This is a genomic window from Caulobacter sp. ALps2 (assembly GCF_058681635.1).
In genome coordinates this window covers 1,514,062-1,568,772 of record NZ_CM178743.1, presented here as the reverse complement: position 1 = coordinate 1,568,772, position 54,711 = coordinate 1,514,062, and the positions used below count along the sequence as shown (strand labels likewise).

The window sequence follows — 54,711 nt, the reverse complement described above, 5'->3', positions numbered from 1 at the left end:
ATCTTGAAGAACACGTAGCGCGGGTTCAGCCGCATGATCGCGTCGGCCTCGGGCCCGCGATGGTCGGCCAGCCAGGCGCGGATGGCGTCGCCGGAGGTGTTGTTGTCGGGCAGCAGGCCCCGGTCGCGCATGGCCGTGGCGATGCCGACGAACGGCTTGCCATTGGCGCCGGCGAAGGCGGCGCGCACGCGGCGGCCGTCGGGCAGCACCAGAATCCCCGAGCCCTGGATCTGCAGGAAGAACAGCTCCTCGGGCCGCATCCAGGCCAGGGGCTTGTCGGTCGGGACCGCCTCGATCTCGGCGCGGTCCGGATAAGGCACGAAGGTCGGGCCTTCGACGTGGCCGGTGATCTTCTTACCGACGAACGAGGGCTCGAACGCGCCCAGGTCCAGCACCACCAGGTCGGCTGGCAGGCCGCGCACCGGCGCGGTGAACTCGGCGTTGCGCGACATCCGTGCGTCGTACCGCGGAGCGAAATAGGCGGTCAGCAGGCCTTCGTTTCCACCCCCATCTGGACCCACCGGCTCGGGTCGGAAGGTGGCCTCCAGAAACGCCCGGGCTCCGGGTTCGTCCTGGACGCTCGAGGCGCGGGCGACGCCGCAGACGCGGGCCATCGCTGGATCCTTGGAAACGCCGCAGCCGGCGCGGAAGGCGTTCAGCGCCGCCAGGTGGTCTTCCTCGTTCCATCCCGCCAGGCTGGAGAACGACATCGCCGTCGGCGGCGGGGTCGTCGCGGGCGCCGGTGGAACCGTCGTGGTCGGCGGAGGCGGCGTCGGGACCGACGCGACAGGCGGCGGCGCGCTCACGGCGCTGGCGCAAGCGCTGAGCAGCAACGCCGACAGGATCAGCGGCGCGAGGGAGGTCGAAACGCGGGTCATTACGCCTCGGCGGCGGCGACGTAGGTCAGGAGCCAGTTCGGATTGGCGCTCTTGACCTCGCGCTCGAAAGTCCAGAGCTCGGCCGTGCGGCGATCGTCGACGCCCTCGCCACGCTCGTCCTTGGTGCGGGTGCGCACCTCGGCCAGGATGCGAACGACAGCCTTGGCCAGGTCGCCGGCGACGTCGACCTTTTCCAGGTCCAGACGCGGCGGGGTCAGGAACTCGACCTTCTCGGTGCGGCCGGACGCTTCGCGCGAGGCCATGGCCTGCTCGAAATTGTCCATGACCTCGGTCGCCAGCAGAGGCTTCAGCGTCTCGCGATCGCCCTCGGCATAGGCCTTGACGATCTGCTCGTAAGCCGCGCGGGCGCCGGACAGGAACTTGGTGGGATCGAAGTCGGGCTGCTTGGCCTTCAACGTCGCCAGCCCTTCGGCGCGGTGCGCCGACTGGGCGTCCAGCACCGTGGAGGGCGCGCCGGACTGGGCCGTCACGGGCGTATTGTCCTCGGGCTGGCGGCCAGCCCGGCGCCCCAGGGTGGCGTAGAGCTGGTACAGGACGACAGCGGCGACCGCGGCGAGAAACAGGATCTGGAGCACTTCAAGGTCCGTTAACGGGCTTTTGGCCCAGCGAATGGTGTCTATATAGGCGAGACGCGCTCTCCCGTCAGGCGCCTGGCGTTGCGCCAGACGGGGCCCCATGGTAGCAGCGCGCACCTTTCTTACAGGCGTTCTAGCGCGCCGATTACGGATTTTATCCTAATGACCGACACCTCCGCCCCCAATGGCGCTCCCGAGGCGGCGACTCCGGAAGAGGCCGCTGGACAATCGGGCATCCGCATCCTGGCCCAGTTCGTTCGTGACTTCTCGTTCGAGAATCCGCTGGCCCCTGACAGCCTGCGCGCCGGCGCCGCCCAGCCCGCGATCGACATGGGTGTCGAGATGAACGCCCGCGGTCGTCCTGACGGTCTGTTCGAAGTGGACCTGAAGCTGTCGGCCCGCGCCCTGCGCGAAGAGCAAGCGGTGTTCCACGTTGAAGTCGTGTACGGCGGCCTGTTCCACATCGAGGGCGTCGCCGAAGCCGACCTCGAGCCGGTTCTGCTGATCGAGTGCCCGCGCTTCCTGTTCCCATACGCCCGTCGCCTGATCTCGGACGTCACGGCCGAAGGCGGCTTCCCGCCCTTCCTGATCGACCCGATCGACTTCGCCGGCGTCTACGCCGCGCGCAAGGCCCAGGCCGAAGGCCAGGTTGTGGGCAACGCCTAAGCTTCAAGCGTCACCGCTGAAGACAAGAAGGCCCGGTCATCGCTGACCGGGCCTTTTTCGTTACGGCTGCAGGCGATACCCGCCCATCTCGGTGATCAGGATCCGCGCCACGGCGGGATCCGGCTCGATCTTCTGGCGCAGGCGATAGACATGGGTTTCCAGCGTGTGGGTGGTGACGCCGGCGTTGTAGCCCCACACCTCGGTCAGCAGCTCCTCGCGCGACACGGGCTTGGAGCCGGCGCGGTAGAGGTACTTGAGGATGTTGGTTTCCTTTTCCGTCAGCCGCACCTTCTTCTGCTTCTCGTCGACCAGAAGCTTGGCCGACGGACGGAACTCGTACGGGCCGATGCGGAAGAGGGCGTCTTCCGAAGCCTCGTAGCTGCGTAGCTGGGCGCGGATGCGGGCCAGCAGCACGCCGAAGCGGAAGGGCTTGGTGACATAGTCGTTGGCGCCGGACTCCAGGCCCAGGATCGTGTCGCTGTCGCTGGCCGCGGCCGTCAGCATGATCACCGGGGCGGTGACCCCGTTCTTGCGCATCAGGCGGCAGGCCTCGCGGCCGTCCATGTCGGGCAGATCGACGTCCAGCAGGATCAGGTCGGGCTTGATCTCGCGCGACACCCGCACACCCTCGCCGGCGGTCGAGGCCTCGGCGACCGCGAACTCCTCGTGGAGGGCCAGTTGCTCGGCGAGAGCGCCGCGCAGGTCGTCGTCGTCGTCGATCAGCAGAAGGGTCTTGCGTTGCGCCATAAGGCGAAACATGCACCGCTGCGGCCCCTCGGGACAACCCCGAGCGGAGCTTTAAGCTTGATAGCCGAAGGTGGTAGCCGGTTTCGGCGGCTATCGAGCGCCAACAAGGAAGTCCGAGGAGTCGACCGTCGATGCTGTTTCGAGCCCATGCCGATGGCCGTTTCGAGCTGGACGGACGGATCCTACGTTGCGCGATCGGCAAGGCCGGCGTCATCGCCGGCGCCGACAAGCGCGAGGGCGACAACAAAAGCCCGCTGGGAACCTGGACGATGCGCGAAGTCTGGCACCGTCCCGACGTCTATCCCGAAGGCCCGAACACCGCCCTGCCCGTTCGCGCCACGCGGCCGGAAGACGGTTGGTGCGACGCGCCGGGCGATCCGAACTACAACCGCCCCATCACCCTGCCCTACCCGGCCAGCGCCGAGCGGATGTGGCGTGACGACGCCGTCTACGACCTGGTCGTGATCCTGGGCCACAACGATGATCCGCCCGTGCCAGGCCTGGGTTCGGCGATCTTCATGCACCTGGCGCGGGACGGTTATCCGGGCACCGAGGGCTGCGTGGCGCTGGAGCGGGCGGACCTCGAGGCGGTGCTGGCCGCCGCCAAGCCCGGCGACGCGGTCGAGATCGTCGCCTAACCGTAGGCGCGGCCGCCAAAGATAGCCGACCCCACCCGCACCGAGGTCGCGCCTTCGGCGATCGCGATCTCGAAATCGTCGCTCATGCCCATGGAGAGCTTTTCGACCCCGTTGCGCTCGGCGATGGCGCGCAAGGCCGCGAAATGCGGCGCGGGGTCCTGGTCGACGGGCGGGATGCACATCAGTCCCTCGATACCCAGGCCATAGGTCGCGCGGCAGGCGGCGATGAAGGCGTCGGCCTCGGCGGGCGCGATCCCCGCCTTCTGGTCTTCCTCGCCGATATTGACCTGGACATAGAGGCGCGGCGCCTTGCCGGCCCGCTGGATCTCCTCGGCCAGCACGCGGGCCAGCTTTTCACGGTCGAGCGTCTCGATGACGTCGAAGAAGGCCGTGGCTTCGCGGGCCTTGTTGGTCTGCAATGGGCCGATCAGGCGCAGCTCCAAACCCTCGCGGCGCTGACCCCAGCGCTCCATCGCCTCCTGGACGCGGTTCTCGCCGAACACTTTCTGTCCCGCATCCAGCACGGGCGCGATATGCTCCCAAGGCTGGGTCTTGGACACCGCCACCAGCGTCACCGAGCCGGCGGGCCGTCCGGCCCGGATCTCGGCGGCGGCGATGCGATCATGGATCGTGGCAAGAGCGTGCGACATCGGGGGGTGTGGCCTTGGACGGAAACGTGAGCGAACTGGAAGTCCTGTCTAGTGCGGCGACGGCCTTCCCGCCAAGGACCGCGCGGGGACGGACCCTGCCGGGTCTGCTGTTCTTCACCGATCCGGCGCGGGTTTCGAACCCCGAGGCCGTTGCCGAGCGCTTGCCGCCCGGGGCCGGGATCGTTTTCCGGGCCTTCGGGGCCGAGGACGCGGTCGACCAGGGCCGGCGCCTGCGAGCCATCGCCGACGCGCGGGGCCTGTTGCTGCTGGCCGGGGCCCATACCAGCCTGGCCGAGGGCATCGGGGCCGACGGCGTGCACATGCCCGAGGCCCGCGTCGCCGAGCTTCCCCGCCTGCGGGCCGAACATGCTCGTTGGCTGATCACCGTCGCGGCCCATGACGTGGTCGCCGTCCAGGCCGGGCAACGCGCCGGGGCCGACGCGCTCGTCGTCTCGCCGGTGTTCGCCAGCAACAGCCCTTCGGCGGGGGAGCCGCTGGGGATCGAGGGCTTGAAGGGTCTGGTCGCGGCGACGGCCCTGCCCGTCTACGCCCTGGGCGGGGTGCGGGCGCGTACGGTCACGCAGCTGATCGGCAGCGGAATCGTCGGGATCGCGGCGGTCGAAGCGCTCGCCGGCTAAATCAGAACTTGAAAGCGGTTTCCAGGCGGACGCGGGGCGCGGCTTCCGGCTGTTGAGCCTTGCGGGCGGCGAGAGCCGGATTGGATTCGCCCAGGCTGACCGCGCCACCGACGCGGATCGACGGGGTCACCTTGAAATACGCTCCGGCCTGGACGTCCTGCATTTCCATTTCGCGGCTGGACGGTTGGTCCAGATCCAGCTTCACGCCCCAACGCCCCTTCTTGGCGTCCCAACGCAGCGAGCGCTTGTCGTCCTGCGGATATTGGACGCCGGCGGCGGCGCTGGTGAAGTCGTTCTTGACCGAGAAATCGGGCGCGACGGCATGCGGCTTGGCCTGGGCGAACGCCGTCGCCGCCGATCCGGTGAGGATCAGCGCGGCTGCACCCGCCAAGAAGAAACGCTTCGCGACCATCGCTACTCGCCGCCTATACAGTGTCCCCACTCGTTCCATATAGGATCGAGCCCCTAAGATTTCGATTAAAGGCTTGGCTGGAACGCGGTCAACGGGAGTTTGGTCGCACTTAGGGCTGAATTGAACGATTCAATCGACTCCTGTGTCGATGAGGTCACGCGATTCCTGTTTTGAGGCGGCGTAGCCATGCTATAGACCGGCTCCCGGCCGCGGGGGCGCGCCAGGATAGCGCGAAGTCGCATCGGCGAGACATTGGAGCGAGGTACTATGGCGTTTGAGCGTGGGTCTGTGATGCGCGGCGTCGCCGCGGGCGTCCTGGCTCTGTCAATGCTGGGCATGACCGCATGCGCGAGCAACAAGCCCAAGACGTTTTCCACGCAAAGCGACGAGCCGGGCCTCAACCCGTTCAAGCGCTTCGGCGGCGGCGGCAAGGCTCCGGCCAGCGAAGCCGGGATCGGCGTCAATGGCTATCTGTGGCGCGCGAGCCTGGACACCCTGGCCTTCATGCCGCTGGCCTCGGCCGACCCGTTTGGCGGCGTGATCGTCACCGACTGGTACGTGAACCCGGAAACCCCGGCCGAGCGTTTCAAGGCCACGGTCTACATCCTGGACACCCGACTGCGCGCCGACGGCCTGAACGTCACGGTGTTCAAGCAGTCCAAGGACATAAACGGCGCCTGGGTCGACGCTCCGGTCGCCGACCAGACCGCCACCGACATCGAGAACGCGATCCTGACCCGCGCGCGTCAGCTTCGGCTTTCGAACATCAAGAACTAAGGCGCTCACGGGTCCTCTTCCGAGCGAAGGGGACCCTGACTTCCTATTTCTCTGCGCGCTCCGGCCGCGAAACCGCTTAACTTGTCGCGGACGCGCCTTCGGGGCGCGTTCCTGCATCCAAGACCCTGGTTTCCGATGGCCCGCTACAATCCCAAAGACACCGAGCCCAAGTGGCGTGAAGCCTGGGCGAAGGCCGACGTCTTCAAGACCGGCGAGATCAACGACGGCCGTCCGAAATACTACGTGCTCGAGATGTTCCCGTATCCGTCGGGCCGCATCCACATGGGCCACGTCCGCAACTACGCCATGGGCGACGTGGTGGCCCGCTACAAGCGCGCCCAGGGTTTCAACGTCCTGCACCCGATGGGCTGGGACGCCTTCGGCATGCCCGCCGAGAACGCGGCCATGGAACGCGGCGTCCACCCCAAGGGCTGGACCTACGACAACATCGCCGCCATGCGCGAGCAGCTGAAGTCGCTGGGCATCTCGGTCGACTGGTCGCGCGAGTTCGCCACCTGCGACCCGGAATATTACGGCAAGCAGCAGGCCTGGTTCCTGCGCCTGTTGAAGCGCGGCCTGGTCTATCGCAAGGAAGCCTCGGTCAACTGGGACCCGGTCGACATGACCGTCCTGGCCAACGAGCAGGTCATCGACGGCAAGGGCTGGCGCTCGGGCGCGACGGTCGAGAAGCGCAAGCTGACCCAGTGGTTCCTGCGGATTACGGACTACGCCGACGACCTGATCGAGGGCCTGAAGACCCTGGACCGCTGGCCCGACAAGGTTCGCCTGATGCAGGAGAACTGGATCGGCCGCTCCAAGGGCCTGCGCTTCAAGTTCCAGTTTGATGGCGAGGCTCCCGACGGCATGGCCGACGGGCTGGAGGTTTACACCACCCGTCCCGACACCCTGTTCGGCGCCAGCTTCGTCGGCGTCGCGCCCGAGCACCCTCTGGCCGAGCGCCTGGGCGTCGAGAACCCCGAGGTCCAACGGTTCATCGCCGACTGCCGCAAGGGCGGCACCTCGGAAGCCGAGATCGAGAGCGCCGAAAAGCTGGGTTACGACACCGGCCTGCGGGTGCGGCACCCGCTCGACCCGTCGATCACCCTGCCCGTCTGGATCGCCAACTTCATCCTGATGGACTACGGCACGGGCGCGATCTTCGCCTGCCCGGCCCACGACCAGCGCGACCTGGACTTCGCCCGCAAGTACGACCTGCCGGTTAAGCCGGTGGTGCTGCCCAATGGCGAGGACGCCGCGACCTTCCAGGTCGGTAAGGAGGCCTATGTCGGCCCCGGCAAGATCTACAATTCGGAATTCCTGGACGGTCTGGACATCGAGGCCGCCAAGGCCGAGGCCGTGGCGCGCATCGAGGCGGCCGGCCAGGGCGAAGGCGCGACCGTCTATCGCCTGCGCGACTGGGGCGTCTCGCGTCAGCGCTACTGGGGTTGTCCGATCCCGGTGATCCACTGCCAGAGCTGCGGCGTCGTGCCGGTCCCCGAGGACCAACTGCCGGTCGCCTTGCCCGAGGATGTGACCTTCGACAAGCCGGGCAACCCCCTGCTGCGTCACCCGACCTGGCGCCACACCACCTGCCCGTCGTGCGGCGGCCGCGCCGAGCGCGAGACCGACACGCTGGATACGTTCATCGATAGCAGCTGGTACTTCGCCCGCTTCACCGACACCCATGCGGCCGAGCCGGTCGGCAAGGAGGCCGCCGACTATTGGCTGGCCGTCGACCAGTATATCGGCGGCGTCGAGCACGCGATCCTGCACCTGCTGTACGCCCGCTTCATCACGAGAGCCCTGAAGGACGAGAATCTGCTGTCGGTCGAGGAGCCGTTCGCGGGTCTGTTCACCCAGGGCATGGTCACCCACGAAGCCTACAAGAACGAGGCCGGCGAATGGGTCGAGCCGTCGGATGTGGTGATCACCGCCGAGGGCAATACCCGCTTGGCCAAGCACGCCAAGACTGGGGCGCCGATCATCATCGGCGACATCGAGAAGATGTCGAAGTCCAAGAAAAACGTCGTCGCGCCCGAGGACATCTTCGAGGCCTACGGTGTCGACTCGGCGCGCTTGTTCGTGATGAGCGACAGCCCGCCCGAGCGCGACGTCCAGTGGACCAATTCCGGCGTCGAGGGCAGCTGGCGCTTCACCCACCGTCTGTGGAACGAGTTCGACGGCCAGCCGACCGGCGACTTCGCCCATGACGACAGCGACGAAGCCGCCCTGGCCCTGCGCAAGTCGGCCCACAAGCTGATCGGCTTCGTCACCGACAGCATCGAGGGCTTCCGCTTCAACAGCGGCGTGGCGCGCCTGTACGAGTTCCTGAACGCCCTGAAGGCCGCGCCGGCCGAAGGCGCGTCCAACGCCGTGCTGGCCGCGCGCGCCGAGGCCCTGAACATCCTGGCCCGCCTGGTCTCGCCCTTCACCCCGCACCTGGCCGAGGAAGCCTGGGCCCGGATCGGCGGCGAAGGCATGGTCGTGAACGCGCCCTGGCCCAAGGCCGACCCGGCCCTGGCCGCGGACGACGAGCGCGTCCTGCCGATCCAGATCAACGGCAAGCGTCGTGGCGAGATCAAGGTCAAGGCCGGCGCGGCCGAGGCCGAGGTCGAGAAAATCGCTCTGGCGGATCCCAACGTCATGGCCCACCTTGAGGGCGTCACGGTCCGCAAGGTGATCGTGGTCAAGGACCGTATCGTCAACATCGTGGCCAACTGAGACCGATGAAACGCACCCTCGCAGCTGGCGCGATCGCGCTCTCGACCCTTGCGCTCTCGGCCTGCGCCGGCTTCACGCCCCTGTATGGCCGTCCCGGCGTCGAGGGCGGGCTTTCCAGCATCGAGACGGTCGCATCGGAAGGCCGTGGCGGCTATCTGCTGCGCGAGCAGCTGGACGACGCCCTGGCCCACCGCGCCGGCGACCCGGCTGCTTACAAGCTGCTGTTTTCGGTCAACGAGCAGCGCTTCGCCCGCGGTGTCCGCCTGGACAATACGGCCAACCGCTACGAGCTGAAGATGAGCGTCACCTGGCGTCTGCTGGACGCCAGGACCAGCACGGAGGCCCATAAGGGCGTCACCGAGGTCTCGGTGACCTACGACTCGGCCGACCAGCCGTATGCCGCCATCGCGGCCCAGAACGACGGTCAGGAGCGCGCGGCCGCCGAGGTGGCGCGCAAGATCCAGCTGAACCTCGCCACCTGGCTGGCGGGCCGGAAGCCGGCTTAAAGGCATGATCCTCTCCAAGCGTCCGGACGTCGAACGCTTCCTGAGGGAGCCGACCCCGGACATCCGGGCCGTGGTGATCTACGGCAAGGATCGGGGCGTGGTGCGCGATCGCGCCAACGCCCTGGCCAAGCGCGTGGTCGAGCGCCCGGACGATCCCTTCGATACCGCCATGCTGACCGACGGCGACCTGGACGCCGATCCCGCCAAGCTAGAAGACGAGCTGTCGGCCATGTCGCTGATGGGCGGCCGGCGTCTGGTGCGCCTGCGCCTGGGCGGCGAGAAGGCCGGGCCCGACAAGCAGGCCTCCGAGGCCCTGACCCGCCATGTCGAGGGCCAACTGAACCCCGACGCCTTCTTCCTGGTCGAGGCCGGGGCGCTCGACCGCAACTCCCTGCTGCGCAAGGTCGGCGAGAAGGCCAATGGCTGCGCCGTCATCCCCTGCTACGAAGATGAGGCCGGCGACTTGGCCCGCCTCGCGCGCGACACCCTGGCCAATGACAAGGTGGGGCTGAACAGTGAGGCCCTCGACCTCTTCGTCTCGCGCCTGCCCAAGGAACGCGGCGTGGCCCGCGCCGAGATCGAACGTTTGGCCCTGTTCCTCGGTCCAGGCAGCGGGGTCACCGCCACCGCCGCCGACCTGACGGACTTTCTGGGCGTCGAGCCCGAGGCCTCGCTCAGCGACGCCGCCGCCGACGCGTTCGGGGGCCGAGCCGGTCTGGCCCAGACCGCTCTGCGCCGCGCGGCCGCCGAGGGCGAAGGCGGGCCGGCGGCCGTCCGGGCCATCAGCTACTATCTGAACCGCCTGAGGCGCGTTCTGACGCTGCACAAGAACGGCGTCGACCTGCAGGCCGCCGCGAAGGCGTCCGGTGTGTTCTGGAAACAGGAGCGCGAGTTTCTACGCCAGGCGCGCGCCTGGAACCTGGAAGCGATCCTGGAGATCCAGGGCGAGGTGCTGGCCGCCGACCGCGCCTGCAAGACCTCCGGCTCGCCCGACCAGCTGATCTCCGAACGCCTGGCGCTGATGATCGCCGGCCGGGCGCGGCGGTTGGGGCTGTAGCTTTTAAATCCGTCTCCCCGGCGAAAGCCGGGGCCCAGATGGAAGAACGCTGGGATGGGTTCTATGAGCTCCGAGTCCTTCCAATCATCTCAAACGCATTGAGATCTGGGTCCCGGCTTTCGCCGGGAAAATCGGATAGGAAAATCACCCAAAAATAGCGCCTTTGCGCGCCTGTGGACGGTTCCGAGGAAAGCCTTACGGCACAAGGGTTTGGAGTCTAATCGGACTCAAACCGCCCTCCTCTCACGAAAACGGCGCCTCCCGGAGTACGGAAAGGCGCCGCTTCGCGCGCGACAGAGGCGATTTTCGGAGGGCTTTTTCAGGCCCAGAATCCGAGCATCCACACGTATTTTGCGTGCGTCTGATCAGACCGAGGTCAAACCCCTCGGCTCAGCCGGTTGCAGAGGTCGTCCAGCTGCTCGAGCGTCGCATAGCTGATGGTCAGGGCGCCGCCCGCTCCGCGATGCTCGATCGAGACGTCCAGGCCCAGGACCGACGACAGATCGGCCTCGAGGGCCTGGGTGTCGGTGTCCTTCACGCGCGGCGGACGGCCGCCCTTGTTCTTGGACGGCGTCGCGGTCGGCGCCTTGCGGGCCAGGGCCTCGGTCTCGCGGACCGACAGGCCGCCCTCGATGATCTGCTTGGCCAGGGCGACCGGGTCGGCCGCGGCGGCGATGGCGCGGGCATGACCGGCCGACAGCTCGCCGCTGACCAGGTACGACTGCACCTCGTCGGGTAGGGCCAGCAGGCGCATCGTGTTGGCGACGTGGCTACGGCTCTTGCCGATGGTCTGGGCGATGTTCTCCTGGGTGCGCTCGAACTTCTCCATCAGCACTTTGTAGGAGAGCGCTTCTTCCAGGATGTTCAGGTCGGCGCGCTGAACATTCTCGATGATGCCGATCTCCAGCACCGCCAGGTCGTCCAGCTCACGCACCATGATCGGCACCGTGCGCAGGCCGGCGCGCTGGGCGGCGCGCCAGCGGCGTTCGCCGGCGACGATCTGGTATTCCCCGGGCGAGCCGGGCGCGGGACGCACCAGAATCGGCTGCAGGACGCCCTTCTCGCGGATCGAGTTGGACAGATCCTCCAGCTCATCCTCGCGGAAGGTGCGGCGCGGCTGGTCGGGGTTGCGCTTCAGGATCTCGATCGGCGCTTCGCGCGAGCCGGCGCCGCTGTCGCCCGGAGCCTGGGCCGGGGCGGCCTCGACCTCGCCCAGCAGCGCGGACAGACCACGACCCAGCCCACGACGCCCTTCGGAACCACCAGCCTCAGCCACCACAGACTCCATTCTTCTTCTCAAACTTCAGATCGATAATCGGAACTAGGACTAGGCGGTCAGCCCTAGGCCGCTTGGGCCTGCCGGACACGTTCGCGGCTGATCACCTCGCGGGCCAGCTTCAAGTAGGCCTGGCTACCGGCGCACTTCAGGTCATACAGCAGTACGGGCTTACCGAACGACGGCGCCTCCGAGACGCGGACATTCCGCGGGATGACCGCGTCATAGACCTTGTCGCCGAAGTGCTCGCGCACGTCCTTGGCCACCTGTTCGGACAGGCTGTTGCGGCGGTCGTACATGGTCAGCACCACGCCCTGGATCTCCAGGCGCGGGTTCAGGCTGCCCCGGACACGCTCGATGGTGCGCATCAGCTGGGTCAGACCTTCCAGGGCGAAGAACTCGCACTGCAGGGGCACGAACACCGCGTCGGCGGCGGTCATGGCGTTGACCGTCAGCACGTTCAGCGACGGCGGGCAGTCGATCAGCACATAGGTGTAGGGGCCGTTGGCGCGGATCGTCTCCAGCGCGTCGCGCAGACGGTACGACCGGCGCGCGGTCTGGCCCAGCTCGATCTCGATGCCCGACAGGTCGGCGTCGGCCGGGATGACGTCCAGGCCCGGAAGCTCACTCTTCACGGCGGCGTCGATGATCGGCGACTCGCCCATCAGCACGTCATACAGCGTCGTGCGGCGCTGAGTGCGGCCGATGCCCAGCCCCGTGGAACAGTTGCCCTGCGGGTCGGAATCGATCAGCAGCACACGCTCGCCACAGGCGGCGAGCGCCGTGCCCAGGTTGATGGCGGTCGTGGTCTTGCCCACCCCGCCCTTCTGGTTGGCGATGGCGAGGACGCGGAGAGGATTAGCGGGCACGGGAAAGCCTCTTCACTTGAACGATCCGACCCCGAGGGTCGCTTTGACTAGGTCGTAGTTCGCTGGCGAATTTCCAAGCGCTAGAAGCCTCGGAAAGCTCGGCCGCGACATCCTGCCCCTTGAGAAACAGGCCCAGCGCGCCACGGTGCAGATAGGGCTCGGCGAAGCCCAGAAGTTTGGTCATCGGCGCGCAAGCTCGCGCGGTGACGACATCGACCTTCAGCTTCAGCTCTTCGGCGCGGACATTGTGAATCTCGACCGGCAGGTCGAGATCCTTGGCGACCACCTCCAGGAAGCGGCAGCGCTTGGCCATCGACTCGACCAGATGAACCTTGGCCTCGGCCCTACCCTTCAGCAGTATGGCCAGCACGACGCCGGGCAACCCGGCGCCAGCCCCCAGGTCGGCCCAAGTCAGGGCCTCCGGCGCCATCGGCATCAGTTGCGAACTGTCCAGAGCGTGGCGGGTCCAGTAGGTGTCGATGGTCAGCGGCCCGACCAAGTTCATCACCTGGTTCCATTCCGCCAGCAGATCCTGGAAGCGCGTCAGGTCCGCCATCTGGGCGTCGGACGCGCCGGTAAGGGCTTGGTAACCAGCCGCGTCCAGCACCGGCGCTTCAGCCAAAACACTGTCAGGCTGCACGGCCGCGCCTCACGTGAGCGAGCAATGCGGTCAATGCGCCGGGGGTCACGCCCTCGATGCGGGCCGCCTGGCCCAAGGTTAGCGGCCGGACGCGCGCCAGCTTCTCGCGCACCTCGTTCGACAGGCTACCGATGTCGGCATAGTCCAGATCGCCGGGCAAACGCAGATCCTCGTCCTTGCGCAGCGACTCGGCGTCGGCGCGTTGGCGATCCAGATAGCCGGCATAGGCGGCCTCGATCTCGATCTGCTCGCGGACGTCGGTGTTCCACGTGAAAACCTCGGGCCAGAGGCGGCCCAGGTCGTCGATCGAGACATCCGGATAGGCCAGCATGGCGAACACGTCGCGGCGGACCCCGTCGCTATTGACCTTGAACCCGGCCTTCACGGCCTCGTTCGGGGTCAGGCTGACCGAGCGGGCGAAGGCGCGGGCGGCTTCGAGCCGCGCCTTCTTTTCGGCCCAGGCCGAGGCGCGGCGCTCGCCGACGACACCCAGCGCGATGCCGCGATCGGTCAGGCGTTGGTCGGCGTTGTCGGCGCGCAGGGTCAGGCGGAACTCGGCCCGACTGGTGAACATGCGATACGGCTCGGTGACGCCCCGGGTGACCAGGTCGTCGATCATCACGCCGATATAGGCCTCGTCGCGAGCGAAGACGGCGGGCTCCCCGCCCCGCGCCGCCAGGGCCGCGTTCAGGCCGGCGACCAGCCCTTGCGCCCCCGCCTCTTCATAGCCCGTGGTGCCGTTGATCTGGCCGGCCAGGTACAGCCCCGGCAGGCGCTTGGTCTCCAGCGTGGCGTACAGCTCGCGCGGATCGACATAGTCGTATTCGATCGCATAGCCGTAGCGGATCACCTCGACCTTCTCGAGGCCGGGGATCGTGCGCAGAAACAGCAGCTGGGTCTCTTCCGAGACCGACGTGGAAATGCCGTTCGGATAGACCGTGTCATCGTCCAGGCCTTCCGGCTCCAGGAAGATCTGGTGGCTAGTCTTGTCGGCGAAACGAACGACCTTGTCCTCGATCGACGGGCAATAACGCGGACCGATCCCCGTGGCGCGACCGCCATAGACCAAGGACTCGCTGAGGCGCTCGGCGATGATCTTGTGGGTCGCTTCGGTGGTGAAGGTGACTCCGCAGGCGATCTGCGGGACGTCGATCTTGTCGTTCAGATACGAGAATGGAACCGGCGTGTCGTCGGCCGCCTGACTGTCCAGCTGATCCCACGCGATGGTCTTGCCATCCAGGCGCGCGGGCGTGCCGGTCTTCAGGCGGCCCATTTGGAAGTTCAGGCCATAGAGGCGATCCGATAGGCCGATCGACGGCTGGTCGCCGACGCGGCCGGCTGGGGTCCGGGTCTCGCCCAGGTGGATCACGCCCTTCAGGAAGGTGCCGGTCGTGAGGATTACACGTGAAGCGCGGTAGGTCCGCCCTTCCCCGTCGACAGCGCCCGCCACCCGCCCGTCCTCGACGATCAGGTCCTCCGCGGCGCCGGCGATGATGTCGAGATTCGGCGTCGCGGCCAGTTCGGCCTGCATCGCTTCGCGATAGAGTTTGCGGTCGATCTGGGCGCGCGGGCCACGAACGGCCGGGCCCTTGGAACGGTTCAGCATCCGGAACTGGATGCCGGCCTTGTCGGCCATCCGGCCCATCACCCCATCCAGGGCGTCGATCTCGCGGACCAGATGGCCCTTGCCCAGGCCACCGATGGCTGGGTTGCACGACATCTCGCCGATGGTGTCGAGTTTATGGGTCAGCAGAAGGGTGCGCGCACCCGCGCGCGCGGAGGCGGCCGCCGCCTCGCAGCCGGCGTGACCGCCGCCGATGACAATAACATCCCAGGTGTTGGACAACGAACTCGCCTCAATGCGAACGCCCCCGAACGTGCGGGGGCGCTGGACTCGACCTATACGCCAATCAGGCGAGCGGGTCGATGCGACTCCCTGGCGTTTCACGTGAAACGCCACCGTCACAGCTGTGAACCCGCTGTGGATAATATAGGGGACGTTTCACGTGGAACATCACTTGCCGATGCAGAAGGTCGAAAACACCCGGCCAAGCACGTCCTCCGGGTCGACCCGGCCGGTGATCTTTTCCAGCGCCCGGGCGGCCAGACGGACATCCTCGGCGGCGAGCTCCACTTCCAGGCCGACTTCCGATAGGGCGCGGGCCAGATAGCCTCGCGCCTCGCGCAAACGCTCCGCGTGGCGCAGACGGGTCGCCGCCGGAAACTCCGCGCCCGACAGAGCGCCAGCCACATGCTCCGCCAAGGCCGCGCGCACCGCGTCGACGGCCTCGCCCGAGCGCGCCGAAAGACGAACGACCTTGAGCCCCTGCCCCGCCCATTTCCGCTCGGCTTCAACCAATGCCGAAGTCTCGGCGATGTCGGCTTTGTTCAGCATCAGCCAATCGCCGGGCCGGATCGCCTCCTCAAGCTTCACTGTATGTTTCACGTGAAACCCATCGACGACCCAAAGCCTTAGGTCAGCATCTTCAGCCCAGGCCCGCGCCCTCCGGACACCCTCGGCTTCGATGGCGTCGGCCGTTTCCCGGATGCCCGCCGTGTCGGCGACCAGCACCTTGTAACCGCCGAGCACCAATGGAACCTCGATGACGTCCCGGGTCGTGCCCGGCGTGTCGGTGACGATGGCCGCGTCGCGCTCGACCAGGCCATTCAGCAAGGTGCTCTTGCCGGCGTTGGGCGCGCCGACCAGAGCGATGCGGAAACCGTCCCGCACCCGGCGTCCACGGGAAACATCGGCCAGGGCCGCGTCGAGTTCGGCGCTCAAGGTCCGCAGTCCAGGACGGGCGCGTTCGGCCACCTCCTCCGGCAAGTCCTCGTCGGGGAAATCGACGGCCGCTTCCAGCATGGCCAGCGACTGGACCAACAGGTCGCGCCAGCGATCGTAGCGTTGGCTAAGCGCGCCACCGACCTGCCCAAGCGCCTGCCGACGCTGCGCCTCGGTCTCGGCGTCGATCAGATCGGCGACACCTTCGGCCTGGGCCAGATCCAGCTTGCCGTTCTCGAAAGCACGGCGGGTGAACTCGCCCGGCTCGGCCAGACGCAGGCCAAGATCGACTAGCGCCGACAGCAGCGCCTCGACGACGGCCCGGCCCCCGTGCACGTGAAACTCGGCGCTGTCTTCACCCGTATAGCTGGCCGGTCCCTGGAACCGCAGGACCAGGGCCTCGTCCAGTTCGACGCCTTGGTGGCGGAGCTTACGCAAAGCCGCCAGACGCGGTTTTGGCGGGTTTCCCGTGAGGGCCTCGACGACCGACAGGGTCGCCGGACCCGAGACGCGCACCACGGCCACCGCCGCTCGCCCGGCCGCGGTGGCCAGGGCGAAGATCGTATCCGTCATCGGGTCAGTCGCGCTTGCCGACCGCCGCGCCGGCCGCCGCCGTCATCAGCTTGCGGAACTGCTCCTGGGCGCCCGTACCGAACGCCATCCAGTTCTTCATCAGCTCCTCGGGCGCCAGCATGGCCATGTTGGCGTCCATGCGATTCTGCATTTCCTTGACCAGGTGCTCGTTCAAAGCGCTGACATCCGGAAGGCCTAGAAAGGCCCGGGCCTCGACGGGAGAGCAGTCGATCTCGATGGTCATCTTCATGTGGAGGTTCCCTTCGGTCAGGGCACGATATTGTTATGGGCCAAGCCGTGTCGGCGCAGGTTAGAGCGCTTTGGTCGAAAGTCACATTGGTCCCGTTTCCGGGACGCTGTAACGACGGAGTTCCCGATGAGTGAGACCCTCACGATAACCACGCCCGATGGCGACTTCTCGGCCTATGTGGCCCGGCCTCGGGCCGAGAGCGCGCCGGCCATCGTCGTGATCCAGGAGATCTTCGGCGTCAACAAGGTGATGCGCGACATCGCCGACGGCCTGGCCGCCCAGGGTTATGTCGCGATCGTGCCCGACCTGTTCTGGCGGATCGAGCCGGGCATCGACATCACCGATCAGTCCGAAGCCGAGTGGAAGCGGGCCTTCGAACTGTTCAACGCGTTCGACGTGGACGCCGGCGTTTCGGACATCGCCGCGACGGTCACCGCGGCCCGCGCCCTTTCCGGCGTCAACGGCAAGGTCGGGGCGGTCGGCTACTGCCTGGGCGGCCTGCTGGCCTTCCTGACCGCGACCCGCACCGACGTCGACGCCAGCGTCTCCTACTACGGCGTCGGCATCGAGAAGCACGTGAACGAGGCCGAGAAGCTGACCCATCCGCTGCTGATGCACGTCGCCGAGAAGGACCAGTTCGTTCCGCCGGAAGCCCGACAGCTGATCCTCTCGGCCCTGAAGGATCATCCGCAGATCGAGCTATATACCTATGCCGACCGCGACCACGCCTTCGCGCGCGAGGGCGGCGCGCACTATGACGCCGCCGACGCGGCCAAGGCCAATGGCCGCAGCCTGACCTTCTTCCAGAAGGTTCTGGCTTGATGCTGGCGATCCAAGCCGCTCGCACCGGCGGTCCCGAGGTGCTGGAGGCGGTCGAACTCGAGGTTCCCTCGCCCGCCGCCGGCCAGATCCTGGTCCGCCACCAGGCGGTCGGATTGAACTATATCGACACCTATCATCGCTCGGGCCTCTATCCGCTGAAGATGCCAACGGTGATCGGGCTGGAGGCGGCCGGGATCGTCGAGGCCGTCGGCGATGGCGTGACGCGGTTCCACGTGGGAGACCGCGTCGCCTACAACGGAACCATGGGCGCTTATGCCGAAGCGGCGCTCGTTCCGGCCGAGCGCGCGGTGAAGGTTCCTGACGGTGTCAGCCTGGAAATCGCCGCGGCGGTTCTGCTCAAGGGCATGACCGCCGAGTTTCTGGTCCGCCGCTGTTTCCACGTGAAACATGGCCATACCGTCCTGATCCATGCGGCCGCCGGCGGCGTCGGCCAGATCCTGGTGCAGTGGTGCAAGGCCCTGGGCGCGACGGTCATCGCCACCGCCGGCTCGGCCGCCAAGCTGGCCACCGCCCGCGAGCTGGGGGCCGATCACCTGATCGACTACAGCCATGAGGACGTCGCGGCGAAGGTCGGCGAGATCACCGGCGGCAAGGGCGTGGCCGTCGTTTATGACGGGGTCGGCAAGGACACCTGGGACGCCAGCTTCAAGAGCCTCGCCAAGCGCGGGGTTCTGGTCACCTTCGGCAACGCCTCGGGTCCGGTCCCGCCCTTCGCGCCGCTGGAGCTGTCGGGCAAGTCGTTGTTCGTCACCCGACCGCGCCTGTTCGACTACATCGCCACGACCGAGGAACTGGACGAGAGCGCCGAGGCCCTGTTCGCCGTCCTCGGCTCGGGCGCGGTGAAGATCGACATCGGCCAGACCTTCCCGCTGGCCCAAGCCCGCGCGGCGCACGAAGCCCTGGAGGGTCGCCGTACGACCGGCGCCACCTTGCTCATTCCGTAGGGCCGGTCACACCAGTCCGACCGACAACAAAAAAAGGCCCCGGGTAGAACCGGGGCCTTTCTCGTATCTCAGTGAGTCCGTTTGGACTCAGGTGTTCATCGACTGGAAGAAGTCGCCATTGGTCTTCGACTGGCGCAGCTTGTCGAGCAGGAACTCGATCGCGTCCGACGCCCCCATCGGATTGAGGATCCGGCGCAGAACATAGGTCTTCTGCAGCTGGTCGCGCGGCGTGATGAGCTCTTCCTTGCGGGTGCCCGACTTAAGCACGTCGATGGCCGGGAAGATGCGCTTGTCAGCCACCTTACGATCAAGAACGATTTCCGAGTTACCGGTGCCCTTGAACTCTTCGAAGATCACCTCGTCCATGCGGCTGCCGGTGTCGATCAGGGCCGTGGCGATGATCGAGAGCGAGCCGCCCTCCTCGACGTTACGCGCCGCGCCAAAGAAGCGCTTGGGGCGCTGCAGGGCGTTGGCGTCGACACCGCCGGTCAGCACCTTGCCCGACGACGGGACCGTGGTGTTGTAGGCGCGGCCCAGGCGGGTGACCGAGTCCAGCAGGATGACGACGTCGCGCTTGTGCTCGACCAGGCGCTTGGCCTTCTCGATGACCATCTCGGCCACCTGCACGTGACGGGTCGCCGGCTCGTCGAAGGTCGAGGCGATGACCTCGCCCTTCACCGTGCGCTGCATGTCGGTGACTTCTTCCGGGCGCTCGTCGATCAGCAGGACGATCAGGTAGCACTCGGGGTGGTTGGTCTCGATCGACTTGGCGATGTTCTGCAGCATGACGGTCTTACCCACGCGCGGCGGGGCGACGATCAGGCAGCGCTGGCCCTTGCCGAGCGGAGCGACGATGTCGATGACCCGGCCGGAACGATCCTTGATGGTCGGATCGGGCAGTTCCATGTGCAGGCGCTCTTCGGGATAGAGCGGCGTCAGATTGTCGAAGTGCACCTTGTGGCGCACGTTCTCGGGGCTCTCGAAATTGATCTTCGAGACGTTGGTCAGGGCGAAGTAGCGCTCGCCTTCACGCGGCGACCGGATCGCGCCATCGACGCTGTCGCCGGTGCGCAGGCCATACTTCCGGATCTGCGACGGCGAGACATAGATGTCGTCCGGGCCAGGCAGGTAGTTGGCTTCCGGCGAGCGCAGGAAGCCGAAGCCGTCCTGCAGCACTTCCATGGTGCCCGAACCCGAGATCTCCACGCCTTCCTCGGCGAGGGTCTTCAGGATCGCGAACATCATGTCCTGCTTGCGCATGGAGTTGGCGTTCTCGACCTCGAAGGTCTCGGCGAACGCCAGCAGATCGGCCGGGGATTTCTCCTTCAGCTCCTGCAGGGACATGGACTTCAGGCCCAGGGCCGCGACGGCTTCGGCGATGCCGGAACCGTCATCGTCGCCCTCGCCTTCCGCTTCTGTCGCGGCGTCGACACTGGCCTCGGCGGTCGTATCGATGACAGCCTCTTCGGTGGTCGCCTCTTCGGCGGCCGGGATTTCGTTTTCGGTTTCTTCGGTCATGACAAGACTCAAGAAGGGGCGCGGACCCCAAGACGGAGTCCGGCCGGCAAGACTTCGATGGTCACGCCGGTCCGCCCATCAGGACGGACCAGGCGAGCGCGTCGGTTGACGATGACGCGGATCGTTCGGGGGACGGACCTTGGAGCGGATCGCTCACGGGGCGCGCCAGGACGGGCGCCAGTCCGAAAAGAGGTCGAACCAACACTGCGTGTTGATCCTCCTGGGATGCAAACCACGCGGGAGGCGGCCGGTCAAGCGCCGGTCGCCCTGGCTAGTGGTTCAGAAATTTCGTGGTCACCGCGATGACGATGACGATCGCCAGCACGAACGGGATCTCGTTGGTGATCCGCCAGAACTTTTCCGAGCGGACATTCTCGCCACGCTCGAACTTTTTGCGCGAGGCCGACAGGAAGCCGTGCCAGCCATAGAGGCCGATCAGGGCGACCAGCTTGGTGATCATCCAGGGCTGAGCCAGAAAGCCCCAGCCGCGGATGGCGCTGTCGGCCAGGATCAAACCGAGGCCGAAGACCGCCGTGGCGATCGAGGCCGGATTGATGATCCCGCGCAGCAGCCGGCGCTCCATGACCGTGAAGGTCTGGTCCATCTCCGAACCCGGCGTGGCCTTGGTATGATAGACGAACAGGCGCGGCAGGTAGAGCATCCCGGCCATGAAGGCGATCACCGACAGGATGTGCAGACCGCGCACGACGTTGAAGTGCGCCACCAGGAAATCGATCATGCCGAGGCCACCTCTTTGCAAGGGCAGTTGAATTCCCCACAGCGCCAGCCGCTACCGGGGATGACACCACCAACCGCCAGCGCCCGCCCGACCATCCCGGTCAGGCCAGTGATGAATTCCGGCGTCGTGCCGAGAGCCGGCACACGAATATAGGGGGCGACCCCGACGTCTCGCGCCAGCTCGGCGTATTCGTGGTCCAGCTCGACCAGGGTCTCGACGTGCTCGGAGACGAAGGCGATCGGGGTGACGAGCACGCCCTTCCCCTCGGCGCCGGCCCGACGGATCTCGTCGTCGGTCGAGGGACCGATCCACTTCATCGGCCCGACCCGGCTCTGGTAGCAGACGGTCCAGTCCAGACCGGTCGGCAGCTTGGCGGCGACCGCCCCGGCCGTCGCCTCAACCTGCTTCTGGTAAGGATCCCCGGCCAGGATCACCTTCTCGGGCAAGCCGTGAGCCGAGAACAGCAGGCGCACGGTCGCCGGCGAACCGGCCTTCTCCCAGGTCTCGCGGATCAGCCGGGCGTGGGCCTCGACCAGGCGAGCCTCATCCGGATAACAGCACACCGTCGTCTGACGGCCCCGGCCCTTGTAGGTCTCGCGCCAAACCCGCAGCGACGAGGCCGTCGTCGTCGCCGAATATTGCGGATAGAGCGGCAGCAGCACGATCTCGTCCGGTGCGAAGGCCGCCACCCGCTTGGCCGTCTCGCCGGTCAGCGGGTTCCAGTAGCGCATGGCGATGAAGCACTTGGCCTCCACGCCCGGCAGCGCCTTGGCCAGCTCGGCCTCCAGCGCTCGCGCCTGTTTCTCCGTTTCAGGCAGCAGCGGCGAGCCGCCGCCCATGATCGCGTAATTGGCCTTGGCGGTCTTCTCGCGCGTCGTCGAGATCAGCGCCGCCAGCGGATAGCGCAACAGCGCCGGCAAGCCGATGATCGCCGGATCGCGGAACAGGTTGAACAGGAACGGCCGCACCGCGCGCGGACCATCTGGCCCGCCGAGATTGAACAGGACGACGGCGAGCTTGCGGCTCACTTCGCCACCTTCTGGCCGGTCACCCGCTCCAGCACCAGCTCGACATTGGCGATCGGCGTGTCGGGTAGAATCCCGTGTCCCAGATTGAAGATGTAGGGGCCCTGGTTCCACTGTTCCAGCAGTTGGTCCACGCGACGCAGCAGCTCGTCACCGCCGGCCCGCAGCAGCAGCGGGTCCAGCGCGCCCTGGATGGTCTTGGTCTTCTGGATCGATTGACCCAGCTTCGCCGACGCCGAGGTGTCCAGCGCCACGCCCTGCACCGGGACCTTGGCCGCGTAGTCCTCGACCAGCGTTCCGGCCCCGCGCGGGAAGCCGATGATCGGAACCGTCACGCCTCGGGCTCGCAGGCCCTCGATGATCTTGATATGCGGCTGCGTGACCAGGCGATCGAACAGCGGCTCCGACAGCCCCTCCGCCCAGCTCTCGAACAGTTTCAGGGCCTGAGCCCCCGCGTCGACCTGCATGGCCAGGTAGTCGACCGTCGACTCGACCAGCACCTGGATCAGCGCGTCCAGCTTTTCGGGGTTCTGGTAGGCATAGGTCCGCGCGCCGCTGCGATCGCTGGAGCCGCCTTCGATCATGTAGGTCGCCACGGTCCAGGGCGCGCCGGCGAAGCCGATCAGGGCCTTGGACGGATCGAGCGCCGAGCGAACCCGGGTCAGCGTCTCCCCGACGAGCTTGAGGGCTTCACCCGCATTCCCGGCCTTGTCGGCCATGGACTCGATCGACGGCATCTCGCCCAGCTTCGGGCCTTCGCCGGCTTCGAACCAGACCTTCTGGCCCAGGGCTCCCGGGATCAGCAGGATATCGGCGAACACGATCGAGGCGTCGTACGGAAACCGCCGCATCGGCTGCAGGGTGACTTCGGCCGCCTTCTCGGGATCGAAGCAGAAGCTGATGAAGTCCGGCGCCGTCGCTCGCACCGCGCGATACTCGGGCAGGTACCGACCCGCTTGACGCATGAACCAGATTGGCGGGTTCGCGTGCTTTTCGCCGGCGAGCGTTGAGAGAAATTTAGGAGTCTGGGTGGGAGACGTCATGGCTCGGGTTAAAGCCCGGTCCTCGCTTGGGCTCAAGCCCGTAAGACCCCTAAGACCCTCCTATCATTTCTTAATAAGAAATTAAGATTGAAAGAGGGTGTTGAAGGGCAACTGCATAGTGGGGAAAACGCCTGCCAGGCGAGTGACTCGCACAGCCTGTCCGCCCTTGCCCCCAGGCCTTCCCACATGTGGTTAAGGCTCTGTTAATCATGTGGACGCATCGGCAGCGCTTTGAAGACCTTAATGAATTCTTAATCGGCGCCTGAGGGCGAAAGACCCTTCGGCGGACATTGTCCGCAGCCTTGGACAGCCGGGATTCACTTAATCGGGGATGCGGGGCGAGCCTGGGGATGATACGCGAGCAATGCGACCGTTGATCACAGCGGCGCCATGTCACGACCGTCTGGAGGCCATTCGGCGCCCGGGCGTCCCCAGAGGCAGGACAAGTGGTTAAGCAACCGTTAACGGATGATCCACAGGAGAATCTGGGTCAGGGAGACGGGGAACGGCTGCCGCCGCGCTTCGCCACCTACTTTCATATCCACCTGGTGTCGGACTCCACGGGCGAGACCTTGAACGCCATGGCGCGCGCGGTATGCGCCCGTTTCACCGATATCCTGCCTATCGAACACATCTACGCGTTGGTCCGTTCCACCAGGCAACTGGACCGGGCGCTGGAAGAGATCGGCGGCGCGCCGGGCGTGGTGATGCACACCATCGTCGACCCGAACCTGCGCGCGGCGCTGGAAGAAGGCTGCCGTAAGCTGGAAATGCCCTGCATCGCCGCCCTGGATCCGGTGATCAGCGCCATGTCGCGCTATCTCGGCGCGCGGATCTCGACCCGGGTCGGCGCCCAGCACGCCCTGACCAACGACTATTTCGACCGCATCGAGGCCCTGGACTACGCCATCGCCCATGACGACGGCCAAGGCGGCCAGGACCTGACCCAGGCCGACGTCATCCTGGTCGGCGTGTCGCGGACCTCGAAGACTCCGACCTGCATCTATCTGGCCCATCGGGGCGTGCGCGCCGCCAATGTGCCGCTGGTGCCGGGCCGCCCACCGCCCCCCGAGCTGTTCGAACTGAAGAACACCCTGATCGTCGGCCTGATCACCTCGCCCGACCGGTTGATCCAGATCCGCCGCAACCGCCTGCTGTCTCTCAAGGAGAATAGAGAGAGCGACTATGTCGACGGCGACGCCGTACGCCAGGAGATCATCGCCGCCCGCCGTCTGTTCGAGCGCATGAACTGGCCGACCATCGACATCACCCGCCGCTCGGTCGAGGAGACGGCGGCGGCGATCATCAACCTGTTGTCGGGCGGTCGCGGCAAGGTCGAGGTCCTGGGATGACGCCTGTAACGTCCACCCCAGTAACTTTGGCGTCCAAGAGCTCAGCACGGCAGATGATCCTGAAGAACGCCGGGGTCGCCTTCGAGGCGGTCAGCCCCGGCGTGGACGAGGAGGCGGCCAAGGCGTCGCTGCTCGCCGAAGAGATCACGCCGCGTGACATCGCCGATGCGCTGGCCGAGATGAAGGCGGTCAAGGTCTCGACCAAGCGCCCGGGCCTGGTGATCGGCGCCGACCAGACGCTCGACCTCAAGGGCCGGCTGATCGACAAGGCCGAGTCGCTGGCCGAGGCTCGCGAGCGCCTGCTGGAGCTGCGCGGCACGACCCACAAGCTGCACTCGGCCGTGGTCGTGGCCCGCGACGGCCGGCCGATCTGGCGGATCGTCGAGAGCGCCAAGCTGTCGGTGCGCCCGTTCAGCGAGGCCTGGCTCGACGCTTATATAGAGCGGCGCGGCGAGGCCCTGCTGTGGTCGGTCGGCTGCTACGAGCTGGAGAGCGAAGGCGTTCAGCTGTTCGACGCCGTCGACGGCGACTACTTCACCATCCTGGGCCTGCCGCTGATCGGCCTGCTCGACTTCCTGCGCCTTCATGGAGCCCTGGCCATATGAGGGGGGCCGCATGACGATCTCTGGAGCCGCCATCGTCGGCGGCGTCTGCGGCGCGCCGATCAAGCACTCGATGAGTCCCTTGATCCACAACGCCTGGATCCAGGCGGCCGGCCTCGACGCGGTCTATGCGCCGTTCGCGCCGCGTCCCGAGGATTTCGAGACCTTCGTCAATGGCTTCCGAGGGGGCGCGATCCGCGGTCTCAACGTCACCATTCCCTTCAAGGAGCGGGCCCTGGCCTGCGCCGACACCGCCAGCGACCTGGCCAGGATGGCCGGCGCGGCGAACCTGCTGATCTTCGCCGAAGACGGCGCGATCCACGCCGACAACACCGACGGCCTCGGCCTGCTGGGCGCCATCGCGGCTCAGGCTCCCGGCTTCGACGTCACGGCCGCGCCGGTGGTGATCCTCGGCGCCGGCGGCGCTGCCCGTGGCGCGGTGGCGGCCCTGCTGCTAGCCGGCGCGCCCAAGGTCACGATCGTCAACCGAACCCTCGCCCGCGCCCAGGAGCTGGTCGATGCGTTCGGCGCCAAGGTGTTCGCGGCCGAGGAGGTCGCCCTGCCCGGCCTGCTCGCCGAGGCGGGCCTGGTCATCAACGCCACGTCGCTGGGTCTTGGCGGCGGCGAAGGTCCGGCGGCGGATTTCGCCCTGACCCCGGACACCGCCGTGGTCATGGATATGGTCTACAAGCCTTTGCGCACCGAGTTCCTGCGCCGGGCCGAGGCGGCCGGCCGTCGGACGGTGGACGGGCTCGAGATGCTGCTGCGCCAGGCGATTCCCAGTTTCGAGGCGTTCTACGGCGAGGCCCCCTCGCCGCGGGTCGACGTGCGCGGCATGGCCCTCAAGCTGCTCGGCGAGGCCTGAGCCATGCTGATCCTGGGCCTGACCGGATCGATCGGCATGGGCAAGTCGACGACGTCGACGATGTTCCAGGCCGAGGGGATCCCTGTCTACGACTCCGACGCGGCCGTCCACGCCCTCTACGCCACCGGCGGCGCGGCCGTCGCCCCGGTCGACGCGGCCTTTCCCGGCGTGGTGGTGAATGGCGCGATCGACCGCGCCAAGCTCAGCGCGCAGGTAGTCGGCAATTCCGAAGCCCTGGCCAAGCTGGAGGCCATCGTCCACCCGCTGGTCGGCGCCCACCGCATCGGCTTCTTCGAGAAAGCCCAGGCCGAGGGCCACCAGATCGTCGTGCTCGACATTCCGCTGCTGTTCGAGACCGGCGGTGAGAAGAAGGTCGACAAGGTGGTGGTCGTCTCGGCCCCCGCCGACGTCCAGCGCGCCCGCGTGCTGGCTCGCCCGGAGATGACGCCCGAGAAGTTCGAGGCGATCCTGGCCCGCCAGACACCAGACGCCGAAAAGCGCGCGCGCGCTGATTTCGTCATCGATACTGGCCAAGGCCTGGACCACGCCCGCGCCCAGGTCCGCGACCTTCTGACTCTGTTGAGAACTCCCGGCGACGCTTGATGCCGGAGTCGAACGGCTCCATTGAAGGGTCATGGCCCGGGAAATCATCCTCGACACCGAAACCACCGGCTTCGATCCGAAGACGGGCGACCGCCTGGTCGAAATCGGCTGCATCGAGGTGGTCGAGTTCATGCCCACGGGTCGCTCGTTCCACGAATATTGCGACCCGCTGCGGGACATGCCGGCCGAGGCCGAGAAGGTCCACGGCCTGTCGTCGGCGTTCCTGACCGGCAAGCCCAAGTTCCACGAGGTCGCCGACAAGTTCCTCGAGTTCGTCGGCGACAGCGTCGTCGTCGCTCACAACGCCGCCTTCGACCGCTCGTTCATCAATTTCGAGCTGGAAAAGTGCGGCCGCGCGCCGATCGCCGAGGAACGCTGGATCGACACCCTGGCCATGGCCAAGAAGCGCTTTCCGGGCATGTACAATTCGCTCGACGCGCTCTGTAAGCGGTTCAAGATCAGCCTCGACAGCCGCGACAAGCACGGGGCGCTGATCGACTCGCACCTCCTGGCCGAGGTCTATCTGGAACTGCAGGGCGGCAAGGAACGCGCCCTGGAGCTGACCCACGTCGAGGCCCTGTCGGTCTCGGCCGCGATCCAGGGTTCGTATGGCTCCCGGCCTCGCCCCCTGCCCTTGCGCTCGACCGACGCCGAGCGCGAGGTCCACGCCGCCTGGATCCGCAAGAACCTCAAGGACAAGGCGCTGTGGATCACGCAGGGCGTCGTGGCCGCCGAGGGTTAGACCAGAAGTCTGGTCACCGCCGTCAGGTCCTCCGGCGTCGCCGGATTGTATACGATCATCGCCAGGTCCGGCCTACCGTCGACGCTGAACGCCGAATATTCGAAGGTCACCGGCCCCAGCACCGGATGGCGCAGGCGCTTGAGACCCTCGCCGTAGTGGCGGACGTCGTTGTCGGCCCACATCGCCGCGAAGGCCGGGCTACGGGCGCTGAGCTCGGCGATCAAAGCCTGGACGGCGGCGGCGTTGCCCGCCCCCACCCGCGCGACATCGGCGCGGAAGGCCGCGACCACGAAACGGGCCACGCTCTCCCAATCGAACTGCGCGGCCTTGACCGCCGGGTCGCGGAACATGCGCCGCAGGATGTTGCGGTCGTCCGGGGCCATGGCGGCGTAGTCGCTGAGCACCAGGGTCGCGGCGCGGTTCCAGGCGATGACGTCCCAGGTCGGGGTCTTGATCAGGGCCGGGCTGGGCGACAGCGCGTCCAGCACCCGTTGCAGGCGCGGCGTCACGCCCTCGGTCTCGCGGTAGCGGACATCCGGCGCGCGGCCCAGGCCCAGCAGGAACAGGTGCTCGCGTTCGACCTCGGTCAGCATCAGGGCGCGGGCGATGCGGTCCAGAACGTCGGCCGACGGCGCGCCGCCGCGGCCCTGCTCCAGCCAAGTGTACCAGGTGGCGCTGATATGGGCGCGCTGGGCGACTTCCTCGCGACGCAGGCCCGGCGTGCGGCGGCGCGGGCCGGAAAAGCCCAGGGCATTGGCGTCCAGCTTGGCCCGGCGGTCGCGCAGATAAGCGCCCAATCTATTCCCGGTAGAGAGCGGATTGTCTTGGGGGAGCGGGGCGTTCATCCTGTTAGGTCTTATACCCGTATAAGGTCACCACTTTAACAGGATGATCATAGCGCCCAGGGTGTTCCACGTGAAATCCCGAAAGGCTTCGTCCATGCGTATTTTCGTCACCGGCGCCACCGGCTTCGTCGGCTCGGCCGTCGTGCCCGAGCTTCTCGCCCACGGTCACCGGGTGGTCGGCCTGGCCCGTTCCGACGCGGGCGCGGCGGCGCTCGAAGCGGCCGGCGCGGAAGTCGTACGGGGCGTGCTGGAAGACACCGACGTCCTGACCCAAACGGCGTCGGTGGCCGACGGCGTCATCCACACCGCCTTCAATCACGACTTCTCGAAGTTCGCGGAGAACTGCGTGCTGGACCGCCAGGCGATCCTGGCCTTGGGCGAAGGCCTGGCTGGATCCGACAAGCCGCTGCTGGTGACCTCGGGCACGGCTCGCCTCGCGCCGGGGCGCCTGGCGTTGGAGACCGACATCCCGGCCGAAGGCGTCGACGGCTATCCGCGCCTGTCGGAATCCGCCGCCGCCGAACTGGTCGCCAAGGGCGTCCGCGCCTCGACGGTGCGCCTGGCGCCGTCGACCCACGGCGCCGGCGACCACGGTTTCGTGCCGATGCTGATCGACATCGCCCGCCGCACCGGGGTCTCGGCCTATCTGGACGCCGGCGCAAACCGCTGGTCGGGCGTGCATCGTCTGGACGCGGCCAAGGTCTATCGCCTGGCCATCGAGCGCGGCGTCGGCGGCGAGCGTTATCACGCGGTCGCCGAGGAAGGCGTGCCGTTCAAGGCGATCGCCGCCGCGATCGGCCAGGGCCTGGGCCTGCCGGTCGAAAGCCGCCCGGCCGAACACTTCGGCTGGTTCGCCATGTTCGCCGGCATGGACGCGGCGACGTCGAGTGTCTGGACGCGCGAGACGCTGGGCTGGGCGCCGACCGAGGCGGGCCTGCTCGTGGATATCGAGACGGCGAGGTACTTCTAGACCTTCAAATCCGCCGTCACCGGCGCATGGTCGCTGGGACGCTCCCATTCCCGGACCGTGTCGTGGACGCGCGCGCTGACCTTGCCGTCCACGATCGCCGCGTCGCGCAGGCCTGGGCTGGCCAGGATGTGGTCCAGACGCAGGCCGCGGTTGGACTTGCGGAAGTCGGCGGCGCGATAGCTCCACCAAGAGAACAGCTTTTCCGGCTCGGGCGTCGCCAGGCGCGGCAGGTCCAGCAGATCCATCGACTTGATCATCGCGTCGAAGGCCTCGAGCTCGGCCGGCGTATGGCTGACGACCTTCAGCATCTGGCGGTGGCTCCAGACGTCGTTCTCGCCCGGCGCGATGTTCAGGTCGCCAGTGACGATCAGCGGATGCTTGGGGTCGCGCTTTTTCAGGGCGGCCGTCAGGGTCTCGTAGAAGTCCAGCTTGTGGTCGAACTTCGGATTGCCAATGCGGTCGGGCGTGTCGCCGCCCGCCGGGATGTAGAAGTTCTGGATGTCGACGCCGGCCACCTTGACCGCGACGCAGCGGGCATGGCCCTCGCGGCAGTTCATGAGGGTCGGCACGTCCTCGAACGGCAGGCGCGAGGCGATGGCCACGCCGTGCCAGCCCTTCTGGCCCGCGATCTTGATGTGCTTGAGACCCATGGCCTCGAAGGCCTCGCGGGGGAACTCGCCCTCCTGGCACTTGATCTCCTGCATGCACAGGACATCGGGAGCCTGCTCGTCAACGAAACGGGCGGCCTGCTCGGCGCGGAGGCGGACGGAATTGACGTTCCAGGTGGCGATACGGAGGCGCATGGCCCCGCTCTAAAGCGCCGGAAGGGGAAACGCCAGCCTGTCACGGCTGGCCCCCGGCCAGCGGCCGGTCACCCAAAAAGAAAAACGCCCCAGACACCTTGGTGTCTGGGGCGAAAGTCTAGTCTCTCATGCCGCCGCCGGGAGGGGATAGGATCCGGCACGGTTCGCGAAGAGCGGGTCGGTCGCTCATCGCCATGCGTGTTAAATATGCCACGTCCAAACTTTAAGTCAACCCCGAAGTCGGTTGATTCTTGCCTGTTGTGGTAATGTCACATTCCCGAGCCGACTAGGGCCGTCCGACCTTGCGACGCGGGTCGGTCAGCACGAAAAGCTTCGAATCCAGGCCCGACGTCTCGGCGAACTCGCTGAGGCGCACGCGGATCGTACCGCCCTTGATGTCGGTGACGGTCCAGCCCATCAGCGCCGTCGGCGAGTTGGAAAAGTCGATCGAGATCCGGCCCAGCGCCTGGCGCTTGGCGTCCTGGGCGATGATCGTGAAGCCGTCGGCCAGCGGACGGATGTCGGTGATGATCACGCCGCGATCCAGGCGGACCTCGCGGGCCAGCAACAGGTTCAGCGGCGTCTTGCTGAGCGGATAGCTCTCGAAGGTCTTCAGCCGGCTGTCGAAGATGTTGACGTTATTGCCATTGCTGACGACCAGCAGGCCGGCCGGCGGATCATAGGCGAATCGCGCCTTGCCGGGGCGTTGCAGAAAGAGCGTGCCCTGCGTCACGGTCCCGCGCGCGTCGGTCTGCACGAAGCGGCCCTTGGCCGACGACAGGCCCTGGAGATAGGCGGTGGCCTTGTCCAGCAGCGCCTGCTGCTCGACGCTCAGCTTGGCGGGCGCGGGCTTGGCCTGCTGAGCCAGAGCCGGTGAAGCGATGGCGGCGGCCAGGCCGGCCGCGAGAAGGAAACGGCGATTGGTCATACGGACTCCTTAAGCCCAACCTTGGCCTGCGCGAAGGCCGTCCCGAGGCCATTTTCCGGCGCCCCGATGAAGCGCCGTTCAGGTTGGCCCCTAGGTGGGAGCGTCGGAAACGCTCAAGCTGAGCTGGAGTTTCCTACATCGGCGGTGGCGGCGGGGCCAGGATCTCGCGCTTGCCGGCGTGGTTGGCGGCGCCGACGACGCCTTCCTTTTCCATCCGCTCCATCAGCGAGGCGGCGCGGTTGTAACCGATCTGCAGGCGGCGCTGGATATAGCTGGTCGAGGCCTTGCGGTCGCGGGTGACCACGGCCACGGCGTGGTCGTAGAGGTCGTTGGCCCCGCCCTCGCCCGAGAACGCGCCCTCGACAGCCTCTTCCTGTTCCTCGTCGCCGCCGGCGGTGACTTCCTCCAGATACTGCGGGATGCCCTGGTCGCGCAGGAACTTGGCGACCTGCTCGACTTCGCCGTCCGAGACGAATGGACCGTGCAGGCGGGTGATGCGGCCGCCGCCGGCCATGTAGAGCATGTCGCCCTGGCCAAGCAGCTGCTCGGCCCCCTGCTCGCCCAGGATGGTGCGGGCGTCGATCTTGGAGGTGACCTGGAAGCTGATCCGGGTCGGGAAGTTGGCCTTGATGGTGCCGGTGATGACGTCGACCGACGGGCGCTGGGTGGCCATGATCAGGTGGATGCCGGCGGCCCGGGCCATCTGGGCCAGACGCTGCACGGCGCCTTCGATGTCCTTGCCCGCCACCATCATCAGGTCGGCGACCTCATCGATGACCACGACCAGGTAAGGCATGGCCTCGGGACGGATCTGCTCGGTCTCGTAGATCGGGCGGCCGGCGTCGTCGAAGCCGGTCTGGACGGTGCGCTCGAAGTGCTCGCCCTTGTCCAGCGCCTCGTTGGCCTTCTCGTTGTAGCCGGCGATGTTGCGCACGCCGATCTTGGACATGCGGCGATAGCGGTCCTCCATCTCGCGGACGGTCCACTTCAGGGCCACGACGGCCTTCTTGGGATCGGTGACGACGGGGGCCAGCAGGTGCGGGATCCCGTCATAGACCGACAGTTCCAGCATCTTGGGGTCGATCATGATGAAGCGGCACTTGTCCGGCGGCAGCTTGTACAGGATCGACAGGATCATGGCGTTGACGCCCACCGACTTGCCCGAGCCGGTGGTGCCGGCGATCAGCAGGTGGGGCATCTTGGCCAGGTCGGCGATATAGGGCTCGCCGCCGATGGTCTCGCCCAGGGCCATGGGCAGGATTTGGCTGGCCTTCTCGTAGTCGGCGCTGCTCAGCAGGTCGCGCAGATAGACGGTCTCGCGGCGCTGGTTGGGCATTTCGATGCCGATGGCGTTGCGGCCCTGGGCCACGGCGACGCGGCACGAGATCACGCTCATCGAGCGGGCGATGTCGTCGGCCAGGGCCACGACCCGGGCGGTCTTGACGCCTGGGGCCGGCACCAGCTCGTACATGGTGACCACGGGACCGGGGCGGATCTGGTCGATCTGGCCCTTGACGCCGAACTCGGCCAGCACGCTTTCCAGCAGGCGGGCGTTCTGGCGCAGGGCGCCGGCGTCGACCTCCGACGAACGCGGCTTGGCCTTGGCCAGCATGGCCAGCTCGGGCAGCTGGAAGCCCCCCTCCTCGTCGAAATCGAAGGCCTTCTGCTGCTCGCGCGCCTCGCGGCCGGATTCCTTGGGGATGGTCTTGGGCTTGGCGATCGCCATGGGACGGGCGTCGAGCGACTCTTCGAAAGCGTCCTCTTCGTCGTAGCCCTGGGCGGGCGGCGGCGTATAGGCGCGTTCGGGGCTCGAGACGGCGGTCGGCGCGGCGACGATCGCGTCGTCCTCGTCATCGATCGGCGGCAGGCGGCGCTCGCGCTTGGGCGCGGCCTCCGCCTTTTCCTTCTTGGCGCGGGCCGGCTTGGCCACGGGCGCGGCGACCGGCTCCGGCTCGGCGCGGACGCGCGGCTGCAGGGCGTTGGTGACGGCGGTGTGAATGGCGTCCGGATCGACCTCGCGCACGCCGATGGCGAAGCCCAGGGCGACGATGGCGGCGATGGCGAACAGGATGGCCGAGATCAGGGTCGCGCCGGGGATATGGGCGAAGCCGAGGATGCTGGCCACCATGTGCAGGAGCGCGTCGCCCCAGAAGCCGCCCAGGCCCTTTTCAAGCTGCCAGATCGCCGGCGGCGGCGGCGCGGCCAGCACGGCCGACAGCGCCAGCAGGCCCAGCGAGCCGACCACGGCGCGCTGGCGCAGGTCCTTACGCTCGGCGTCCGGGTCGGCCTGGGCCACGCGAGTGACGCCGAAAACCAGCATCAGGAGGGCGACGCCCCAAGCCGACAGGCCCAGCGACTGCATCAGCAGGTCGGCGATCATGGCGCCGGGACCGCCCAGCGCGTTGCGGGCCGGCTCGCCGGTGACGGCGTTGAAGCTGGGATCGGTGGCGTTGTAGGTGGCGATGGCCAGCAGCAGGCCGGCCCCGATCACGGTGATGATCCCGCCCCGGAACCGGGCCGTCCAGGGCTGGACCCAGCCGTAACGGAACGCATCCCAGAGGAGCTCCGTCGTGGATCGCCGCGCGGCTCGCGCCATGAAAGTCTCCGAACTCAACGCATCTCGCGGACCCGTGAACGGGTCGAACGCCGATGTTGTGCCCCAAGAGGGTTAAGGGGCGTTTACGGCATTCGTTCGGGGCTGATTCATAAAGTCGCGGGCCTGGCGCTTTCTCCGCCCTCAGCGCCGCCTGGGCCAATGGCGAGCGTCGGCTTCGCCCGTGTCGACAAGGCCGTTTCCCGTGACGCCGACACCCTTACCCGCCGCTTCCGCCCGTGCCATAAGGCCGCGCCGGCGGTATGCGAGGGCTTGAGATGAGAAAGCGGTTGAAGGGATCGGCGCCGGAGCGCCCCCGTGGCGCGCCTGTTCGGGCGGCCGAGACCGACCTGGTCTGCTACGCGCACGAAGGTTGGACGCCGCGCATCGCGCCGGCCTCGCCCAAGCGCGACTGGATGAGCGCCACGCCGGAGAGCTTCGCCTATCGCTGCTTGCCCCTGGCCATCGCCAACACGCATGGCTGGGAAATATTGAGTCCCTGCGGCTTCGCCGCCCGCTGGAACGGCGAGGTGGGCACGGCGTCGGTCGAGATCGTGCTCGACCCCGGCTCCGATCCGAAGAAGGCGCCCGTCTCTCTCTTCGGCAGCGGCACGCTCACCTTCCATGTCGAGGGCATAATGCGCACTTCAGAGGGTTGGAACCTCTGGGTCGGCGGTCCGCCCAACGCGATGAAGGACGGCATCGCTCCCATGGGCGGGGTGATCGAGACCGACTGGTCGCCCTACACCTTCACCATGAACTGGCGTTTCACCCGGCCTGACGTCTGGATTCGGTTCGAGGAGAACGAGCCGTTCTGCTTCTTCTTTCCCACCCCTCGCGGCGTGCTCGATCGGCTGAAGCCGGAGCTGCGCCCGTTGGAGGACCAGCCGGAACTTTTGCAGTCCTACACCGCGTGGAGCGCGTCGCGCGCCGCCTTCCAGGACTGGATCCGGAAGAACAATCCCAAGGCGCCCGCCGACCAATGGCAGAAGCTCTACTATCGCGGGCTGCATCCGGAGGGCCATCCGGGACCGCCCGACCACGAGTCGAAGCTCAGGCTGGCGCCGTTCCGGCAGACCGGTTCGCGACGGGTGTGCCCTGTCGGCCGCAAGGACGGCCGCAAGCCCGGCTGAACCGATCGCGACGCAACCAGCCTAGGCCGGGTCAAACGCGACGGGCGCGCCCCAGAAGCTCTGAACCAAGCCGTTCTGCGGCCCGGGCGTTCCAGTGGTGAGAAAGACGCGGCCGCCAGCGGTCCCCGCCGCGTATTCCGGATGGCGCTCCAGATAGAGTTCCAGCGCGTCGGCGGTGGCCTCGGGTTGCTGGATCAGCGGCGTGCCGGCCGGTAGGGCGGCGCGGAAGATGTCGGCGATGATCTCGTAGTGCGTGCAGCCCAGCACCACGCGGTCGGGGAAACGGCCGATGCGAGTCTTCAGGGCCTGGACGTGGCCTTCGACGGCCTTGGCCAGGTCGACGGCGCTGGCGTCGCCCTCGATCAGCGGCACCAGCTCCGGGCAGGCTTCGGAAAACACCGCCAGGTCCTGCTTGCGCTTGTCGATCTCGATCTCGTAGACGCGCGAGCGCACCGTGGCCTGGGTGGCGAAGACGCCGAGGATGTCCAACTGCTGGACCTTCTCGCCGCGCCGTTCGGCTTCGTGCTCCCACGGCAGGCCGGTGGCCTTCTCGATGGTTGGCACGATGATGCCCAGGATGTTGACCGGTCGGCCGATGTCCTTGCGGTAGGCCGGCAGCCAGGTCTGCTGCAGGCGGCGCAGGGCGATGGCCGAGGCGGTGTTGCAGGCCAGGACCACCAGGCTGGCGCCGCGGTCGAACAGGCGGATACAGCCGGCCTTGGTCAGCTCGACGATCTCCTCGCCGGCTCGCACGCCATAGGGCGCGTTGGCCTGGTCGGCCAGATAGGTGAAGTCCGCCCGCGGCAGACGTTGTACGAGGGCGCGGTGGACCGAGAGGCCGCCCACGCCGGAGTCGAAGACGCCGATCATGAGCAAAGCTGTAGACGTCAAATAGGCCATCGTCCACGGAGCGCGAAAGGTTACGGTGCTGTCATGTGACGCCCACGGAGCCATGCCCTAGGGTCGCTCCAAACCTTCACCGGAGACACTCCGTGCAACGTCGTATGTTCCTCGCCTCGGCCGCCGCCAGCGGCGCCGCGGTCGCCCTCAATCCGAGCTTCGCCATGGCTGAGTCCAACGCTTCCTGGGGTACGAACCCGCTTCTCCAGAAGTGGACGGGCCCCCATGGCGGCGTGCCGGCCTTCGACAAGGTCAAGGTCGCCGACTTCAAGCCGGCCCTGGAAGCGGCCATGGCCAAGAACCTGGCCGAGATCGACGCCATCACGGCCAACACGGCCGCGCCGACCTTCGACAACACCATCGGCGCGCTCGAGGACGCCGGTCGGTCGCTGAACGACGTTTCGACCTACTATTACATCTGGGGCTCGAACATGAGCACGCCGGACTTCCAGGCCGTGGAAGAGGTGATGGATCCGATCTTGTCGGCCCATGGCGACAAGATCACCCAGAACGCGGCGCTCTTCGCCCGCATCGAGGCGGTCTACAATTCGCCGGCCAAGGCCAAGCTGACGCCGGAGCAGCAGCGCGTGCTTTGGATCTACTACACCAACTTCGTCCGCGCCGGCGCCAAGCTCTCGCCCGCCGCCAAGACCCGCGTCGGGGCGATCAACACCGAACTGGCCGGCCTCTACACCAAGTTCAGCCAGAACCTGCTGGCCGACGAGAACACCTGGATCGAGCTCGGCGACGCCGACCTGGTCGGCCTGCCCGAAGGCCTGAAGGCCGCCGCCGCCTCGAACGCGGAGTCGCGCAAGCTGCCGGGCAAGTTCATCGTCGTGAACACCCGCTCGAGCGTCGACCCGTTCCTGACGGAGAGCCCGGTGCGCGCCGCGCGCGAGAAGGTCTGGAAGGCCTTCGTCAACCGTGGCGACAATGGCGGCGCCACCGACAACAACGTGATCATCAGCAAGATCCTGAAGCTGCGCGTCGAGCGCGCCAAGCTGCTGGGCTACAAGACCCACGCCCACTGGCGCCTCGAGAACGCCATGGCCAAGACGCCCGAAAACGCCATGGCGTTGATGGAGGCCGTCTGGCGGCCGGCCATCGCCCAGGTCGCCATCGATGTGGCCGACATGCAGGCGATCATCGACGGCGAGAAGGGCGGCTTCAAGCTGGAGCCCTGGGACTATCGCTTCTATGCCGAGAAGGTCCGCAAGGCGAAATACGACCTCGATATGAACGAGGTGAAGCCCTACCTGCAGCTGGACAAGCTGCGCGAGGGCATGTTCTGGGCCTCGGGCCAGCTATACGGCTTCGAGTTCAAGAAGATCGACGGCCTGCCCGTCTACCACGAGGACATCACCGTCTATGAGGTGACCCGCGCCGGCAAGCATGTGGGCCTGTGGTACTTCGACCCCTATGCTCGCCCCGGCAAGCGTTCGGGCGCCTGGATGAACGCCTACCGCACGCAAGAACGATTCAAGGGCGAGATCACCACGATCGTCTCGAACAACTCCAACTTCATCAAGGGCAAGCCCGGTGAGCCCCTGCTGATCTCGTGGGACGACGCCACCACCCTGTTCCACGAGTTCGGCCACGCCATCCACGGCCTCAACGCCAACGCGACCTATCCATCGGTGTCGGGCACCAACGTGGCCCGCGACTATGTCGAGTTCCCCAGCCAGCTGAACGAGCACTGGCTGCCGACCAAGGAAGTGCTGAACCAGTTCGCCCTGCACTATCAGACCGGCGAGCCGATCCCGCGGGCCCTGGTCGACAAGATCGAGGCCGCCGGCAAGTTCGGCGAGGGCTTCGGCACCACCGAGTACCTGGCCAGCGCCCTGATCGACATGAAGCTGCACCTGGCCGGGGACGTCGACATCGATCCGGACAAGTTCGAGCGCGAGGAGCTGAACAAGCTGAACATGCCCAAGGAGATCGTCATGCGGCACCGCACGCCGCAGTTCGGTCACGTGTTCTCGGGCGACGGCTATTCGGCCGGCTACTACAGCTATCTGTGGTCCGACACCCTGACCGCCGACGCGGCCGAGGCCTTCGCCGAAGCGCCCGGCGGCTTCTACGACAAGGCCGTGGCCAAGCGCCTGCACGACGACATCATGTCGAAGGGCAACACGATCGACCCCGTCGACCAGTTCCGCGCCTTCCGCGGTCGTGACGTCAAGATCGGCGCCCTGATGCGCAAGCGCGGCTTCCCGGTTCCGCCGGGGGCTTAATGAGTCTCCCTCTCCCCTCGTGGGAGAGGGTGGCCCACGCCAGTGGGTCGGGAGAGGGGTTTCTCGGAGTCTCCGCGCGACCCCTCTCCCGTCAGCTCCGCTGACACCTTCTCCCGCAAGGGGAGAAGGACTAGATGAGGTCAGGGGGCTGAAGGAGTTTCGATGGTCGCGTCCGCCGCTCTAGCCCTGTCCCTGCTTCTCGCCGGTCAGACCGTTCCGCCGCCGCCCACGGTGGATCTGGGCGTCGCCCCGGCCCAGGACGAAAGCGCGGTGGTCGCCGAGCTGACCATCGTCGCCAAGCCGCCCGGCCCCGCCATCTGGCTGGTCGAGAAGGACGGCGCCAAGCTCTACATCCTGGGCTCGGCCCAGCCCCTGCCCCACCAGCTGAAATGGTCCAGTCCGCGCCTGGACAAGGCGTTGGACAGGTCCAGCCTGGTCCTGGTCCCGCCCGAAGCGGCCGTCGGCGTCACCCAGATCGCCGGCTTCATCCTGAGATTCGGCGCCGGCCTGCGCCAGCCGTTGGGCAAGAACCTGGAAGACCAGTTGCCGCCGGACCTGAAGGCCCGCTTCGTTGAGGCCCGCACCCAGGCCAGAAAAGGCGCCGGCGACTACAAGAACTGGAAGCCGGCCGTAGCGGGTTTCCTGCTGCTGTCCGACTTCCGCCAGGCGGCGGGACTTTCCGAAGCCAAGCCGATCAGCACGATCGAGCGCATGGCCAAGGCTCGCAAGCTGAAGGTCAAGGCGGTCGGCCAGTATCGGATGAGCGCGGTCACGACGATCGCCTCCAAGCTTTCGGCCGATGACCAGCTCTATTGTCTGCGTGTGGCCCTGGACGAGATCGCCAACGACTCCGCGCACGTCTCGACGATCGGCCGTGACTGGGCCGAGGGCGACCTCTCCTCGGTGCGCGCCCGCTATCGTGAAAGCGCGGCCCAGCGTTGCCTGATGCGCGCGCCCGGCGGTCCGGCCCTGCTGGAAAAGGGCGTCGCCCAGACCACCGCGGCCATGACCGACGCCCTCAAGCGGCCCGGCGTCACCGTGGCGGTGGTCGACCTGGGTTTCCTGCTGCCGGGCAACGGCGTGCTGGACCGGCTGAAGGCCGACGGCGCGACGATCAGCTCGCCGGTCGAGTAGGCCCAACGGGCGTCATTGACGGCCTGCCTCCCCTGCCCTCACCCTTGGTGGCGAGATCGGGGAGAGACATCATGAAGAAGACGCTGATCGCCGCGGTCGCCCTGGCGCTGACGGCCACTGTGGCGCGGGCCGAGGTGACGGACGCGCAACCCCACGGCTTCGAGGTCAAGCATTTGGTGGAGATCGCCGCGCCGGCGTCCGCTGTCTGGGCGGTGCTGACGCAGCCGTCGAAATGGTGGGCTTCGGCCCACACATGGTCGGGATCGGCCGCCAACCTGTCGCTGGGCGCGGCCTCGGGGGCCTGCTTCTGCGAACGCCTGCCCAACGGCGGCTCGGCGCTGCACATGACCACGGTCAACGCTGTTCCCGGCCAGAAGCTGGTGCTAGCGGGCGCGCTCGGACCGCTGCAGAACTCGGGCGCGACGGGCGCGCTGACCTTTCTGCTGGCCGAGAAGGATGGACGGACGACCGTGACGGTGACCTACGACGTCGGCGGCTACTTCCGGGGTGGCTTGGACAAGATCGCCGCGCCGGTGGACGGCGTGCTGGGCCAGCAGGTTCAGGGCCTGAAGGCCGCGGCGGAGGGGAAGTAGGCCCTCCCCCCGTTTCCCTGGCGAAAGCCGGGGCCCCGATCGTGGAGCTGTGAGGCGCACGCGGAAACGCCCGCGAACCTCTCGGCTTCGCGGGCGCTCTTGCATCTGGGTCCCGGCTTTCGCCGGGAAGACGGATAAAGGATCAGGCGCTTTCCGCCACGCCCTCGTCAGAAGCCCCCAACAGGGCCATCTGCAGGCGCGAGCGGTCGCGGCGGGCCGCTTCCAAGGCGCCTTCGGCCAGGGCGGCCTCCGAGGTGAGGCGCTCGATCGTGGCTTGCATCTCGGCGACCTTTTCCTCGTGTTCGCGGCGGATCTGGTCCTGGGCTTCCTGCATGGCGTCGAGACGCGAGCGCAGTTGCTGGGCCCGCTCCTCGGCGCGCTTCATGGCCTTGTCCTGGGCGACGGCGCCCTTGGCGAGCTGGTCGGCGCGCTCGATCGCGGTGGCGCGGGCGGTGTCGACGCCGGCGTGGCGCTGGCGCAGGCCGTCCGATTCTTCTTCCAGGGTGCGGATGCGATCCAGGGCGCGCTCCAGGGCGACGTTGAGGTCGCCCGCGCGACGCTCGACAGCCTTCTGGTGGGCCGACGATTCGGCCAGGCGGGCCGAGATTTGGCCGTTCATCTCTTCCAGCTTGTCGGCGCGACCCGTGGCGGTTTCCAGGCGGGTCTGCAGGGCCGAGATCTCGGCGCGGCTGGCTTCCACCTGGCTTTCCAGGCCGCGGATGACGCGGCCGCTGTCAGCCTGGTGGGCGTGCAGGGCGTTTTCGATCGCCTGGACGCGCGCGCGCTCGCCGGCGACCTGGGCCTCGAGATCGGTCTCGATGCGCGACAGGCGGGCGACGTCCAGGCCGGCCTGGTCGACGCGCTTCTTCAGGGTCGCGGTTTCTTCGCCCAGCAGGGCGTTGTCCTGGTTGGCGCGAGCCAAGGCGGCCTCGGCGTCGCCACGACGGGTGTCGATGTCCTGGGCCTGGGCGCGCAGGCCCTCGACGTCCTGCACCAGGTGCTCGATGCGGGCGGTGGCGTCGCGCAGGGACGCGTCGAGGCTGGAGACCTTGAGGTCCGACTGCAGCAGGGCGTTGCGCAGGCGGTCGATCTCGAGGGCGTTGTCTTCCAGCGCCGCGTCCTGGGTCTGGCGGCGGGCGTCGGATTCGCCGAGGGCGGTTTCGGCGGCGGCCAGGCGGGCGCTGACCTCGCGCTCCTCGGCCTGGATCTGGGCGACGACACGCTGGGCCTGGTCGTAGTTGGCGCGCAGGGCGATCAGCTCGGCGTGCTCGCTGCGGCGGGCTTCGAACTCCTGGGCGACGGGACCGCGGATCTCGGCGATCAGCGGCTCGATGGCCTTCAGGTGTTCCATGACGCGGCCAATGCTGTCGAGTCCACCGTGGATGGTCTCGTAGCGCTGGCCGATAGCCTGAGTGGATTCGATCTGGTGCTGCACGGTCTCGATCCGGGCGTCTTCACCCAGAACGGTCGGCTTGCCGTTCTTGTTCTCGCGCGAATTCTTCGACAGCAGTCTCATCTAGCCCACCTTCGCCCCGTGCGAGCCCGCCGCGTCCTGACGACGCCCCTTGCGGAAACCGCGAATCTCTTACCCAGAGGTTAACAACTTAGTTTACGGACAGGATGAATGTCGAGGGGCGCCAAGGGCTAGCGAGCCGCGACCGGGCGTCGCGGACCCCCTTCAAACCCCCGAAAATGGGGGATGTCCACAGGTTCGGTCGCCAGGACCCTTCCCGTGGCATGGACAACGGCCGCGATGCGCAGGGCCGCCTGGACTTCGAGAGGTTGAACGCCTCGGCTCCGCAGCTCCGCTTCGTGAGCGTCCAGACAAGCGCCGCAGGCGTTGATCGCCGACACGGCCACGCACCAGAGCTCGTAATCGACCGTCTCGACGCCAGGGTGATGGGCCAGCCGGTTCGAGCGCAGGCGCGACGGCAGCGCTTTGTAGTCGGGCGCTTCCATCAGATGCAGGGCGCGGAAATAGACATTGTTCATGGCCATGATGGCGGCGGCGGTCTTGGCGGCCGAGAGGGCCGGCTCCGACAGGCCAGCCTCGCGGGCGGCCGCCATGATCGCGCGCAGGGTCTCGGGCTCTCCCACCGCGCAGGCGCTGGCGACGAAACAGCCCCACTTGGCCTGATCCGAGAGCAGCCTCTCCCGCGCCAGGACGGTCAGGTTGGTACCGATGTCCCTGGCGTAGGCGGGCAGCTGGTCGCGCAGGGCCTCGATCGACATGGGAGCGCTCCGTTCAGTCGGAGCAGCGGCTTAACATTGTGAGGAAGGTTAGTCCCGGCCCGCGCCTGGGCTGGGGGGAGAGGGGCGCGGACCGGGATCGGGCGGGGCGTTCCGGCGTCGGTGGGGGAGACACGCCGGAACATCACCGTGAGACAGGAGATACGCCGTGTTCCTGAAATCATCCAATCGATAGTTTTTGGAAATCCGATAGAAACACCCTATATTGCGGCCATGCTCCTCCCGACCCTTCGCCAACTGCAATATCTGAAGCTCCTGTCGGAGCACGGCTCGTTCAGTCGCGCCGCCGAGAGCGCCTTCGTCACTCAGCCTACCCTGTCGGCCGGCATTCAGGAGCTGGAGAAGATCCTGGGCGCGCCGGTGGTCGATCGGGCGCGCTCGGGCGTGATCCTGACCGCCGCCGGCCAAGAGGCGGTGCGCCGGGCCGAGGACATCCTGGCCAGGGCCGAGGATCTGGTGCAGGCCGCGCGCGGCGCGGGCCAGCCGCTGGCGGGGCGCTTCCGCCTGGGGGTGATCCCGACCGTGGCGCCCTATCTGCTGCCCCGCGCCCTGCCCGTGCTGCGCGACCGGTTTCCGAAACTGAGACTGTTCCTGCGCGAGGACCTGACCCAGCGGCTGATCGCCTCGCTGAAGACCGGGGCCCTGGACGCGGCCCTGATCGCCCTGCCCTACGATATGAGCGGCCTGGACTGGGCCCATGTCGAGGACGACGAGCTGTTGGCCGCCGCGCCGGCCAACCATCCCATGGCGGCCCAGACGCGGGTCGATCCCGACAGCCTGCGGGCCGACGACCTGATTCTGCTGGAAGACGGCCACTGCCTGCGCGACCACGCCCTGGCGGCCTGTGGCCTGGAGCCGCCCTCCCGCTATGGCAATGGCGGTGTCGGCGACGAGGAAAGCTTCGCGGCCACCTCGCTGCCCACCTTGGTGCAGATGATCGGCTCGGGCCTGGGCGTCTCGTTCCTGCCGGCCATGGCCGTGCAGGCGGGCCTGACCGAGAGGACGGCCCTCACCATCCGGCCCCTGGCGACCGAGCATCCCAGCCGCGAGATCGTCGTGGCCTGGCGCGCGGGCTCCAGCCGCGGCGTGGAAGGGCGGCTGTTGGCGGAAACGCTGCGGGAAGCGGTTTAGCGTTCGGCCAGCTTGGCGCGGGCCGCCTGTTCGACCCGGTCCAGTCCCCGCAGGGAGTCGCCGGCGTTTTGCAGTTGGTGGTTGAAGCGGCGCAGGTCGTTCAGGTCGATCTTGCGGATCGTCTTGCCGCGCGACCATTCCAGGCCAATCAGCTGGCCCACGCGGCAAGCCTTGGTCAGCACAACCGGTCGCTGGGCCGCCGGGGCGCGGTTCAGCAGTGTCGTGACCATGTTGTTCCAGTTCGGCTGGCCGGGGATGCAGCGCGGGATCTTGGCGTCGCAGCCGCCGGTCCAGAACCGCTTGTACCAGAGCTCGTGCACGGCCGTGTCGTAGCGCGGGGCCGCCAGCGCCAGATGGCCCTGGCAGTCAGCGCGCACGAACGACTGGGCTTGCGCGCCCGCCGGACCGAGCAGGCCGGTCATGAGCAGAAGAGCGCCAACCGCCCTAGACCGCATGCGAGATCGGACCCTCGGCGCGGCCTTCGACGAATTGGCGGACATAAGGATTATCCGTCGTGCGTAGCTCGGCGGCCGGGCCGCGCCAGATGATCTTGCCATCGTGCAGCATGGCGATCTCGTCGCCGATCGTCTGGGCCGAGGCCAGGTCGTGGGTGATCGACACGGCGGTCGAGCCCAGGCGGCGCACCTGATGCGAGATCAGCTCATTGATCGCCGCCGCCGTGATCGGGTCCAGGCCCGTGGTCGGTTCGTCGAAGAACAGAATCTCGGGCTGGGCGACGACGGCGCGGGCCAGTCCGGCGCGCTTCTGCATGCCGCCCGAAAGCTCGGACGGGAAGCGGTCGGCGACGGCCGGGGCCAGGCGCACCTGCTCCAGGGCCTCGATCGCGCGCGCCTTGGCTTCCTTGCGCGGTACGCCGTCGGCGTTGATCAGGCGGAAAGCGACGTTTTCCCAGATGGTCAGGCTGTCGAACAGGGCCGCGCCCTGGAACAGCACGCCGATCCGCGAGAACAGCTTGCGGCGGGCGCCTTCCGACAGGCCGACGACGTTCTGGCCGTCCAGCTCGATCTTGCCGGCCTCGGGACGCATCAGGCCGAGCGCGGTCTTGATGGTCACCGACTTGCCCTGGCCCGAGCCGCCGATGATCACCAGCGACTTGCCCGGCGCGACCGACAGGTCGAGGCCGTCCAGGACCGTGCGGCCCTCGAAGCGTTTGGTCACGCCCTTCCAGGCGAGCTTGGGGATCGCTTCGGTCATGGGGCGACGTGGGTGAAGAAGGTGGTCAGGAGGTAGTCGGAGGCGAAGATCAGGATGGCCGAGGACACCACCGCGTGGGTGGTGGCCCGGCCCACGCCGCGCGCGCCGCCCTTGGCGTTGTAGCCGTGATAGCAGCCCATCAGCGCCACGATGAAGCCGAACACCGCCGCCTTGATCAGGCCGGAGATGATGTCCCAGCCCTGCAGGAAGTCGATGGTGTTGCGGATGTAGACGGCCGAGCTGAAGTCCAACACCCGCGTGGCCACCAGCCAGCCGCCGGCGACGCCGATGGTGTCGGCCACGGCGGTCAGCAGCGGCAGCATCAGCACCCCGGCCAGCAGGCGCGGGCCGACCAGGTAGCGGAAGGGATCGGTCGACAGGGTGCGCATGGCGTCGATCTGCTCGGTCGCGCGCATGGCTCCGATCTCGGCGGCGATGGCGGCCGAGACCCGGCCGGCCAGCATCAGGGCCGCCAGAACGGGGCCCAGCTCCCGGGTGATCCCCAGGGCCACGATCTGCGGCATCACCTGCTCGGCGTTGAAACGCCCGCCGCCGGTGAAGATGTTGAGGGCCAGGGCCGCGCCGGTGAAGATGGCGGTCAGCCCCACCACCGGCAACGAGAAGAAGCCGATGGCGATGATCTGGCGCCACAGCTGGCCCAGGAACCACGGCGGGCTCAGGGCGGCGGCGGTTCCGCGCACGGCGAAGACGCCGACGCCGCCGACCATACGAATGGCGGCCAGGGTCGAACGGCCCAGCGTCTGGATCGGGTGTCTGGCGACCTGCCGGGCCGCCTCGGCCGCGGTCATGCTAGTAGCTCTCGGCCGGCTGGGTGGCCGGGGCGGGCGCGGCCGGAGCGGCCGCGGCGTCGCCGCCACCGCCTTGTGGACGGATCACCGAGCCGATCAGGCCGAACAAGTCGACCGCGCCTTGGGTGTTCTCGATCTGGCCGCCGGCCTTGATATCCTCCAGAGAGGCGCCGGGGGCGATCGAGATGTGGGCGCCGCCCAGGATGCCGTCGCTGGTGATCTTGGCCGTGGAGTCGGCCGGCAGCTTGACGGTCGGGTCGATGCTCAGCTTGGCGACGGCCAGATAGGTCTTCGGCTCCAGCGTGATCTCCGAGACCGTGCCGACCTTGACGCCAGCCACAGCGACCGCCGCGCCTGGCGCCAGCGAGCCGGCCTCGCCGAACTTGGCGCTGATCTCGTAGTTCCCGCGCTTCATGTGGACGCCGCCCACGCTCAGCGAATAGGTCAGGAAGCCCGCCGCCAAGGCGAGAACGACGACGCCCATGGCCGTCTCGGCCCATTGTTCGCGCAAGGTCATATCCCCTTATCTAAGCCCCGACCGCTCTTAGCGGCGGCCCGCGGAACCCGAGCCGCTCTTCTGGAGCTGGCTGATCAGCACGTCGATGTTGCCGCCGGCGTTGTCGATCGTCGAGACGAAGTCCTGTTGCTGGGTGATGGCCAGCCAGATGCCCTTGAACTGCACGTCCACGACCTTCCAGGTCTGGCCCGAGCCCAGCACCCGCCAGGACACCGGCAGCGGCGTGGTGATCTGGCCGCCCGAAATGGTGGTGTTGACGATCACGTCGCCCGGCTTGCGGACGACCGAACCGGTCACCTTCAGTTGCTCGCCGCGATAGTCGTCGATGCGGCTTTGATAGACGTTCTCAGCGTAGGTGCGGAACACTGGCGTGAAGCGCGCGCGCTGGTCCGGCGTGATCGTGCGGGCGTACTTGCCGAGCACGAAATTGGTGATGCGCGGCACATCGGCCAGCTCGTCCACCGCCTGGTGGAAGACCTGCTTCTTCTGCGCGTCGGGCATGCCCTTGTTGGCCAGGACGGTGATGACGCGCTGGGCCTTGGTCTGCACGAAAGCTTCGGCGCCGGGGTCGCGGGCCTGGGCCAGGGCCGGGCCGGCGACGGCGAAGCTCGCGGCCCCGAAGAAAGCCAAAAGCGCGGCGTTGGCGCCGCGCCGGGTGGTGAGGGTTTTTTTCATGGTCTTACCGGGGGAGGTCATGGTTTGGGCGGCGCCGAGGCGGCGGAGGGCGGCGGCGCATCGAAATCGGGGAGATCCTCGGCTTCGCCGGTCGCCTCGCGGATGAACGCTTCGCGATACTGGGTGTATGCCGAGCGGGTGGTGACGTATGGATCGGCCGCGTCTTTCAACGCGTGGAAGGCCGGGTCGGTGGCGGCGCGCAGGTCGACGATGGTCACGCCCGTGCGGGCTTTGCCGAAGTCGGTGCCGAGGCCGCCGACATACAGCGAGACCGGGTCGGTGACGAAGTCCAGCGTGCGGCCGACGCCGTCGCGGACGTTCAGCGGACCCATGCCGGGCACATAAAGATAGGCGCCGGGGCCCACGCCCCAGACGCCGAACGTCTGGCCGAAGTCGGCGCCGCGCGGCGGCAGGCGCATCTTGGCGGCCACGTCGAACAGGCCCAGCACGCCGACCGTCGAGTTGACGATGAAGCGCGTGGTCGAGCGCATGGCCCGCTTGGGCTTGCCCTGCAGCACGTGGTTCATGATCGTGTTGGGCTCGCCCAGATTATAGACCGCGTTGCTGACGCGGTTGCGCACGACCTTGGGCGTGACGGCCAGGTAGCCGTGGGCGATCGGCGAGAACACGGCCTTGTCGATGCCCATGCCGACCTTGAAGGAGCCGCGGTTGAAGCCCTCGATCGGATCGTAGGCTGAAGCCGCGATGGTGGTGTCGTCGCCATTCGCCGGCATCGGGGCCGCGGGAGCGGGCACGGTCGGGATCTGATCCTGGGCGCGGGCGGCCGGCGCCATCGCCAGCAGACCGGCGGCCGCGAGCGCCCCGGCGGCGATAAAACGCCGTCCTTGGGTGGTCGGACGCGGGCTTTGGTCCAGTTCGCGCAAACGCATGCTCCTGCTTCTCACACGCGGCATGTATTCACGCCGCCCTCCGTATCAAGATTGAAACCGACTATTTCCAGTCACGCTTTTGTCGTGTTGCACGGAAGCCGCGCTCGCGGACCACCCAAGCCGAGGGGTGACGGCCTGAAAGCGCGTCTGTCTTGCACGCCCATGACGTCGAAACGTGTCAGCAGGGAAACGATACAATCAGATATATCGAAATAGCGCTTGACGTTCGCTCAATCCGATATATCTATCATTTCGATATAACGAAATAGGATCTAAAACACACATGTTTGGACGACACCATCACCATCATCGCGGCCGTTGGGGCCAGGGCGACGAGCATCACGGCCGGCATCCGTTCGGCTTCCACGGCGGCCATCATGGGGGTCCCCGCGGTCGCGGCGGCCGCATGGGCCGGTTCTTCGATCACGGCGACCTGCGCTTCGTGGTCCTGAAGCTGATCGCCGAGAAGCCCAGCCACGGCTACGAGCTGATCAAGGCCATCGAGACGGCGGCCGGCGGCGCCTATACGCCCAGCCCGGGCGTGGTCTATCCGACCCTGACCCTGCTGGAAGAGCTGGGCTACATCGTCGCCAGCGACGCCGGCGGCGGCAAGAAGCTGCACACCATCACCCCCGAGGGCGAGGCCTTCCTGGCCAGCAACGAAGCCCCGGTCCGCTCGCTGTTCGAGCGCATGGCGCAGGCCGCCCAGGCCAGCGCCGCCTTCTCGCCGCAGATCCTGCGGGCCCGCGAGAACGTCAAGACGGCCCTGCGGCTGAAGCTCCACGGCCAGCTGACGGCCGAGCAGATCGCGGCGGTCGCCAAGGTCCTGGACGACGCCGCCACCGCGATCGAAGCCATCTAGAAGGAGGGACGGCCATGGAAAGCCACGCCCGCGTCGCCACCGAAAAGGCGGCCCGTTACATGATCCAGCTAGCCAAGCACTGGAGCCACAAGTTCGAGGTCACCTACGACGAGACCTCGGCCCTGTTCCCGCTGCCGCTGGGAAACTGCCGCATGGTCGCCCATCCGGACGGCCTGGACATCACCGTCGAGGCCGCCGACCTGGAAGGCTTGGCCCGCATGGAAGACGTGGTCGCCAAGCACCTGGACCGCTTCGCGTTCCGGGAAGGCGAGCTGCAATATGGCTGGACGAGAGCCTGGGCGGCGGGGGCGGTCGATCCGCGCGCCATGCGGATCAACGCGGTTCACTAAGAACGCCTAGTGCAGCCCGCGCAGCAGATCGATGCGGCGCATGGCCTTGCCGGGGATTTCGGAGACCCGTCCCAGCGGCAGGGCCTCGGCCACGCTGCGCAAACCGTAGGCGAAGTGGCGAACCAGGGTAGGCGCCGAGGGCGAGCCCAGGAAGCCGAAGACCACGGTCTGGCGAGCATTGGAAAGCTCGCGCTTGAAGCGGTAGTCGCCGGTGCCGAGGTCGAGACGCGTATAACCCGTGCCGTCCATGCTCTTCAGGATGTCCTGGAACAGCATCATGCCGGGCGAATAACGCTCCAGCTCCGGATTGTGGGCGATCAGCCAGCCGTGGATGGTGTGCTCGCCGCGCAGATGCAGGTGCACGGCGGCCAGCTGGTCACCCAGATGCAGGGTGTAGAGCCCGCCGCCGAACGCCTCGTCGCGGTTCTGAAACAGGGCCTCGACCAGATGGTTGACCCAGGGCGTCTTGAAGAGGTCGGTCTGGGCGGTGGCCAGCAGCTGGGCGCGTTTCCAGACGATCAACTGGTCGAAGTCGGCGCGGACGTCCGACATGGCGGTGAACCGGGCGGGCCCGACCTCGCGCTCGGCCTTGCGGCGCTTCTTGTCGATGTCCTTCAGCACGCCGACGTTCGAGGCCTTGCGCTCGGCGGCATAGGCCTCGTAGCCGGCGGGCAGCTCGACGATCCACGAATCCGCCCGCCCGCGCCCGTGGCGGGCCAGGGTCTCGTCGTCGGCCAGCATATGGCAGAAGTCCATGCGCGAGACGCCCAGGGCGATAAGCATGTCGCGCGGATTGACCGCCACGCCCGGCGCGGAGATCAGCGCCTGGTAGTCACACATCGGCGAGCCCACCGGCATCGCCACGCCGTGACGGATGCGAGCCGGCATGAAGGCCACGGCCTCGCCGCCGGCGTCGCGGAAGATCGCGACCTTGACGTCCTGAGCCTTGTCCGCCTGGGCCGTGGCCACCGCCTGGGTCCAGCGCGGCGACAGGAACGGCGAGTCCAGCCGCGTCTGGCCACGCTGAAGCTCCTGCCACCGCGCGAGGTCGGCGGGCGAAAGGTTCAGGGCTTTGACGACTTCGATAGGCAAGGAACGGCGTCCCGAGGGGGTTAGTCACGGCGCATCCTGACGCCGATAACTTTCCTTAGGGTTGACGAGACGCCGTTACGCCAAAGCCGCGAGTGGCTATCAGTCCATCAGCCTGCGGGTCAGGTAGATGTATTCCAGCGCCTGGCGCCGGGCCGTTTCGGCCAGGTTGGCGCTGGCCGCGTGGCCGCCGTCGACGTTCTCGTAGTAGAGCACGGGATAGCCCAGCGCTTCGAGGCGCGCCGCCGCCTTGCGGGCGTGGGCCGGATGGACGCGGTCGTCCTTGGTCGAGGTCTCGATGAACACCTCGGGATATTTCTGGCCGGCCTTGAGGTTGGAATAGGGGTCGTACTTGGCGATGACCGCCCGCTCCGACGGGATGGCCGGGTCGCCGTATTCGCCCACCCACGAGGCGCCGGCCCCGATCTGGCTGTAGCGGATCATGTCGAACAGCGGCACCTGCACGACGATGGCGTTGTAGAGCTCGGGCCGCTGGGTCAGGGCCACGCCCATCAGCAGACCGCCGTTGCTGCCGCCCATGATCCCCAGGCGACGCGGCGAGGTGATCTTGCGGGTGATCAGGTCCTGGGAGACGGCGAAGAAGTCGTCATAGGCTTTCTGGCGGTTGGCCTTCAGCGCCGCCTCGTGCCAGGCCGGGCCGAACTCGCCGCCGCCACGGATGTTGGCCACGACGTACGTGCCGCCGCGCTCCAGCCACAGCTTGCCCATCACACCCGAATAGTTCGGCGTCATCGATACCTGGAAGCCACCGTAGGCGTAGAGCAGAGTCGGGGCCGTCCCGTCGTACTTCACGTCCTTGGGCCGCACGACGAAATAGGGGACCTTGGTCCCATCGGCGCTGATCGCCTCGAACTGCTCGACCACGTGGGTCGAGGCGTCGAAACGGGCCGGCGAGGCCTTGACCTGCTCCAGCTTCAGCGTGCCGGCGTCAGCCAGCCAGTAGGTGCTGGGCGCCAGATAACCCGTGACGGTGATGAACAGGCGCTCGTCGATCTCGGCCGAGGAGCCCAGGCCGATCGCGCTGTTGGCCGGCAGGTCCAGGCTCCGCGCGGTCCAGCCCTTGTCGCCGTGGGTCAGCACCTTGGCCGCGCCCTTGACGCTGTCCAGCAGGCCGACGACCAGCTTGGCGCGGGTGGTGGTGACCTCCTCCACCGACTGGCGCGCGGTGGGGCGCAGAACCAGGGTCGCCACGGCCTTGTCCGGCGCGGCCTTAAGCTTGGCCAGGTCGAAGCTGATCAGGTCGCCGGTCTTGAAGCCGTTCCAGTCCTGCTCCATCAGCACGACCATCTGGCCGGCGACATAGCCCTGGATCGAGCTTTTCAGGGGCAGGTCCAGCTTCACGGGCTTGTCGCCCTCCAGCAGGTAGGTCTCGCTCTCGAAGAAGGTCACGCCCCGGTGGGCCAGCACGGCCACGACCTTGCCGTCGCTGTCGCGCAGGATGAACGGGCTGACCGAGACGTCGGTGTCGACGCCACGATAGACCTCGACCGCCTGGTCGAGGGCCTGGCCGCGCTTCAGGGTCTTCAGGACGTAGGCATAGCCGGACTTGGTCAGTTCGCCAGGCTTCCACTCGCGGCCGACCAGCAGGGTGTCCTGGTCCAGCCAGGCGTAATTCTGCTTGCCCTCGGGCAGGACGAAGCCGTCGGAAACGAAGGATTTGGTGGTGGTGTCGAACTCACGAACCGTGACGGCGTCCTTGCCGCCGTTCGACAGGGTGATCAGGCACCGCGTGTCGGCGGGCGGCAGGCACGATGCGCCCTTGAACACCCAGTTGGCGCCTTCGGCCTTGGCCAGGGCGTCGACGTCCAGGATCGTCTCCCAGGCCGGCCGCGCCGTGCGGTAGCTGTCCAGCGTCGTCGTCCGCCACAGGCCGCGCACGTGGTCCTCGTCCTGCCAGAAGTTGCGCAAGCCGCCGTCGCCGGCGAACGAGACACCCGGCACGCGGTCCTTGGCGTTCAGGATGGCCAGGGCCTGGGCTTCCAGCTCGGCGTAGCGCTTGTCGCCCTGCAGCACCGGCAGGCTCCTGGCGTTCTGGGCCTTGGCCCAGTCCATGGCCCGGGCGCCTTCGATCTCCTCCATCCACAGATAAGGATCGTCCTTGCCCAGTTCGGTCAGCGGCGTGCGGGCTTCTTCGGCCTTCGGAGTATCGGCGGCGATCGCGGGGGTCAGGGTCATCAGGCTCGTGGAGGCGAGGAGGGCAAGGAGGAGCTTACGCATCTAGTCATCCGTCGTCGGCCGCGAAAGGCGCGGCGAAGCCGGCGACGGTAACGCAATTTCGTGCCCACGCCAGAGCTTGCCCGGAACGGTCAGACCCCTTCGTCGGGAATGTTCAGCAGAACGCCGCAGGCCTTGCAGTGGACCGCGTCCGGATCGTGCCGGCGCAGGCCGCAGTCGTGGCACTGGTGGATCACCTTGTGCGGCCGCAGTATCGACTGGATCAGGCCGATGAACAGCGACACCCCGCCCAGCATCACCGCCATCGACAGCAGCTTGCCCCACACGCCGGGCAGGGTGACGTCGCCATAGCCGGTGGTCGTCAGGCTGGTGACCGTGAAATAGAGCGCGTCGACATAGCCGCTGATGCCGTCGTGACGGCCGACGAAGCTCGTATAGACGAAGCCGGTGACCACGAAGACGAAGGTCAGCAGCGAACTGGCGGCGCGGGTGATGTCCTCGACCCGGGTGTCGTCGTAGCGACTGCCGATCGTGCGCCAGAAAAACTCGCTGTGGATCAGGGTCCACAGGCGCAGCACCCGCAGGAAGCCGAAGTTGAACAGCCAGTAGGGGAACAACAGGGTCGCCAGCACGAACAGGTCCATCCAGACGATCGGCTTCTTCAGCCAGGACTTGAGGTCGCCATGCGCGATCGCCCGCGCGGACAGGTCGGCCGCCAGGAAGGCGGCGATGCCGTAGTCGATCAGGTAGAAGGCCAGGCCGCTGTGCTGCATCAGCGGCGCGGCGATGAAGAAGGCGATGATCGCGAGATCGATCAGGATGATCGCGTAGCGGAACCGGACCGCCGTCGGCGAGGCGCCGTGGTACAGCGCCCGCAGCCGGGCGCGGATGCGAAGACCATCGTGTTCGTCCTGGCTCATCAGGTCTCCACCCCGCGCGGGCCCATATCGTCGCGGTGCATTTCGCGCCGCTTTCCACTATATAGCCGCGTCATGAGCCGCACCTTCCTGAAGATGAACGGGCTGGGCAACGACTTCGTCGTCATTCAGACCCTGACCCAGTCCTTTGAACCGACTCCCGCTGAGATCCGAGCGATCGCCAAACGGGGAGACGGCGGGATCGGCTGCGACCAGGTCATCGCCATCGACCCTCCGAAGGCGGAGGGCGCGTCGGCCTATGTGCGTTTCTGGAATTCCGACGGCGAAGAGACCGGCGCCTGCGGCAACGGCGCCCGCTGCGTGGCGTGGCTCTTGATGCAATCGGCCGGCAAGGACGCCGTGGCCTTCGACACCGTGGCGGGCCGTCTGTCCGGCGTCGCGGCGGGCGACAAGCTGGTGACGGTCGATATGGGCCAGCCGGGCCTGGACTGGACCCAGATCCCGCTGTCGGAAGAGATGAACACCGAGCGGGTGGAGCTGCAGGTTGGTCCCATCGACGCGCCGCTGGTCCACACCCCGGTCTGCGTCTCGATGGGCAATCCGCACGTCGTGTTCTTCGTCGACGCTCCGGTGTCTGACGCGTTCGCCGCCGGCACGGGCAGCCTGGTCGAGCACCACCCGCTGTTCCCGGAAGGCGTCAATGTCGGCTTCGCTCACATCGCCGCCCGTGACCACATCCAGCTGAAGGTCTGGGAACGCGGCGCGGGCCTGACCGCCGCCTGCGGCACTGGCGCCTGCGCGGCCCAGGTCGCCGCCGTGCGCCGTGGCCTGACCGACCGCAAGGCCCGGGTCGAGTTCGAGACCGGCTCGCTGGTCATCGAATGGCGCGAGAGCGACGACCACGTGATCATGACCGGCCCGGTCAGCATGGACTTCGCTGGCCAGCTGCCCGAAGCGGTGGCGGCTTAAGCCATGGCGTCTTACACCGTCATCAAGGCGGCCCAGAAGCCCAGGCCCGAGGTTGGCGAGGAGGGCGGCCCCGCGACCACGATGTCGGGTCCGGACGGCGTCGATGTCGTCACCTTCGGCTGTCGCCTGAACGCCTATGAAAGCGAGGCCATCCGCGCCCGGGCCGCCGCCGATGGTCTCTCCGACGCGGTGGTGTTCAACACCTGCGCCGTGACCAACGAGGCCGTGCGCCAGGCTCGCCAGGCGATCCGCAAGGCACGCCGCGAACGTCCGGGCGCGCGGGTGATCGTCACCGGCTGCGCGGCCCAGATCGATCCGGCCGCCTTCGCCGCCATGCCCGAGGTCGACCTCGTGCTGGGCAACGCCGAAAAGGCCGCCCCGGGCGCGTTGATGGACACCTCCACCCGCGTGCGGGTCAACGACATCATGTCGATCAAGGAGACCGCCGGTCACCTGATCGATGGCCTCAAGGCCAATAAGGGGGAGACTAGGGCCCGGGCCTATGTCGAGGTCCAGAACGGCTGCGACCACCGCTGCACCTTCTGCATCATTCCTTATGGCCGGGGAAACTCGCGCTCGGCCCCGGCCGGCGAGGTCGTCGAGCAGGTCCGCAAACTGGCCGCCGAAGGTTATCGCGAGGTCGTGCTGACCGGTGTCGACGTCACCTCCTGGGGGGCGGACCTGCCGGGTACGCCGACCCTGGGCCAGTTGGTCGGCCGGATCCTGCGGATGGTCCCGGACCTGCCGCGCCTGCGGCTGTCTTCGATCGACGCGGCCGAGATCGATCCGGACCTGTTCAAGCTGCTCGAGACCGAGCCGCGCCTGATGCCGTATCTGCATCTGTCCTTGCAGGCCGGCGACAACCTGATCCTCAAGCGCATGAAGCGCCGCCACAGCCGCGAGGACGCCCTGAAGCTGGTCTCCGAGGTGCGCCGCGTGCGTCCCGACACCGCCTTCGGCGCCGACCTGATCGCCGGCTTCCCGACCGAGACCGAAGAAGCATTCGAAAATACGCTGAAGCTGGTCGAGGAGGCGGGCTTGGCCTTCCTGCACGTCTTCCCCTACAGCGCCCGTCCTGGCACACCGGCCGCGCGGATGCCGCCGGTGAAGGGGCCGGTGATCAAGGACCGCGCCCGCCGCCTGCGCGAGGCCGGCCAGCGTGGCCTGGAGCGTCACCTGCAACGTCAGGTCGGCCGCACCCTGCCGGGCCTGGTCGAGCGCGACGGCGTCGCCCGCGCCGACGACTTCACGGAGATCCGTTTCGAGGGCGAGGCCCCGCTGGGCGAGATCGTCGCCTTCACGGTGACGGGCCATGACGGTTCACACGTGATCGCCGAAATGGCCAAGGAGCGGGCCGCCTGATCCGGGCGGCCTGGGCCGTATTGGCGCTGATGTTGCTCGCGGCCGTCCCGGCGCGGGCGGCCGAGCCGGTGATGCTCAGCGTCATGACCTACAACGTCGAGGGCCTGCCCTGGCCGGTTCGCGGCAAGCGTGGCTCGGCCCTGAAGGCGATCGGCCACGCATTGGCGGCCATGCGGGCCAAGGGCGCCGAGCCCGACGTCGTCCTGATCCAGGAAGGCTTTCGCGACGAGGTCTGGGACCTGATCGACGAGAGCGGCTACCCCTACGTCGCGCGCGGGCCGCGCAAGGGTCAGCGCGATCCGAACTACTTTCCAAAGGGCGAGCGGCCCGACTTCCGGCGCGTGAAGTATCGCCGCAAGGGCGAGGGCCTGGGCAAGTGGGGCTCCAGCGGCCTTTGGGTGCTGAGCAACCATCCGATCGAATGGGTGAAGTC

General features: G+C 67.5%; 56 protein-coding genes and 1 pseudogene (2 of these 57 cut by a window edge). 25 read left to right on the top strand and 32 right to left on the bottom strand.

Annotated features, from left to right (window positions below):
• Window positions 1-878, bottom strand: partial view of a murein transglycosylase A gene (gene mltA / locus ACW173_RS07430; protein ID WP_492084271.1) — the 5' portion only. The gene continues 301 nt to the left of window position 1, outside the view; only the first 878 of its 1,179 coding nucleotides appear in the window; its start codon is at window positions 876-878; the stop codon falls past the left edge of the window.
• The gene (gene timA / locus ACW173_RS07425; protein WP_492085937.1) at window positions 878-1,510 is read right to left on the bottom strand and encodes a TIM44-related membrane protein TimA; all 633 of its coding nucleotides are present in this window, start codon (window positions 1,508-1,510) and stop codon (window positions 878-880) included. The genes mltA and timA overlap by 1 nt, the downstream gene beginning before the upstream one ends.
• A gap of 126 nt (window positions 1,511-1,636) precedes the next feature.
• Here timA and secB point away from each other — a divergent pair, with 126 nt between their 5' ends.
• Window positions 1,637-2,140, top strand: a complete 504-nt coding sequence (gene secB, locus ACW173_RS07420; protein ID WP_492084269.1) for a protein-export chaperone SecB — start codon at window positions 1,637-1,639, stop codon at window positions 2,138-2,140.
• 60 nt (window positions 2,141-2,200) lie between these two features.
• Here secB and ACW173_RS07415 read toward each other — a convergent pair whose 3' ends face one another.
• Window positions 2,201-2,887: a response regulator transcription factor gene (locus tag ACW173_RS07415; protein ID WP_252635320.1), complete on the bottom strand. Its 687-nt coding sequence runs from the start codon at window positions 2,885-2,887 to the stop codon at window positions 2,201-2,203.
• Between the two features lie 131 nt (window positions 2,888-3,018).
• On the opposite strand from ACW173_RS07415, the gene ACW173_RS07410 reads away from it, so the two are divergent.
• Entirely contained in the window at window positions 3,019-3,525 is a 507-nt protein-coding gene (locus ACW173_RS07410; protein WP_492084268.1) for a L,D-transpeptidase family protein, read from the top strand.
• Here the strand turns inward: ACW173_RS07410 and ACW173_RS07405 are convergent.
• On the bottom strand, window positions 3,522-4,175 hold the full coding sequence (locus ACW173_RS07405) for a YggS family pyridoxal phosphate-dependent enzyme (RefSeq protein ID WP_492084266.1): 654 nt from the start codon (window positions 4,173-4,175) through the stop codon (window positions 3,522-3,524). The genes ACW173_RS07410 and ACW173_RS07405 overlap by 4 nt on opposite strands.
• A gap of 14 nt (window positions 4,176-4,189) precedes the next feature.
• On the opposite strand from ACW173_RS07405, the gene ACW173_RS07400 reads away from it, so the two are divergent.
• Window positions 4,190-4,813, top strand: a complete 624-nt coding sequence (locus ACW173_RS07400) for a thiamine phosphate synthase (RefSeq protein ID WP_492084265.1) — start codon at window positions 4,190-4,192, stop codon at window positions 4,811-4,813.
• A 1-nt stretch (window position 4,814) separates the two neighbouring features.
• Here the strand turns inward: ACW173_RS07400 and ACW173_RS07395 are convergent, their stop codons facing one another.
• Window positions 4,815-5,225 carry an NtrZ family periplasmic regulatory protein gene (locus ACW173_RS07395; protein WP_492084263.1) on the bottom strand — a complete coding sequence of 137 codons (411 nt, stop codon included), beginning with the start codon at window positions 5,223-5,225 and terminating at the stop codon, window positions 4,815-4,817.
• Between the two features lie 252 nt (window positions 5,226-5,477).
• Between ACW173_RS07395 and ACW173_RS07390 the strand changes: the two genes are divergently transcribed.
• From ACW173_RS07390 to holA, 4 genes are all read left to right on the top strand, one after another.
• Complete coding sequence (locus ACW173_RS07390; protein WP_492084262.1) at window positions 5,478-6,002, top strand: DUF3576 domain-containing protein; 525 nt, start codon at window positions 5,478-5,480, stop codon at window positions 6,000-6,002.
• Window positions 6,003-6,137: 135 nt separating this feature from the next.
• Window positions 6,138-8,723 (top strand): leucine--tRNA ligase, encoded by a 2,586-nt coding sequence (gene leuS / locus ACW173_RS07385; RefSeq protein ID WP_492084261.1) that lies wholly within the window; start codon window positions 6,138-6,140, stop codon window positions 8,721-8,723.
• 5 nt (window positions 8,724-8,728) lie between these two features.
• A complete protein-coding gene (gene lptE / locus ACW173_RS07380) occupies window positions 8,729-9,229 on the top strand; it encodes an LPS assembly lipoprotein LptE (RefSeq protein ID WP_492084260.1) in 501 nt (166 codons plus the stop codon).
• Between the two features lie 4 nt (window positions 9,230-9,233).
• On the top strand, window positions 9,234-10,286 hold the full coding sequence (gene holA, locus ACW173_RS07375; RefSeq protein WP_492084259.1) for a DNA polymerase III subunit delta: 1,053 nt from the start codon (window positions 9,234-9,236) through the stop codon (window positions 10,284-10,286).
• Window positions 10,287-10,662: 376 nt separating this feature from the next.
• Here holA and ACW173_RS07370 read toward each other — a convergent pair whose 3' ends face one another.
• The 6 genes from ACW173_RS07370 to ACW173_RS07345 all read right to left on the bottom strand — a co-directional run bounded on the left by ACW173_RS07370 (window position 10,663) and on the right by ACW173_RS07345 (window position 16,676).
• Window positions 10,663-11,574, bottom strand: a complete 912-nt coding sequence (locus tag ACW173_RS07370; protein ID WP_492084257.1) for a ParB/RepB/Spo0J family partition protein — start codon at window positions 11,572-11,574, stop codon at window positions 10,663-10,665.
• Window positions 11,575-11,627: 53 nt separating this feature from the next.
• A complete protein-coding gene (locus tag ACW173_RS07365; RefSeq protein WP_492084256.1) occupies window positions 11,628-12,431 on the bottom strand; it encodes a ParA family protein in 804 nt (267 codons plus the stop codon).
• Window positions 12,421-13,071, bottom strand: coding sequence for a 16S rRNA (guanine(527)-N(7))-methyltransferase RsmG (gene rsmG / locus ACW173_RS07360; RefSeq protein ID WP_492084255.1), 651 nt, complete (start codon window positions 13,069-13,071; stop codon window positions 12,421-12,423). The genes ACW173_RS07365 and rsmG overlap by 11 nt, the downstream gene beginning before the upstream one ends.
• Window positions 13,061-14,917 (bottom strand): tRNA uridine-5-carboxymethylaminomethyl(34) synthesis enzyme MnmG, encoded by a 1,857-nt coding sequence (gene mnmG, locus ACW173_RS07355; RefSeq protein WP_492084253.1) that lies wholly within the window; start codon window positions 14,915-14,917, stop codon window positions 13,061-13,063. Before mnmG ends, rsmG begins: the two co-directional genes overlap by 11 nt.
• Before the next feature lie 168 nt (window positions 14,918-15,085).
• A complete protein-coding gene (gene mnmE, locus ACW173_RS07350) occupies window positions 15,086-16,426 on the bottom strand; it encodes a tRNA uridine-5-carboxymethylaminomethyl(34) synthesis GTPase MnmE (protein ID WP_492084251.1) in 1,341 nt (446 codons plus the stop codon).
• A gap of 4 nt (window positions 16,427-16,430) precedes the next feature.
• Window positions 16,431-16,676, bottom strand: a complete 246-nt coding sequence (locus ACW173_RS07345; protein WP_492084249.1) for a DUF6489 family protein — start codon at window positions 16,674-16,676, stop codon at window positions 16,431-16,433.
• 126 nt (window positions 16,677-16,802) lie between these two features.
• Between ACW173_RS07345 and ACW173_RS07340 the strand changes: the two genes are divergently transcribed.
• Both ACW173_RS07340 and ACW173_RS07335 read left to right on the top strand, forming a co-directional pair.
• Window positions 16,803-17,498: a dienelactone hydrolase family protein gene (locus ACW173_RS07340; protein ID WP_492084248.1), complete on the top strand. Its 696-nt coding sequence runs from the start codon at window positions 16,803-16,805 to the stop codon at window positions 17,496-17,498.
• On the top strand, window positions 17,498-18,463 hold the full coding sequence (locus ACW173_RS07335) for a quinone oxidoreductase family protein (protein WP_492084246.1): 966 nt from the start codon (window positions 17,498-17,500) through the stop codon (window positions 18,461-18,463). Before ACW173_RS07340 ends, ACW173_RS07335 begins: the two co-directional genes overlap by 1 nt.
• Window positions 18,464-18,550: 87 nt before the next feature.
• Here the strand turns inward: ACW173_RS07335 and rho are convergent, their stop codons facing one another.
• The 4 genes from rho to hemE form a co-directional block, all read right to left on the bottom strand.
• Entirely contained in the window at window positions 18,551-19,981 is a 1,431-nt protein-coding gene (gene rho, locus ACW173_RS07330) for a transcription termination factor Rho (RefSeq protein ID WP_492084245.1), read from the bottom strand.
• Window positions 19,982-20,252: 271 nt separating this feature from the next.
• Complete coding sequence (locus ACW173_RS07325; RefSeq protein ID WP_492084244.1) at window positions 20,253-20,720, bottom strand: CopD family protein; 468 nt, start codon at window positions 20,718-20,720, stop codon at window positions 20,253-20,255.
• On the bottom strand, window positions 20,717-21,748 hold the full coding sequence (gene hemH, locus ACW173_RS07320) for a ferrochelatase (RefSeq protein ID WP_492084243.1): 1,032 nt from the start codon (window positions 21,746-21,748) through the stop codon (window positions 20,717-20,719). Before hemH ends, ACW173_RS07325 begins: the two co-directional genes overlap by 4 nt.
• Complete coding sequence (gene hemE / locus ACW173_RS07315; RefSeq protein ID WP_492084241.1) at window positions 21,745-22,788, bottom strand: uroporphyrinogen decarboxylase; 1,044 nt, start codon at window positions 22,786-22,788, stop codon at window positions 21,745-21,747. The genes hemH and hemE overlap by 4 nt, the downstream gene beginning before the upstream one ends.
• A gap of 446 nt (window positions 22,789-23,234) precedes the next feature.
• Here hemE and ACW173_RS07310 point away from each other — a divergent pair, with 446 nt between their 5' ends.
• Genes ACW173_RS07310 through dnaQ form a run of 5 tightly spaced genes read left to right on the top strand, consistent with a single transcriptional unit; the run spans window position 23,235 to window position 26,952 of the window.
• The gene (locus ACW173_RS07310) at window positions 23,235-24,140 is read left to right on the top strand and encodes a pyruvate, water dikinase regulatory protein (RefSeq protein WP_492084239.1); all 906 of its coding nucleotides are present in this window, start codon (window positions 23,235-23,237) and stop codon (window positions 24,138-24,140) included.
• Complete coding sequence (locus tag ACW173_RS07305; RefSeq protein WP_492084238.1) at window positions 24,137-24,745, top strand: Maf family protein; 609 nt, start codon at window positions 24,137-24,139, stop codon at window positions 24,743-24,745. The genes ACW173_RS07310 and ACW173_RS07305 overlap by 4 nt, the downstream gene beginning before the upstream one ends.
• A 10-nt stretch (window positions 24,746-24,755) precedes the next feature.
• Complete coding sequence (gene aroE / locus ACW173_RS07300) at window positions 24,756-25,607, top strand: shikimate dehydrogenase (protein WP_492084236.1); 852 nt, start codon at window positions 24,756-24,758, stop codon at window positions 25,605-25,607.
• A 3-nt stretch (window positions 25,608-25,610) separates the two neighbouring features.
• Window positions 25,611-26,210, top strand: a complete 600-nt coding sequence (gene coaE / locus ACW173_RS07295) for a dephospho-CoA kinase (protein ID WP_492084234.1) — start codon at window positions 25,611-25,613, stop codon at window positions 26,208-26,210.
• A 31-nt stretch (window positions 26,211-26,241) separates the two neighbouring features.
• Window positions 26,242-26,952, top strand: a complete 711-nt coding sequence (gene dnaQ, locus ACW173_RS07290; protein WP_492084233.1) for a DNA polymerase III subunit epsilon — start codon at window positions 26,242-26,244, stop codon at window positions 26,950-26,952.
• On the opposite strand, the gene ACW173_RS07285 is transcribed toward dnaQ, so the two are convergent.
• Window positions 26,949-27,749 carry a helix-turn-helix transcriptional regulator gene (locus tag ACW173_RS07285; protein WP_492084231.1) on the bottom strand — a complete coding sequence of 267 codons (801 nt, stop codon included), beginning with the start codon at window positions 27,747-27,749 and terminating at the stop codon, window positions 26,949-26,951. The genes dnaQ and ACW173_RS07285 overlap by 4 nt on opposite strands.
• 142 nt (window positions 27,750-27,891) lie before the next feature.
• On the opposite strand from ACW173_RS07285, the gene ACW173_RS07280 reads away from it, so the two are divergent.
• Window positions 27,892-28,767: an SDR family oxidoreductase gene (locus ACW173_RS07280; RefSeq protein WP_492084230.1), complete on the top strand. Its 876-nt coding sequence runs from the start codon at window positions 27,892-27,894 to the stop codon at window positions 28,765-28,767.
• Here ACW173_RS07280 and ACW173_RS07275 read toward each other — a convergent pair.
• From ACW173_RS07275 to ACW173_RS07265, 3 genes are all read right to left on the bottom strand, one after another.
• The gene (locus ACW173_RS07275; protein WP_492084228.1) at window positions 28,764-29,570 is read right to left on the bottom strand and encodes an exodeoxyribonuclease III; all 807 of its coding nucleotides are present in this window, start codon (window positions 29,568-29,570) and stop codon (window positions 28,764-28,766) included. The two genes, ACW173_RS07280 and ACW173_RS07275, sit on opposite strands and share 4 nt — an antisense overlap.
• A gap of 286 nt (window positions 29,571-29,856) precedes the next feature.
• Window positions 29,857-30,498 (bottom strand): outer-membrane lipoprotein carrier protein LolA, encoded by a 642-nt coding sequence (locus ACW173_RS07270; RefSeq protein WP_492084227.1) that lies wholly within the window; start codon window positions 30,496-30,498, stop codon window positions 29,857-29,859.
• 133 nt (window positions 30,499-30,631) lie between these two features.
• On the bottom strand, window positions 30,632-33,112 hold the full coding sequence (locus ACW173_RS07265; protein WP_492084225.1) for an FtsK/SpoIIIE family DNA translocase: 2,481 nt from the start codon (window positions 33,110-33,112) through the stop codon (window positions 30,632-30,634).
• 257 nt (window positions 33,113-33,369) lie between these two features.
• Here ACW173_RS07265 and ACW173_RS07260 point away from each other — a divergent pair, with 257 nt between their 5' ends.
• Window positions 33,370-34,224 carry a DUF6065 family protein gene (locus ACW173_RS07260; RefSeq protein WP_492084224.1) on the top strand — a complete coding sequence of 285 codons (855 nt, stop codon included), beginning with the start codon at window positions 33,370-33,372 and terminating at the stop codon, window positions 34,222-34,224.
• A 21-nt stretch (window positions 34,225-34,245) separates the two neighbouring features.
• Here ACW173_RS07260 and ACW173_RS07255 read toward each other — a convergent pair whose 3' ends face one another.
• On the bottom strand, window positions 34,246-35,094 hold the full coding sequence (locus tag ACW173_RS07255) for a glutamate racemase (protein WP_492084222.1): 849 nt from the start codon (window positions 35,092-35,094) through the stop codon (window positions 34,246-34,248).
• A 122-nt stretch (window positions 35,095-35,216) separates the two neighbouring features.
• Here ACW173_RS07255 and ACW173_RS07250 point away from each other — a divergent pair, with 122 nt between their 5' ends.
• Window positions 35,217-37,358, top strand: a complete 2,142-nt coding sequence (locus ACW173_RS07250) for a M3 family metallopeptidase (protein WP_492084221.1) — start codon at window positions 35,217-35,219, stop codon at window positions 37,356-37,358.
• A gap of 6 nt (window positions 37,359-37,364) precedes the next feature.
• Here the strand turns inward: ACW173_RS07250 and ACW173_RS07245 are convergent.
• Window positions 37,365-37,477: pseudogene (locus tag ACW173_RS07245) on the bottom strand (hypothetical protein); the annotation flags it as partial.
• Between the two features lie 43 nt (window positions 37,478-37,520).
• Between ACW173_RS07245 and ACW173_RS07240 the strand changes: the two are divergent.
• Window positions 37,521-38,492 carry a TraB/GumN family protein gene (locus tag ACW173_RS07240; protein ID WP_492084219.1) on the top strand — a complete coding sequence of 324 codons (972 nt, stop codon included), beginning with the start codon at window positions 37,521-37,523 and terminating at the stop codon, window positions 38,490-38,492.
• Between the two features lie 71 nt (window positions 38,493-38,563).
• Window positions 38,564-39,085 carry an SRPBCC family protein gene (locus ACW173_RS07235; protein ID WP_492084218.1) on the top strand — a complete coding sequence of 174 codons (522 nt, stop codon included), beginning with the start codon at window positions 38,564-38,566 and terminating at the stop codon, window positions 39,083-39,085.
• Between the two features lie 142 nt (window positions 39,086-39,227).
• Here ACW173_RS07235 and creS read toward each other — a convergent pair whose 3' ends face one another.
• Together creS and ahpD are read right to left on the bottom strand one after the other, a co-directional pair.
• On the bottom strand, window positions 39,228-40,601 hold the full coding sequence (gene creS / locus ACW173_RS07230) for a crescentin (protein ID WP_492084217.1): 1,374 nt from the start codon (window positions 40,599-40,601) through the stop codon (window positions 39,228-39,230).
• A 128-nt stretch (window positions 40,602-40,729) separates the two neighbouring features.
• Window positions 40,730-41,317 carry an alkylhydroperoxidase, AhpD family gene (gene ahpD, locus ACW173_RS07225; protein ID WP_492084216.1) on the bottom strand — a complete coding sequence of 196 codons (588 nt, stop codon included), beginning with the start codon at window positions 41,315-41,317 and terminating at the stop codon, window positions 40,730-40,732.
• Between the two features lie 231 nt (window positions 41,318-41,548).
• Here ahpD and ACW173_RS07220 point away from each other — a divergent pair, with 231 nt between their 5' ends.
• Window positions 41,549-42,466 (top strand): hydrogen peroxide-inducible genes activator, encoded by a 918-nt coding sequence (locus tag ACW173_RS07220; protein ID WP_492084214.1) that lies wholly within the window; start codon window positions 41,549-41,551, stop codon window positions 42,464-42,466.
• On the opposite strand, the gene ACW173_RS07215 is transcribed toward ACW173_RS07220, so the two are convergent.
• The 6 genes from ACW173_RS07215 to ACW173_RS07190 are packed head-to-tail and all read right to left on the bottom strand — an operon-like array spanning window position 42,463 to window position 46,596.
• Window positions 42,463-42,888 carry a hypothetical protein gene (locus ACW173_RS07215; protein ID WP_492084213.1) on the bottom strand — a complete coding sequence of 142 codons (426 nt, stop codon included), beginning with the start codon at window positions 42,886-42,888 and terminating at the stop codon, window positions 42,463-42,465. The genes ACW173_RS07220 and ACW173_RS07215 overlap by 4 nt on opposite strands.
• Before the next feature lie 22 nt (window positions 42,889-42,910).
• The gene (locus tag ACW173_RS07210) at window positions 42,911-43,681 is read right to left on the bottom strand and encodes an ABC transporter ATP-binding protein (RefSeq protein WP_492084211.1); all 771 of its coding nucleotides are present in this window, start codon (window positions 43,679-43,681) and stop codon (window positions 42,911-42,913) included.
• Window positions 43,678-44,490, bottom strand: coding sequence for an MlaE family ABC transporter permease (locus ACW173_RS07205; RefSeq protein ID WP_492084209.1), 813 nt, complete (start codon window positions 44,488-44,490; stop codon window positions 43,678-43,680). Before ACW173_RS07205 ends, ACW173_RS07210 begins: the two co-directional genes overlap by 4 nt.
• Before the next feature lies 1 nt (window position 44,491).
• Window positions 44,492-45,007 (bottom strand): outer membrane lipid asymmetry maintenance protein MlaD, encoded by a 516-nt coding sequence (gene mlaD / locus ACW173_RS07200; RefSeq protein ID WP_492084208.1) that lies wholly within the window; start codon window positions 45,005-45,007, stop codon window positions 44,492-44,494.
• A 27-nt stretch (window positions 45,008-45,034) separates the two neighbouring features.
• Window positions 45,035-45,703, bottom strand: a complete 669-nt coding sequence (locus ACW173_RS07195; protein ID WP_492084207.1) for an MlaC/ttg2D family ABC transporter substrate-binding protein — start codon at window positions 45,701-45,703, stop codon at window positions 45,035-45,037.
• A complete protein-coding gene (locus tag ACW173_RS07190) occupies window positions 45,700-46,596 on the bottom strand; it encodes an MlaA family lipoprotein (protein WP_492084205.1) in 897 nt (298 codons plus the stop codon). Before ACW173_RS07190 ends, ACW173_RS07195 begins: the two co-directional genes overlap by 4 nt.
• Window positions 46,597-46,855: 259 nt before the next feature.
• Here ACW173_RS07190 and ACW173_RS07185 point away from each other — a divergent pair, with 259 nt between their 5' ends.
• Window positions 46,856-47,434, top strand: a complete 579-nt coding sequence (locus ACW173_RS07185; protein ID WP_492084204.1) for a PadR family transcriptional regulator — start codon at window positions 46,856-46,858, stop codon at window positions 47,432-47,434.
• Window positions 47,435-47,448: 14 nt separating this feature from the next.
• Window positions 47,449-47,784 (top strand): DUF2218 domain-containing protein, encoded by a 336-nt coding sequence (locus ACW173_RS07180; protein WP_492084202.1) that lies wholly within the window; start codon window positions 47,449-47,451, stop codon window positions 47,782-47,784.
• A gap of 6 nt (window positions 47,785-47,790) precedes the next feature.
• Here ACW173_RS07180 and ACW173_RS07175 read toward each other — a convergent pair whose 3' ends face one another.
• The 3 genes from ACW173_RS07175 to ACW173_RS07165 all read right to left on the bottom strand — a co-directional run bounded on the left by ACW173_RS07175 (window position 47,791) and on the right by ACW173_RS07165 (window position 51,989).
• A complete protein-coding gene (locus ACW173_RS07175; RefSeq protein WP_492084201.1) occupies window positions 47,791-48,876 on the bottom strand; it encodes a GNAT family N-acetyltransferase in 1,086 nt (361 codons plus the stop codon).
• Between the two features lie 99 nt (window positions 48,877-48,975).
• A complete protein-coding gene (locus tag ACW173_RS07170) occupies window positions 48,976-51,111 on the bottom strand; it encodes a prolyl oligopeptidase family serine peptidase (RefSeq protein ID WP_492084199.1) in 2,136 nt (711 codons plus the stop codon).
• Between the two features lie 89 nt (window positions 51,112-51,200).
• Window positions 51,201-51,989 carry a potassium channel family protein gene (locus ACW173_RS07165; RefSeq protein WP_492084197.1) on the bottom strand — a complete coding sequence of 263 codons (789 nt, stop codon included), beginning with the start codon at window positions 51,987-51,989 and terminating at the stop codon, window positions 51,201-51,203.
• A gap of 72 nt (window positions 51,990-52,061) precedes the next feature.
• On the opposite strand from ACW173_RS07165, the gene dapF reads away from it, so the two are divergent.
• The 3 genes in view from dapF to ACW173_RS07150 are tightly spaced (at most 29 nt apart) and all read left to right on the top strand, a layout consistent with a single transcriptional unit that may run on beyond the window.
• Window positions 52,062-52,916: a diaminopimelate epimerase gene (dapF, locus tag ACW173_RS07160; RefSeq protein ID WP_492084195.1), complete on the top strand. Its 855-nt coding sequence runs from the start codon at window positions 52,062-52,064 to the stop codon at window positions 52,914-52,916.
• A 3-nt stretch (window positions 52,917-52,919) separates the two neighbouring features.
• Complete coding sequence (mtaB, locus tag ACW173_RS07155) at window positions 52,920-54,278, top strand: tRNA (N(6)-L-threonylcarbamoyladenosine(37)-C(2))-methylthiotransferase MtaB (protein WP_492084193.1); 1,359 nt, start codon at window positions 52,920-52,922, stop codon at window positions 54,276-54,278.
• Between the two features lie 29 nt (window positions 54,279-54,307).
• A protein-coding gene (locus ACW173_RS07150) for an endonuclease/exonuclease/phosphatase family protein (RefSeq protein WP_492084192.1) crosses the window boundary here: on the top strand, window positions 54,308-54,711 show its 5' end (the start). It continues 532 nt past the right edge of the window; only the first 404 of its 936 coding nucleotides appear in the window; its start codon is at window positions 54,308-54,310; the stop codon falls past the right edge of the window.

Bases quoted from the DNA above. Each gene is read 5' to 3' on its own strand.
- secB (WP_492084269.1), top strand. From the start codon at position 1,637: ATGACCGACACCTCCGCCCCCAATGGCGCTCCCGAGGCGGCGACTCCG.
- ACW173_RS07415 (WP_252635320.1), bottom strand. From the start codon at position 2,887: ATGGCGCAACGCAAGACCCTTCTGCTGATCGACGACGACGACGACCTG.
- ACW173_RS07410 (WP_492084268.1), top strand. From the start codon at position 3,019: ATGCTGTTTCGAGCCCATGCCGATGGCCGTTTCGAGCTGGACGGACGG.
- ACW173_RS07405 (WP_492084266.1), bottom strand. From the start codon at position 4,175: ATGTCGCACGCTCTTGCCACGATCCATGATCGCATCGCCGCCGCCGAG.
- ACW173_RS07395 (WP_492084263.1), bottom strand. From the start codon at position 5,225: ATGGTCGCGAAGCGTTTCTTCTTGGCGGGTGCAGCCGCGCTGATCCTC.
- leuS (WP_492084261.1), top strand. From the start codon at position 6,138: ATGGCCCGCTACAATCCCAAAGACACCGAGCCCAAGTGGCGTGAAGCC.
- lptE (WP_492084260.1), top strand. From the start codon at position 8,729: ATGAAACGCACCCTCGCAGCTGGCGCGATCGCGCTCTCGACCCTTGCG.
- holA (WP_492084259.1), top strand. From the start codon at position 9,234: ATGATCCTCTCCAAGCGTCCGGACGTCGAACGCTTCCTGAGGGAGCCG.
- ACW173_RS07370 (WP_492084257.1), bottom strand. From the start codon at position 11,574: ATGGAGTCTGTGGTGGCTGAGGCTGGTGGTTCCGAAGGGCGTCGTGGG.
- mnmE (WP_492084251.1), bottom strand. From the start codon at position 16,426: ATGACGGATACGATCTTCGCCCTGGCCACCGCGGCCGGGCGAGCGGCG.
- ACW173_RS07345 (WP_492084249.1), bottom strand. From the start codon at position 16,676: ATGAAGATGACCATCGAGATCGACTGCTCTCCCGTCGAGGCCCGGGCC.
- ACW173_RS07340 (WP_492084248.1), top strand. From the start codon at position 16,803: ATGAGTGAGACCCTCACGATAACCACGCCCGATGGCGACTTCTCGGCC.
- ACW173_RS07335 (WP_492084246.1), top strand. From the start codon at position 17,498: ATGCTGGCGATCCAAGCCGCTCGCACCGGCGGTCCCGAGGTGCTGGAG.
- rho (WP_492084245.1), bottom strand. From the start codon at position 19,981: ATGACCGAAGAAACCGAAAACGAAATCCCGGCCGCCGAAGAGGCGACC.
- ACW173_RS07325 (WP_492084244.1), bottom strand. From the start codon at position 20,720: ATGATCGATTTCCTGGTGGCGCACTTCAACGTCGTGCGCGGTCTGCAC.
- hemE (WP_492084241.1), bottom strand. From the start codon at position 22,788: ATGACGTCTCCCACCCAGACTCCTAAATTTCTCTCAACGCTCGCCGGC.
- ACW173_RS07305 (WP_492084238.1), top strand. From the start codon at position 24,137: ATGACGCCTGTAACGTCCACCCCAGTAACTTTGGCGTCCAAGAGCTCA.
- aroE (WP_492084236.1), top strand. From the start codon at position 24,756: ATGACGATCTCTGGAGCCGCCATCGTCGGCGGCGTCTGCGGCGCGCCG.
- coaE (WP_492084234.1), top strand. From the start codon at position 25,611: ATGCTGATCCTGGGCCTGACCGGATCGATCGGCATGGGCAAGTCGACG.
- dnaQ (WP_492084233.1), top strand. From the start codon at position 26,242: ATGGCCCGGGAAATCATCCTCGACACCGAAACCACCGGCTTCGATCCG.
- ACW173_RS07280 (WP_492084230.1), top strand. From the start codon at position 27,892: ATGCGTATTTTCGTCACCGGCGCCACCGGCTTCGTCGGCTCGGCCGTC.
- ACW173_RS07275 (WP_492084228.1), bottom strand. From the start codon at position 29,570: ATGCGCCTCCGTATCGCCACCTGGAACGTCAATTCCGTCCGCCTCCGC.
- ACW173_RS07270 (WP_492084227.1), bottom strand. From the start codon at position 30,498: ATGACCAATCGCCGTTTCCTTCTCGCGGCCGGCCTGGCCGCCGCCATC.
- ACW173_RS07260 (WP_492084224.1), top strand. From the start codon at position 33,370: ATGAGAAAGCGGTTGAAGGGATCGGCGCCGGAGCGCCCCCGTGGCGCG.
- ACW173_RS07255 (WP_492084222.1), bottom strand. From the start codon at position 35,094: ATGATCGGCGTCTTCGACTCCGGCGTGGGCGGCCTCTCGGTCCACCGC.
- ACW173_RS07240 (WP_492084219.1), top strand. From the start codon at position 37,521: ATGGTCGCGTCCGCCGCTCTAGCCCTGTCCCTGCTTCTCGCCGGTCAG.
- ACW173_RS07235 (WP_492084218.1), top strand. From the start codon at position 38,564: ATGAAGAAGACGCTGATCGCCGCGGTCGCCCTGGCGCTGACGGCCACT.
- creS (WP_492084217.1), bottom strand. From the start codon at position 40,601: ATGAGACTGCTGTCGAAGAATTCGCGCGAGAACAAGAACGGCAAGCCG.
- ahpD (WP_492084216.1), bottom strand. From the start codon at position 41,317: ATGTCGATCGAGGCCCTGCGCGACCAGCTGCCCGCCTACGCCAGGGAC.
- ACW173_RS07220 (WP_492084214.1), top strand. From the start codon at position 41,549: ATGCTCCTCCCGACCCTTCGCCAACTGCAATATCTGAAGCTCCTGTCG.
- ACW173_RS07215 (WP_492084213.1), bottom strand. From the start codon at position 42,888: ATGACCGGCCTGCTCGGTCCGGCGGGCGCGCAAGCCCAGTCGTTCGTG.
- ACW173_RS07210 (WP_492084211.1), bottom strand. From the start codon at position 43,681: ATGACCGAAGCGATCCCCAAGCTCGCCTGGAAGGGCGTGACCAAACGC.
- ACW173_RS07205 (WP_492084209.1), bottom strand. From the start codon at position 44,490: ATGACCGCGGCCGAGGCGGCCCGGCAGGTCGCCAGACACCCGATCCAG.
- mlaD (WP_492084208.1), bottom strand. From the start codon at position 45,007: ATGACCTTGCGCGAACAATGGGCCGAGACGGCCATGGGCGTCGTCGTT.
- ACW173_RS07195 (WP_492084207.1), bottom strand. From the start codon at position 45,703: ATGACCTCCCCCGGTAAGACCATGAAAAAAACCCTCACCACCCGGCGC.
- ACW173_RS07190 (WP_492084205.1), bottom strand. From the start codon at position 46,596: ATGCCGCGTGTGAGAAGCAGGAGCATGCGTTTGCGCGAACTGGACCAA.
- ACW173_RS07185 (WP_492084204.1), top strand. From the start codon at position 46,856: ATGTTTGGACGACACCATCACCATCATCGCGGCCGTTGGGGCCAGGGC.
- ACW173_RS07180 (WP_492084202.1), top strand. From the start codon at position 47,449: ATGGAAAGCCACGCCCGCGTCGCCACCGAAAAGGCGGCCCGTTACATG.
- ACW173_RS07170 (WP_492084199.1), bottom strand. From the start codon at position 51,111: ATGCGTAAGCTCCTCCTTGCCCTCCTCGCCTCCACGAGCCTGATGACC.
- ACW173_RS07165 (WP_492084197.1), bottom strand. From the start codon at position 51,989: ATGAGCCAGGACGAACACGATGGTCTTCGCATCCGCGCCCGGCTGCGG.
- dapF (WP_492084195.1), top strand. From the start codon at position 52,062: ATGAGCCGCACCTTCCTGAAGATGAACGGGCTGGGCAACGACTTCGTC.
- mtaB (WP_492084193.1), top strand. From the start codon at position 52,920: ATGGCGTCTTACACCGTCATCAAGGCGGCCCAGAAGCCCAGGCCCGAG.